Annotated in this window: 54 protein-coding genes (2 of these 54 cut by a window edge); 26 read left to right on the top strand and 28 right to left on the bottom strand. The window is 65.2% G+C overall.

Going from position 1 to position 56,120, the window contains the following annotated elements:
- A protein-coding gene (gene aroB / locus ACXJMY_RS14610) for a 3-dehydroquinate synthase (RefSeq protein WP_456620044.1) crosses the window boundary here: on the bottom strand, positions 1-1,122 show its 5' portion. 27 nt of this gene lie to the left of the window's left edge; the window shows 1,122 of its 1,149 coding nt (coding positions 1-1,122); it begins with the start codon at positions 1,120-1,122; its stop codon lies off the left edge, out of view.
- On the bottom strand, positions 1,119-1,745 hold the full coding sequence (locus tag ACXJMY_RS14605; protein WP_456620043.1) for a shikimate kinase: 627 nt from the start codon (positions 1,743-1,745) through the stop codon (positions 1,119-1,121). Before ACXJMY_RS14605 ends, aroB begins: the two co-directional genes overlap by 4 nt.
- A 166-nt stretch (positions 1,746-1,911) precedes the next feature.
- Here ACXJMY_RS14605 and ACXJMY_RS14600 point away from each other — a divergent pair, with 166 nt between their 5' ends.
- From ACXJMY_RS14600 to ACXJMY_RS14585, 4 genes are all read left to right on the top strand, one after another.
- Complete coding sequence (locus ACXJMY_RS14600; RefSeq protein ID WP_456620042.1) at positions 1,912-2,058, top strand: histidine kinase; 147 nt, start codon at positions 1,912-1,914, stop codon at positions 2,056-2,058.
- Positions 2,059-2,075: 17 nt separating this feature from the next.
- Entirely contained in the window at positions 2,076-3,059 is a 984-nt protein-coding gene (gene xerD / locus ACXJMY_RS14595; RefSeq protein ID WP_456620041.1) for a site-specific tyrosine recombinase XerD, read from the top strand.
- A 273-nt stretch (positions 3,060-3,332) separates the two neighbouring features.
- Positions 3,333-4,295 (top strand): acetyl-CoA carboxylase carboxyltransferase subunit alpha, encoded by a 963-nt coding sequence (locus tag ACXJMY_RS14590; protein WP_456620040.1) that lies wholly within the window; start codon positions 3,333-3,335, stop codon positions 4,293-4,295.
- Between the two features lie 560 nt (positions 4,296-4,855).
- Complete coding sequence (locus tag ACXJMY_RS14585; protein WP_456620039.1) at positions 4,856-6,361, top strand: L,D-transpeptidase family protein; 1,506 nt, start codon at positions 4,856-4,858, stop codon at positions 6,359-6,361.
- Between the two features lie 203 nt (positions 6,362-6,564).
- On the opposite strand, the gene ACXJMY_RS14580 is transcribed toward ACXJMY_RS14585, so the two are convergent.
- The 7 genes from ACXJMY_RS14580 to ACXJMY_RS14550 all read right to left on the bottom strand — a co-directional run bounded on the left by ACXJMY_RS14580 (position 6,565) and on the right by ACXJMY_RS14550 (position 14,097).
- Positions 6,565-7,260 carry a branched-chain amino acid ABC transporter ATP-binding protein gene (locus ACXJMY_RS14580; RefSeq protein ID WP_456620038.1) on the bottom strand — a complete coding sequence of 232 codons (696 nt, stop codon included), beginning with the start codon at positions 7,258-7,260 and terminating at the stop codon, positions 6,565-6,567.
- Positions 7,253-7,987, bottom strand: a complete 735-nt coding sequence (locus ACXJMY_RS14575) for an ABC transporter ATP-binding protein (RefSeq protein ID WP_456620037.1) — start codon at positions 7,985-7,987, stop codon at positions 7,253-7,255. The genes ACXJMY_RS14580 and ACXJMY_RS14575 overlap by 8 nt, the downstream gene beginning before the upstream one ends.
- Positions 7,974-9,071 (bottom strand): branched-chain amino acid ABC transporter permease, encoded by a 1,098-nt coding sequence (locus ACXJMY_RS14570; RefSeq protein WP_456620036.1) that lies wholly within the window; start codon positions 9,069-9,071, stop codon positions 7,974-7,976. The genes ACXJMY_RS14575 and ACXJMY_RS14570 overlap by 14 nt, the downstream gene beginning before the upstream one ends.
- Before the next feature lie 45 nt (positions 9,072-9,116).
- Positions 9,117-10,337 (bottom strand): substrate-binding protein, encoded by a 1,221-nt coding sequence (locus ACXJMY_RS14565; RefSeq protein ID WP_456620035.1) that lies wholly within the window; start codon positions 10,335-10,337, stop codon positions 9,117-9,119.
- 2 nt (positions 10,338-10,339) lie between these two features.
- A complete protein-coding gene (locus tag ACXJMY_RS14560) occupies positions 10,340-11,197 on the bottom strand; it encodes a branched-chain amino acid ABC transporter permease (RefSeq protein ID WP_456620034.1) in 858 nt (285 codons plus the stop codon).
- Positions 11,198-11,233: 36 nt separating this feature from the next.
- On the bottom strand, positions 11,234-12,748 hold the full coding sequence (locus tag ACXJMY_RS14555; protein WP_456620033.1) for an amidase: 1,515 nt from the start codon (positions 12,746-12,748) through the stop codon (positions 11,234-11,236).
- Positions 12,749-12,912: 164 nt separating this feature from the next.
- On the bottom strand, positions 12,913-14,097 hold the full coding sequence (locus tag ACXJMY_RS14550) for a substrate-binding domain-containing protein (protein ID WP_456620032.1): 1,185 nt from the start codon (positions 14,095-14,097) through the stop codon (positions 12,913-12,915).
- A 179-nt stretch (positions 14,098-14,276) separates the two neighbouring features.
- Between ACXJMY_RS14550 and ACXJMY_RS14545 the strand changes: the two genes are divergently transcribed.
- Positions 14,277-14,720, top strand: a complete 444-nt coding sequence (locus ACXJMY_RS14545; protein WP_456620031.1) for a MarR family winged helix-turn-helix transcriptional regulator — start codon at positions 14,277-14,279, stop codon at positions 14,718-14,720.
- A gap of 336 nt (positions 14,721-15,056) precedes the next feature.
- On the opposite strand, the gene secA is transcribed toward ACXJMY_RS14545, so the two are convergent.
- Positions 15,057-17,897: a preprotein translocase subunit SecA gene (gene secA / locus ACXJMY_RS14540; protein ID WP_456620030.1), complete on the bottom strand. Its 2,841-nt coding sequence runs from the start codon at positions 17,895-17,897 to the stop codon at positions 15,057-15,059.
- Between the two features lie 355 nt (positions 17,898-18,252).
- Here secA and ACXJMY_RS14535 point away from each other — a divergent pair, with 355 nt between their 5' ends.
- From ACXJMY_RS14535 to mutT, 3 genes are all read left to right on the top strand, one after another.
- Complete coding sequence (locus ACXJMY_RS14535) at positions 18,253-19,185, top strand: peptidylprolyl isomerase (protein WP_456620029.1); 933 nt, start codon at positions 18,253-18,255, stop codon at positions 19,183-19,185.
- A gap of 101 nt (positions 19,186-19,286) precedes the next feature.
- Positions 19,287-20,528 (top strand): bifunctional glutamate N-acetyltransferase/amino-acid acetyltransferase ArgJ, encoded by a 1,242-nt coding sequence (gene argJ, locus ACXJMY_RS14530; protein ID WP_456620028.1) that lies wholly within the window; start codon positions 19,287-19,289, stop codon positions 20,526-20,528.
- 10 nt (positions 20,529-20,538) lie between these two features.
- Entirely contained in the window at positions 20,539-20,949 is a 411-nt protein-coding gene (gene mutT, locus ACXJMY_RS14525) for an 8-oxo-dGTP diphosphatase MutT (protein ID WP_456620027.1), read from the top strand.
- Between the two features lie 97 nt (positions 20,950-21,046).
- Here the strand turns inward: mutT and ACXJMY_RS14520 are convergent, their stop codons facing one another.
- Complete coding sequence (locus ACXJMY_RS14520) at positions 21,047-21,895, bottom strand: methyltransferase domain-containing protein (RefSeq protein WP_456620026.1); 849 nt, start codon at positions 21,893-21,895, stop codon at positions 21,047-21,049.
- 291 nt (positions 21,896-22,186) lie between these two features.
- Here ACXJMY_RS14520 and ACXJMY_RS14515 point away from each other — a divergent pair, with 291 nt between their 5' ends.
- The 5 genes from ACXJMY_RS14515 (at position 22,187) to ACXJMY_RS14495 (ending at position 25,035) form a co-directional block, all read left to right on the top strand.
- Positions 22,187-22,501 carry an NIPSNAP family protein gene (locus tag ACXJMY_RS14515; RefSeq protein ID WP_456620025.1) on the top strand — a complete coding sequence of 105 codons (315 nt, stop codon included), beginning with the start codon at positions 22,187-22,189 and terminating at the stop codon, positions 22,499-22,501.
- A 65-nt stretch (positions 22,502-22,566) separates the two neighbouring features.
- Complete coding sequence (locus tag ACXJMY_RS14510) at positions 22,567-23,358, top strand: ComF family protein (protein ID WP_456620024.1); 792 nt, start codon at positions 22,567-22,569, stop codon at positions 23,356-23,358.
- A gap of 47 nt (positions 23,359-23,405) precedes the next feature.
- Positions 23,406-23,681, top strand: a complete 276-nt coding sequence (grxC, locus tag ACXJMY_RS14505; protein WP_456620023.1) for a glutaredoxin 3 — start codon at positions 23,406-23,408, stop codon at positions 23,679-23,681.
- Complete coding sequence (locus ACXJMY_RS14500) at positions 23,678-24,556, top strand: carbon-nitrogen hydrolase family protein (protein WP_456620022.1); 879 nt, start codon at positions 23,678-23,680, stop codon at positions 24,554-24,556. The genes grxC and ACXJMY_RS14500 overlap by 4 nt, the downstream gene beginning before the upstream one ends.
- Positions 24,553-25,035, top strand: coding sequence for a DUF1178 family protein (locus tag ACXJMY_RS14495; protein ID WP_456620021.1), 483 nt, complete (start codon positions 24,553-24,555; stop codon positions 25,033-25,035). Before ACXJMY_RS14500 ends, ACXJMY_RS14495 begins: the two co-directional genes overlap by 4 nt.
- Before the next feature lie 139 nt (positions 25,036-25,174).
- On the opposite strand, the gene ACXJMY_RS14490 is transcribed toward ACXJMY_RS14495, so the two are convergent.
- The 3 genes from ACXJMY_RS14490 to ACXJMY_RS14480 all read right to left on the bottom strand — a co-directional run bounded on the left by ACXJMY_RS14490 (position 25,175) and on the right by ACXJMY_RS14480 (position 27,494).
- Positions 25,175-26,074 carry an EamA family transporter gene (locus ACXJMY_RS14490; protein ID WP_456620020.1) on the bottom strand — a complete coding sequence of 300 codons (900 nt, stop codon included), beginning with the start codon at positions 26,072-26,074 and terminating at the stop codon, positions 25,175-25,177.
- 158 nt (positions 26,075-26,232) lie between these two features.
- Positions 26,233-27,012: a bifunctional 2-polyprenyl-6-hydroxyphenol methylase/3-demethylubiquinol 3-O-methyltransferase UbiG gene (gene ubiG / locus ACXJMY_RS14485; protein WP_456620019.1), complete on the bottom strand. Its 780-nt coding sequence runs from the start codon at positions 27,010-27,012 to the stop codon at positions 26,233-26,235.
- Between the two features lie 14 nt (positions 27,013-27,026).
- The gene (locus ACXJMY_RS14480; RefSeq protein WP_456620018.1) at positions 27,027-27,494 is read right to left on the bottom strand and encodes a PH domain-containing protein; all 468 of its coding nucleotides are present in this window, start codon (positions 27,492-27,494) and stop codon (positions 27,027-27,029) included.
- 148 nt (positions 27,495-27,642) lie between these two features.
- On the opposite strand from ACXJMY_RS14480, the gene ACXJMY_RS14475 reads away from it, so the two are divergent.
- The 5 genes from ACXJMY_RS14475 to ACXJMY_RS14455 all read left to right on the top strand — a co-directional run bounded on the left by ACXJMY_RS14475 (position 27,643) and on the right by ACXJMY_RS14455 (position 34,704).
- Positions 27,643-28,899, top strand: a complete 1,257-nt coding sequence (locus tag ACXJMY_RS14475) for an aspartate kinase (protein ID WP_456620017.1) — start codon at positions 27,643-27,645, stop codon at positions 28,897-28,899.
- Between the two features lie 282 nt (positions 28,900-29,181).
- Complete coding sequence (ptsP, locus tag ACXJMY_RS14470) at positions 29,182-31,449, top strand: phosphoenolpyruvate--protein phosphotransferase (protein WP_456620016.1); 2,268 nt, start codon at positions 29,182-29,184, stop codon at positions 31,447-31,449.
- Between the two features lie 57 nt (positions 31,450-31,506).
- On the top strand, positions 31,507-32,592 hold the full coding sequence (prfA, locus tag ACXJMY_RS14465; protein WP_456620015.1) for a peptide chain release factor 1: 1,086 nt from the start codon (positions 31,507-31,509) through the stop codon (positions 32,590-32,592).
- A 7-nt stretch (positions 32,593-32,599) separates the two neighbouring features.
- Positions 32,600-33,481 carry a peptide chain release factor N(5)-glutamine methyltransferase gene (gene prmC / locus ACXJMY_RS14460; protein WP_456620014.1) on the top strand — a complete coding sequence of 294 codons (882 nt, stop codon included), beginning with the start codon at positions 32,600-32,602 and terminating at the stop codon, positions 33,479-33,481.
- 464 nt (positions 33,482-33,945) lie between these two features.
- On the top strand, positions 33,946-34,704 hold the full coding sequence (locus ACXJMY_RS14455; protein WP_456620013.1) for a DUF4167 domain-containing protein: 759 nt from the start codon (positions 33,946-33,948) through the stop codon (positions 34,702-34,704).
- A gap of 65 nt (positions 34,705-34,769) precedes the next feature.
- Here ACXJMY_RS14455 and ACXJMY_RS14450 read toward each other — a convergent pair whose 3' ends face one another.
- Entirely contained in the window at positions 34,770-35,513 is a 744-nt protein-coding gene (locus ACXJMY_RS14450) for a class I SAM-dependent methyltransferase (protein WP_456620012.1), read from the bottom strand.
- Between the two features lie 108 nt (positions 35,514-35,621).
- On the opposite strand from ACXJMY_RS14450, the gene gloB reads away from it, so the two are divergent.
- Both gloB and ACXJMY_RS14440 read left to right on the top strand, forming a co-directional pair.
- Positions 35,622-36,389, top strand: coding sequence for a hydroxyacylglutathione hydrolase (gene gloB / locus ACXJMY_RS14445; RefSeq protein ID WP_456620011.1), 768 nt, complete (start codon positions 35,622-35,624; stop codon positions 36,387-36,389).
- Positions 36,390-36,398: 9 nt separating this feature from the next.
- Complete coding sequence (locus tag ACXJMY_RS14440) at positions 36,399-36,821, top strand: cupin domain-containing protein (RefSeq protein ID WP_456620010.1); 423 nt, start codon at positions 36,399-36,401, stop codon at positions 36,819-36,821.
- A 115-nt stretch (positions 36,822-36,936) separates the two neighbouring features.
- Here the strand turns inward: ACXJMY_RS14440 and yddG are convergent, their stop codons facing one another.
- From yddG to ACXJMY_RS14425, 3 genes are all read right to left on the bottom strand, one after another.
- Complete coding sequence (gene yddG / locus ACXJMY_RS14435; protein WP_456620009.1) at positions 36,937-37,806, bottom strand: aromatic amino acid exporter YddG; 870 nt, start codon at positions 37,804-37,806, stop codon at positions 36,937-36,939.
- Positions 37,807-37,971: 165 nt separating this feature from the next.
- A complete protein-coding gene (gene phbB / locus ACXJMY_RS14430) occupies positions 37,972-38,697 on the bottom strand; it encodes an acetoacetyl-CoA reductase (RefSeq protein ID WP_456620008.1) in 726 nt (241 codons plus the stop codon).
- A 240-nt stretch (positions 38,698-38,937) separates the two neighbouring features.
- Positions 38,938-40,116, bottom strand: a complete 1,179-nt coding sequence (locus ACXJMY_RS14425) for an acetyl-CoA C-acetyltransferase (RefSeq protein WP_456620007.1) — start codon at positions 40,114-40,116, stop codon at positions 38,938-38,940.
- 304 nt (positions 40,117-40,420) lie between these two features.
- On the opposite strand from ACXJMY_RS14425, the gene phaR reads away from it, so the two are divergent.
- Positions 40,421-41,011 carry a polyhydroxyalkanoate synthesis repressor PhaR gene (gene phaR / locus ACXJMY_RS14420; protein ID WP_456620006.1) on the top strand — a complete coding sequence of 197 codons (591 nt, stop codon included), beginning with the start codon at positions 40,421-40,423 and terminating at the stop codon, positions 41,009-41,011.
- 243 nt (positions 41,012-41,254) lie between these two features.
- Complete coding sequence (locus ACXJMY_RS14415) at positions 41,255-41,872, top strand: class I SAM-dependent methyltransferase (protein ID WP_456620005.1); 618 nt, start codon at positions 41,255-41,257, stop codon at positions 41,870-41,872.
- A gap of 173 nt (positions 41,873-42,045) precedes the next feature.
- Here ACXJMY_RS14415 and ACXJMY_RS14410 read toward each other — a convergent pair whose 3' ends face one another.
- A complete protein-coding gene (locus ACXJMY_RS14410) occupies positions 42,046-42,933 on the bottom strand; it encodes a branched-chain amino acid aminotransferase (RefSeq protein WP_456620004.1) in 888 nt (295 codons plus the stop codon).
- A 135-nt stretch (positions 42,934-43,068) separates the two neighbouring features.
- On the opposite strand from ACXJMY_RS14410, the gene ACXJMY_RS14405 reads away from it, so the two are divergent.
- Positions 43,069-44,004, top strand: a complete 936-nt coding sequence (locus ACXJMY_RS14405; protein WP_456620003.1) for an alpha/beta hydrolase — start codon at positions 43,069-43,071, stop codon at positions 44,002-44,004.
- Positions 44,005-44,049: 45 nt separating this feature from the next.
- On the opposite strand, the gene ACXJMY_RS14400 is transcribed toward ACXJMY_RS14405, so the two are convergent.
- On the bottom strand, positions 44,050-44,298 hold the full coding sequence (locus ACXJMY_RS14400) for a hypothetical protein (RefSeq protein WP_456620002.1): 249 nt from the start codon (positions 44,296-44,298) through the stop codon (positions 44,050-44,052).
- 248 nt (positions 44,299-44,546) lie between these two features.
- Between ACXJMY_RS14400 and ACXJMY_RS14395 the strand changes: the two genes are divergently transcribed.
- Entirely contained in the window at positions 44,547-45,380 is an 834-nt protein-coding gene (locus ACXJMY_RS14395; RefSeq protein ID WP_456620001.1) for a hypothetical protein, read from the top strand.
- A gap of 46 nt (positions 45,381-45,426) precedes the next feature.
- On the opposite strand, the gene ACXJMY_RS14390 is transcribed toward ACXJMY_RS14395, so the two are convergent.
- Complete coding sequence (locus ACXJMY_RS14390; RefSeq protein WP_456620000.1) at positions 45,427-45,987, bottom strand: carboxymuconolactone decarboxylase family protein; 561 nt, start codon at positions 45,985-45,987, stop codon at positions 45,427-45,429.
- A 155-nt stretch (positions 45,988-46,142) separates the two neighbouring features.
- On the opposite strand from ACXJMY_RS14390, the gene ACXJMY_RS14385 reads away from it, so the two are divergent.
- On the top strand, positions 46,143-46,718 hold the full coding sequence (locus ACXJMY_RS14385) for a hypothetical protein (RefSeq protein WP_456619999.1): 576 nt from the start codon (positions 46,143-46,145) through the stop codon (positions 46,716-46,718).
- Positions 46,719-46,746: 28 nt separating this feature from the next.
- Here the strand turns inward: ACXJMY_RS14385 and ACXJMY_RS14380 are convergent, their stop codons facing one another.
- Both ACXJMY_RS14380 and ACXJMY_RS14375 read right to left on the bottom strand, forming a co-directional pair.
- Positions 46,747-47,895 carry a PLP-dependent cysteine synthase family protein gene (locus ACXJMY_RS14380; protein WP_456619998.1) on the bottom strand — a complete coding sequence of 383 codons (1,149 nt, stop codon included), beginning with the start codon at positions 47,893-47,895 and terminating at the stop codon, positions 46,747-46,749.
- A gap of 57 nt (positions 47,896-47,952) precedes the next feature.
- Positions 47,953-48,417 carry an Lrp/AsnC family transcriptional regulator gene (locus ACXJMY_RS14375; protein ID WP_456619997.1) on the bottom strand — a complete coding sequence of 155 codons (465 nt, stop codon included), beginning with the start codon at positions 48,415-48,417 and terminating at the stop codon, positions 47,953-47,955.
- 163 nt (positions 48,418-48,580) lie between these two features.
- Between ACXJMY_RS14375 and ACXJMY_RS14370 the strand changes: the two genes are divergently transcribed.
- The gene (locus ACXJMY_RS14370; protein WP_456619996.1) at positions 48,581-49,594 is read left to right on the top strand and encodes a 1-aminocyclopropane-1-carboxylate deaminase; all 1,014 of its coding nucleotides are present in this window, start codon (positions 48,581-48,583) and stop codon (positions 49,592-49,594) included.
- A gap of 284 nt (positions 49,595-49,878) precedes the next feature.
- Here the strand turns inward: ACXJMY_RS14370 and recQ are convergent, their stop codons facing one another.
- From recQ to ACXJMY_RS14345, 5 genes are all read right to left on the bottom strand, one after another.
- Entirely contained in the window at positions 49,879-51,744 is a 1,866-nt protein-coding gene (gene recQ / locus ACXJMY_RS14365; RefSeq protein ID WP_456619995.1) for a DNA helicase RecQ, read from the bottom strand.
- A gap of 248 nt (positions 51,745-51,992) precedes the next feature.
- Entirely contained in the window at positions 51,993-52,736 is a 744-nt protein-coding gene (locus tag ACXJMY_RS14360) for a polysaccharide deacetylase family protein (RefSeq protein WP_456619994.1), read from the bottom strand.
- A 105-nt stretch (positions 52,737-52,841) separates the two neighbouring features.
- Positions 52,842-53,843, bottom strand: a complete 1,002-nt coding sequence (gene metA, locus ACXJMY_RS14355) for a homoserine O-succinyltransferase MetA (RefSeq protein ID WP_456619993.1) — start codon at positions 53,841-53,843, stop codon at positions 52,842-52,844.
- Between the two features lie 12 nt (positions 53,844-53,855).
- Positions 53,856-55,157 carry an O-acetylhomoserine aminocarboxypropyltransferase/cysteine synthase family protein gene (locus tag ACXJMY_RS14350; RefSeq protein ID WP_456619992.1) on the bottom strand — a complete coding sequence of 434 codons (1,302 nt, stop codon included), beginning with the start codon at positions 55,155-55,157 and terminating at the stop codon, positions 53,856-53,858.
- A 368-nt stretch (positions 55,158-55,525) separates the two neighbouring features.
- On the bottom strand, positions 55,526-56,120 hold the end of the coding sequence (locus ACXJMY_RS14345; RefSeq protein ID WP_456619991.1) for an amidase family protein. The gene runs 995 nt beyond the window's last position; 595 of the gene's 1,590 nt are visible here — the last part of the coding sequence; the start codon falls outside the window, past its right edge — the gene reads right to left on this strand; its stop codon occupies positions 55,526-55,528.

Raw genomic sequence — 56,120 nt, 5'->3', positions numbered from 1 at the left:
GAGGAAATCGCGCACCGGGGCCGGCTCGACGTCCTTGGCGATGACGGCGCGCCCGACAGCCTCCAGCAGGATGAAGGTGAGCTTGCCGCGCTTGACCTTCTTGTCCTGCGCCATCAGGGCCATCAGCGCGTCGGCGTCGCTGAGCCCTTCCTGCGCGAAGCCCGCGATATCCTGCAGGCGCGTCGGCAGGCCCGCTTCAACAAGATGGCGCTCGACGCGGGCGGCATCCGCCTCGCCGATCATGCCGAGCCTGGCCGAGAACTGCGCCGCCAGCGTCATGCCGATCGCGACGCCCTCGCCGTGGAACAGGCGGTCGGAGAAGCCGGTCGCGGCTTCCAGCGCATGGCCGAAAGTGTGGCCGAGATTGAGCAGCGCGCGTTCGCCGGTCTCGCGCTCGTCGCGCGAGACGATTCCGGCCTTGGCGCGGCAGGAGGTCGCGATCGCATGCTCGCGGGCCGAACCGCCCTTGAAGATGTCGGAATGGTTCTTCTCCAGCCAGGTAAAGAAGGCCTCGTCGCCGAGCACGCCGTATTTGGCGACCTCGGCATAGCCGGCGCGGAACTGCCGCGGCGACAGCGTGTCGAGCACGGCGGTGTCGGCGATCACCAGCACCGGCTGGTGGAAGGCGCCGAGCAGGTTCTTGCCCTGCGGCGAGTTGATGCCGGTCTTGCCGCCGACCGAGGAATCGACCTGCGCCAGCAGCGAGGTCGGCACCTGCACGAAATCGACGCCGCGGCGCAGGATCGCAGCGGCGAAGCCCGCGAGATCGCCGACCACGCCGCCGCCGAGCGCGATGACGAGATCGTTGCGCTCGATCTTTGCCGCGATCAGGGCTTCGCTGACCTTCTCGAGGCCGGCATAGGTCTTCGAGATCTCGCCTTCCTCGACCACGACGCGCGTGGTCGGAATGCCGGCCGCCGCCAGCGACGCCTCGGCGGGCTGGAGCCAGTGTTTTGCCACGGTGCGGTCGGTCACGATCGCGGTGCGCACGCCCGGACGCAAGCGCGCGACGCGTTCGCCGAGCGAGGCCAGCACGCCGCGGCCGATGACGATGTCATAGGCACGATCGCCGAGCGCGACGTCGACGTTCACGGGATCGGAATGTTTCAAGGGCGCAGTCATCGTACGGCACTCGCGACGTCGGCTGGTGGCTGGGACGCGGCCCGTTCGCCGCAGAGATGGGCGCGCAGCGTCGCGATGGTCTCCTCGACGATCTTGTCGTGCGGCACGTCGCGCGAGGCGATGGTGAGGTCGGCATGGCCATAGACCGGCTCGCGCTCGGTGAGCAGCCGGGTGACGGTGCCTTCGGGATCGGCCGTTTGCAGCAGCGGGCGGTCGGCGCGGCGGCGAACGCGCCGCATGATGACGTCGTGATCCGCCTTGAGCCAGATCGAGACCGCTTTCGCCGCGATGCGCGTGCGCGTCTCCTCGCGCATGAAGGCGCCGCCGCCGGTCGCCAGCACGATCGGACCACCGTCCAGCAGCCGCGCGATCACCCGCGCCTCGCCGTCGCGGAAATGCGGCTCGCCATGGCGCTCGAAAATCTCCGGTATGGTCATGCCGGCCGCCGCCTCGATCTCGGTGTCGGCATCGACGAAGGGCAGCTTGAGCCGCGCCGCCATGCGACGGCCGATGGTGGACTTGCCGACCCCCATCATGCCGACCAGCACGATCGAACGCGCTCCCAGGGCCGACACGATGTCGGCCTCAGGCGAGGCAGGTGCTGGCAACGCGGCGTCGGACATGTCCCTCGCTCGATCTGCCGCCAGATGCGGCATCCGGCCACCTATACGACCCCAAAAGGGCCCTCGCCAGAGGACTCTTGCCACGAAACGGCGAACATGTTGGATGATTTCATTGGTTAATTTGCCTATCTCAGACCTCGCCTGGACCCTCTCCGAGATCTTGCCGATGCCCAGCCTGTTCCGCTTCCTGACGGCCGTCGCCGTGATCGCCGGCATCGTCTATGGCGTGATCTTCGCGCTGGCGAACTTCGTCAATCCGAAATCGCGGGAAATGACGGTGACGATCCCGGCTGACAAGTTTCTCAAGAAATAGGGGCTAGGCTGCGGGGCATGCGCGCCAAATCGTCCACCAGCAAGCCCTCAGACATCAAGCTCACCGGCCTGTTCCTCGACATGCTCGCGGCGGAACAGGGCGCCGGCCCCAACACGCTCGACGCCTACCGCCGCGACCTCACCGACTTCTCGGAATTCCTCGCCCGCGCCGGCCACAGCTTTGTGGATGCCGAGACGCAGACGCTGCGCGACTACCTCGCCGATCTCGACACACGCGGCTTCAAATCCTCCAGCGTCGCGCGGCGGCTGTCGGCGATGCGGCATTTGTTCCGCTTCCTCCTGAACGAGCGCATCCGAGCTGAGGATCCCGCGGCGATCCTGTCCGGCCCGAAGCGCGGCCGCGGCCTGCCGAAGGTGCTGTCGATATCGGATGTCGACCGCATGCTCCGCCGCGCCAAGGAGATGAGCGAGGCGGCCGATGCCTCGCCCTCGCAGCGGCTGCGCTCGCTTAGGCTCTATTGCCTGCTGGAGGTGCTTTACGCCACGGGCTTGCGCGTCTCCGAGCTGGTGGCGCTGCCGCGCACGGCGGCCAAGCGCGACGCCCGCATGATCGTGGTGCGCGGCAAGGGCGACAAGGAGCGGCTGGTGCCGCTCAACGAAGCGTCGCGGCAGGCGATGGCGGATTATCTCGCGGCGACGGAAGCTGCCAAGGAAAACAGCAAGACCGGGAAGAAGAGCAACCTCGCCGCCTCGAAATGGCTGTTTCCCTCGTTCGGCGAGAGCGGGCACCTGACGCGGCAGCATTTTGCCCGCGACCTCAAGGAACTCGCGGTTGCTTCCGGCCTCCAGGCACGGCTGGTGTCCCCGCACGTGCTGCGCCACGCTTTTGCCAGCCACCTGCTGCACAACGGCGCCGACTTGCGCATCGTGCAGACCCTGCTCGGCCACACCGACATCTCGACGACGCAGATCTACACCCATGTGGTCGAGGAGCGCCTGAAGAGCCTGGTGCGCGACCTGCACCCGCTGGCGGAGAAGTAAGTCTTCCGTAAGCCCGGATGGAGCGCAGCGAAATCCGGGGTTCTCACGTTGCGGATAGACCTTCCCGGATTACGCTTCGCTCCATCCGGGCTACGGACCGCGAGCGAAACCGCCTTGACTTCGGCCACATCTCCGCAGAAAGAGCCGTGGCCTCATTCGTGATTTGGCGCGCTCCCTGCGAGTGCACAGGTCAACCCCTTGAAGAAGCTACACTTCTGTCCGAGACAGCCAACCTCGCTTCGCCTCATTGCCCCGTCCCCCTATATTGAGTTGATGCCAGACCAGATGCGCAGCTATCTCGATTTCGAAAAGCCCGTCGCCGAGCTCGATTCCAAGCTCGACGAATTGCGCACGCTTGCGGCCTCCGGGACCGACATCGCCGATGAGATCGGGCGGATCGAGGACAAGGCGGCGCAGGCGTTGGCCGACCTCTATACGAACCTGACGCCCTGGCAGAAGACGCTGGTCGCGCGCCATCCGCAGCGGCCGCATTTCTCCGACTTCATCAAGGGCCTGATCACCGAGTTCACCCCGCTCGCCGGCGACCGCAAGTTCGGCGAGGACGAGGCGCTGGTCGCGGGTTTTGGCCGCTTCCGCGGCGAAGCGATCTGCGTGATGGGCCAGGAGAAGGGCGATTCCACCGACAGCCGCATCAAGCACAATTTTGGCATGGCGCGGCCCGAAGGCTATCGCAAGGCCGTGCGGCTGATGGAGATGGCCGAACGGTTCGGCCTGCCGGTGCTGTCGATCGTGGATTCCGCCGGCGCCTATCCCGGCATCGGCGCGGAAGAGCGCGGACAGGCCGAGGCGATCGCACGCTCGACCGATGCCTGCATGGCGCTGGGCGTGCCCAACGTCGCGATCATCACCGGCGAGGGCATGTCGGGCGGGGCGATCGCGATCACCACCACCAACAAGGTCTTGATGCTGGAGCACGCGATCTACAGCGTGATCTCGCCGGAGGCCGCCTCCTCGATCCTCTGGCGCGACGGCACCAAGGCGCAGGAAGCCGCCAACAACATGAAGATCACCGCCCAGGACATGCTCCGCTTCGGGGTGATCGACAGCATCCTGAAGGAGCCGGTCGGCGGCGCCCACCGCGACCCCGCCGCCATGATCGCCACCACCGGTGAGGCCATCGCCAGGGCCTTTGACGAACTGCGGAACCTGGACGCGGACGCCGTCCGCAAGCTGCGGCGGCAGAAATTCCTCGATATCGGCCGGAAACTGGGCTGATTCTGGCGGTTTTGGACCTGTCGGACACGTCGCCCTCCGCCGTCGTCCTGGCGAAAGCCAGGACCCATACCGCGGAATCTCTCGATTGGGGGCGCCAGGAGTACCGAACGACGAATCTTCGCCAAACCACTCCCTGGGGTTATGGGTCCTGGCTTTCGCCAGGACGACAGCGAGTTTGATGCCCCGGCAGACCTCCCCCACGCCCCCGGTAACCCCGCATTAACCCTTTTTTTGCCCAAATCAGCGATCTCAGTCCCAATTCGGCCGGATGGCCCAAGTAGCGTCCCAAGTAAGGCCCAGCGTAAGGGCCGAGGTAGCGTCCAGGTTTAGTCTCTGTTGACCATGCCGATGGGCCAACGGGCTCGTGATCCCCGCTCGGGTTGCGACGTCATGACCCAGAGGTTAGAATTTTAATCAATGGCTTCAGGGCATAAGCGCTGGGGTTTGGTCTCGAAAAGCCCGTCTCGACGAAAGCCGTCACGACGGGTCCGGATGTCCGGTCAGGCCATGCTCCAAGATTGGGGTTCGCGCGACTTGCCCGGCACGGTGTGGGGTCCATCTTGATTTCTCGTTCGCTTGCTCGCGCGCTTGTGGCTTCGGTTGCGCTGCTGACGGCCAGTGTCCTGCTGGCCGGCTGCGACACCGACCAGGTCTCGCTCGCGACCAACGCCAAGGCCAACCAGCCGGTGCCGCCAAAGCTTCTCGCCGCGATGGTCGAGAAGGACATGGACCTGCAATCGCCGATCCTGGTGCGCCTGTTCAAGCAGGAGGCCGAGCTCGAGGTCTGGAAGCAGACCCGCTCGGGCCAGTTCGCGCTGCTCAAGACCTATCCGATCTGCCGCTGGTCCGGCGATCTCGGCCCGAAGGTGCGCGAAGGCGACCGCCAGGCGCCAGAGGGTTTCTATTCGATCAACCCCGGCCAGATGAATCCGCAATCGGCCTATTACCTGTCGTTCAACACCGGCTACCCGAACGCGTTCGACAAGGCGCTCGGCCGCACCGGCTCGCAGCTGATGGTGCACGGCGACTGTTCGTCGCGCGGCTGCTACGCGATGACGGACGAGCAGATCGCGGAGATCTACTCGCTCGGCCGCGAGTCGTTCTTCGGCGGCCAGAAGGCGTTCCAGCTCCAGGCCTATCCGTTCAAGATGACGCCGGTGAACATGGCCAAGCACCGCAACAATCCGAACATGGCCTTCTGGAAGATGATCAAGGAAGGCTACGATCATTTCGAGGTGACGCGGCAGGAGCCGAAGGTCGATTTCTGCGAGCGGAAATACGTTTTCGACGCGGCAAAGGCGCCCGACGCCAAGCGTGATCCGGTGTTTGATGCCTCGGCAAAATGCCCGGCCTATGTGGTCCCCGAGGACGTCGCCAGCGCCGTGCGCGAGAAGCAGGCGAAGGACGAGGCCGAATACGCCAAGCTGGTCTCCCGCGGCACGCCGGTGGCGCGCATGAACACCGGCATCGACGGCGGCATGAACAAGATCTTCGCCGCGAAGATTCCGGAAGGCTCGACCGGCCTGTCCGAAGGCGCCGAGGGCAACACGCTGCAGATGCTGGCGATGTCGAAGGCGCCCGGCACGATTCCCGGACACGTCAATCCGCCCAAGCCGAATCTCGATGCGGCCGCAGCCTCTGCGCCGCAGGAGGAGCCGGTCGTCGCCGTCGCCGCGCCCGCCGCCAACACCCGCGTCGCCGCAGCTCAGCCGGCCGAGAAATCCGGCGGCTTCTTCTCCGGCCTCGCCCGCAAGATGGGCATGGGCACCGCCGACACCACGGCCACCGCCTCGGCCCCGCCGCCGGCCGCAGCAGCGCCAGCCGCGCCCGCCAAGCCGGCAGTCGCCGCCGCCAAGCCCGCCCCGCAGCCCCAGGCGCCGAAGTCAGTCGTCGCCGTGAAGCCGCCCGAGCCGGTAAAGCCGGACACGCGCCTCGCCGCGACGCGGCCGGCGCTGAAGCCCTCGGTGTCGGATGGCGCTGCTGAAACGAGCAGTGCGCAGTTCGCGGGTGCCGCACCCGTCGTGCCGGCGAACTCGTTCGACAGCCGGTTTTCCGCGGTGAAGTAGGGCGGCGGCAACTCCGCGCGTTACTCTCGGCTCCATCCAAGCCCGACGTCGTCATTCCCCACGAAGGCGGGGAATCCAGTATTCCAGAGGCGGTCGTTATCGATCGAGAAGCTGCGGCGTACTGGATGCCCCGCCTTCGCGGGGTATGACAGTTGAGGTCGGGGCGAGAGTGTCGCGCCTGCCTCAAAGGCGAGCTGCGTCCCCTACGGCGCCAGATATCGCAGCAGCTCCGGGTTCCCCCTCACCTCACCCGCCGCGCCCTGTAGCGCGACCCTTCCGCGGTCCAGCACGTAGGCGTAATCGGCGACGCGGAGCGCGAGGTCGAGGTGCTGCTCGACGATGATGACGGCGATCTCCTTGGCGAGCTCGATCAGGCGCTCGGTGATTTCCTCGATCACGCCGATCCAGACGCCTTCGGTCGGCTCATCCAGCAGCAGCAGTTTCGGTTCGCCGAGCATGGCGCGGCCGATCGCCAGCATCTTGCGCTCGCCGCCGGAGAGCGTGCCGGCGGGCTGGTCGAGGCGCTGGCCGAGCTTGGGGAAGATCGTCAGCACGCGGTCGACCATGTCGGCGTTCTTGCTCGCGAGCGAGCCGACGGCGAGATTGTCGCGCACCGACAGGCGCGCGAACACCGAATGCTCCTGCGGCACGTAACCGATGCCGGCGCGCACGCGCTCTTCGGTACGGCGGCGGCTGATGTCGCGGCCGTCGAAGGCGACCTCGCCCTTCCACGCCGGCAGCTCGCCGACGATGGTCTTCATCAGCGTGGTCTTGCCGGCACCGTTGCGCCCCAGCACGGCGACGCCGCCGCGCCAGGGAATGCCGAGGTTGACGTCGAACAGGACCTGGCTGCGGCCATAGCCGGCGTCGAGATGCTTGATGTCCAAAAATTCAGGCACGGCGCAGATAAATCTCCTGGACGGCCTTGTTGGCCTGGATCTCGGACACGGTACCGGATGCCAGCACCTTGCCCTGGTCGAGCACGGTCAACCGATCACAGATGTCGCGGATGAAATCGAGGTCGTGCTCGACGATGACGAGCGAGCAATGCTGCTTGATCGGCTGCAGCAATTCGCCGGTGACGCGGCGCTCCTCCAGGCTCATGCCGCCGGTCGGCTCATCGAGCAGCAACAATTTCGGCTTGCCCGCGAGCGCCATCGCGATCTCCAGCCATTGCTGCTGGCCGTGCGACAGCGCCGCCGCCGCATCGAAGGCGCGATCGGCGAGGCGAAACTGGGTGAGCATGGTCATGACCTGGTCGTGCAACACGCTGCGGGTGCGCGAGAACAGGAGGTCGAACAGCGAGGACTGCGCCTGCAGCGCGAGCAGGATGTTGTCGTAGAGCGTCAGCGTCGGCAGCACGCTGGTGATCTGGAATTTCAGGCTCATGCCGGCGCGGGCGCGTTCGGTCGGCGTGAACGCGGTGATGTCGGCGTTGACGAACGAGACCTTGCCCTGGGTGGGCACCTCGGCGCCGGCGATGCACTTCATCAGCGTGCTCTTGCCCGAGCCGTTCGGACCGATCAGGCCGTGAAACTCGTTCTCGCCGACGGTCAGCGCGGCACCGTCGAGCGCGGTGAGCTTGCCAAACACCTTCCTGATGCCCGCGGCCTCAAGGAGCGGCATTGCGCTTCTCCTTTTTACTCTCCTTGGGCTTGCCGCCAAAGCTTCCGACCCGCTCGCGCTCGCCGAGCACGAAGCTGATCAGGCCGAGCGGCCGGAACAGGATCACCAGCAGCAGCAGAACGCCGAGGATGATCGGCCAGATCTCGCGGTAATTGTCCGACAGCCAGAAGCTGACGCCCTCGACGATGACGGCGCCGATCACGGCGCCGATCAACGTGCCGGAGCCGCCGAACAGCACGTAGAGCACCACCTGGGTCGAGACCACGACGCCGACCATGTTGGGCCAGACGAAGCCCTCGTGGAAGGCATAGAGGCTGCCGGCGAGGCCCGCGACGGCGCCGCCGATGGTGAAGATGATCGCCTTGAGATGCTGCGTCTTGTAGCCGAAGAAGGCGATGCGCTGCTCGTTCTCGCGCAGGCCCGCAAGCGCCAGCCCGAACTGCGAGCGCACCAGGAAGCGGCAGAGCAGGTAGACGACCACGAGAATGCCGAGCACGAGATAGTAGAAGGCCGGCCCTTCCGAGAATTCGTAGCCGCCGAGCGTCATCGGCGCGATCGAGGGGATGCCGTTCTGGCCGCCGAGATAATACCAGCCGCGCGCCAGCCGGTCGGCGGCGTAGGAGCCGGTCAGCGTGCCCAGCGAGACGAAGATCACGCTGGAGGGATGTCGTCCAAGCAGAAGAAAACCGCCAAGCAGCAGCGCAAAGGTGAGGCCGATGATCGTGCCCGCCGGCAGCACCAGGAAGATGTTGGTGATGTCGAGATCGCGCGCGAGCAGCGCCACGCCATAGCCAGCCGAGCCGAAGAACAGGGCCTGGCCAAAGCTCATGATGCCGGCATAGCCCCAGACCAGATCGAACGACAGCGCGAACAGTGCGAGGATGATCACGCGCGTCGCGAACACGGTGAGATAGTCCTGCAGCACCAGCGGCGCGAGCAGCGCCGCGGCGAACACCACGCCCTCCACGATCGGCAGGACTTTTCGTCCTGCCTTGACCTGTCCCGCTGCCGCGCGTTCAGCCATCGCATCGTCCGCTTCGTCGGCGACGATGGCCTCTCTTACCACACTCATGGACTTCGGCATTCCGCCTCAGCATTCCTTGTTGGCATTCCTTGTCAGCATTCCTCTTTAGCATTCCTTGGGATCGACGAGGCCGTTGCTGCGTCCGACGATCTCGTAGTTGCCGCCCTTGGCGACCGCGGTGTACATCTTCATCTTGCAGTGTCGCTTGCCCGGCACCATCTCGGCCGGTCCGCCCGGACCTTCGGCGATCTTGGCATGGTCGAGCGCGGCGGCAACCGACTCGCGGTCGATCTTGCCCGCTTCCTTGACGGCCGCCTCCCACAGCTTGAGGCCACGATAGGTGCCGGTGGCGGCGCTGCCGGCGGCGAACAGGAAGTTGCCCGGAAAATCCTTCTCGTAGGCCGCCTGGATCTTTGCGTTGAACGCATCCTCCTTGGTCAGCACCTTGAAATAGTCGAGGCAGCTTGCGAGCCCCTCGATCTCGGCGGCCTGGTTGATGTTGAGCGTGTTCTCGTCATAGTAGACGCAGGCGAGACGACCGCCGTTCTTGAGGAAGCCCGCTTCATAGAGCTGCTTGAAGAACGGGCCTACACCCGGCGGAATGACGGTGTTGAAGACGACGTCGACCTTGTTGGAGATGATGCGGTTGACGGTCGACGAGAAGTCGACCTGGTCGAGCGGATAATATTCCTCGAACACCACCTCGCCGCCGTTGGATTCGATCACCTTGCGGGCATAGACGTTGAGCGTGTGCGGCCAGACATAGTTGGCGCTCGGCAACGCGAACTTCTTGCCGCCGTTCTTGATCAGCCAGGGGATGAATTCGTCGCATTGCTGCGCCGGCGTCGGCCCGGTGCAGAACAGATACGGCGTGCACTCCTTGCCTTCGTAGAGCTGCGGATAGATGTAGAGCGTCTTGCCGCGGGCGACGATCGGGTCCTTGATCGCGTTGCGCATCGACGAGGTGATGCCGCCCAGCACCATGTCGACCTTGTCGCGCTGGATCAGCTTTCGCACGTTGCCGACGGCAACGGATTCGTTCGACGCGGTGTCCTCGATGTAGAGCTCGAGCGGACGGCCGAGCAGGCCGCCGGCATCGTTCATCTGCTTGATCAGCATCTTGGCGACGTTGGCGTCCGCCGTGCCGGCATAGGCGATCGGGCCGGTGAGATCGGTCGCGATGCCGACCTTGATCGGGCCTTCAGCCGCATTGGCCCAGCCGGCCGGGATCACCCAGCTGCCGACGCCGGTCGCGACCGCGCCGGTGGCAAAGGCGAAATTGGAGAGGAAGCGACGGCGCGTGAGATTGGTGCGATCTGCAAACATGACTAAACCCCTTTTCCAGCGATGAGGCCCTGTGGCCGGAATTTGATGAAGACAATGGCAAGGACGAAGACGAGGACATCGGCGACGACCGGCGCCATCACCCATGGCAGCGCGGCGCTGAGCGTGCCGATGACGCCGGCACCCGCGACCGGCCCGATGAAGGAGCCGACGCCGCCGACCATCACCGCGACAAAGCCCTGGATCAGGAAGCGCAGGCCGAGATCGGCGAACAGGCTGAACACCGGCACGATCAGCGCGCCGGCAAGGCCGGCGAGCGCCGCACCGAACGCAAACGTCGCGCCGTAGATCAGCGGCGTGGAGATGCCGGAGGCGCGGGCCAGCGATGGATTTTCCAAAGTGGCACGCACGCGTAAGCCAAAACTGGTGCGCGAGAGCAGGAGATAGCAGCCTGCCATCACCAGCAGCGTGATGACGATGATGGTGAAGCGCCAGGCCGAGATGTGCATGGCGCCGATATCGATCGAGCCGCCGATCGGCTCGGGCACGGTGAGGTAGAAGCCGCCGATCAGGCCGCGCACGGATTCCCGGATGATCAGGCCGAGCGCGTAGGTGCCGAGCATCGCCACGATCGGCGCGGCGTAGAAGCGACGGATGATCAGCGCCTCCAGCACGAAGCCGAGCGCGCCGACCACGAAGGGCGCCGCGACCATGCCGGTCCAGATCGGCAGGCCCTTGGCGTAGGCGAGATAGGTGATGTAGGCCCCGAGCAGCACGAACTCGCCCTGCGCGAAGTTGAAGATGCCCATCATGCTGGCGATGATCCCGAGCCCCAGCACGATCAGGACGATGATCGCGCCGAAGCTCAGAATCTCGAACGCCGCGACGAACGCGTTAGCCATTTGGTGCTGTTCCGTCCGTCTGCATCAGCACCTCGCTCACATCTTCTTCCAGTCGCCGATCTGCTCGAAGGCATGCGCGGCGCGATAAATCGTCGCTTCCTCGAACATGCGGCCGACCAGCATCAGGCCGACGGGGAGGCCGTCGACCATGCCGCAGGGCAGCGACATCGCGGGATGATGGGTGATGTCGAACGGCGCGGTGTTGCCGATCATCTCCAGCGCGCGGGCGACGTAGTCCTCACGGCTGGCGGTCGGCTCCGGCAGCTTGGTCGCCTTCATCGGCGTGGTCGGCAGCAGCAGCAGATCGTAATCCCTGAAGGCCTTGTCGTAGGCCGCGGTGAGGCGGCGGGAGATGTTGAGCGCCTTGCCGTAATAGCGCGGACCGAAATTGTTGTTGATATAGGTGCCGAGCAGCAGGAACAGCTTTGTCGTCTCCGACAGCGAGTCCGCCTGGCGCCGCCAGCCGCGATGGAAATCCATCAGCGAGGTGGAATAGAGGTCGGACCGGCTGAGGCCATAGCCGTCGCCATACATCATGGTCTGGGTCATGCCCTCGGTGCCGATCGGCGTCCAGATCGCAGGGCCGACGAGATGCATCGGGATCGAGACGGTCTCGACGGTGGCGCCGAGATCCTTGAAGCGCTTGGCCGCCTCGCGCACGCTTTCGTTGACGGCGGCTTCGGCGGTCGGCTGCTCAAAGCCTTCCTTCAAAATGCCGATCTTCATGCCCTTCACGCCCTGGCCGAGCGCCTTGGTGTAGTCCTCGACCTTCGGCGCCTTGATGCGCGGGTCATAGCCATCGTCGCCGGCCAGCACTTCGAGCAGCAGCGCGTTGTCGGCAACGGTCGCCGTCATCGGGCCGGTGTGATCGACGAAAATCTCGATCGGCATGATGCCGGTATAGGGCACGAGGCCCCAGGTCGGCTTCATGCCATAGGTGCCGCAGAACGAGGACGGCATGCGGATCGAGCCACCCTGGTCGCCGCCGATCGCCATGTCGACCTCGCCGAGGGCTACGACGACGCCGGAACCGGAGGACGAGCCGCCGGCCGAATAGCCCATCTTGTGCGGATTATGCACCGCGCCGACCGCGCCGGTGTGGCTGCCGCCGGACATGCAGAAGGATTCGCAATGCACCTTGCCGGCGATCTCGGCGCCGGCATCGAGCATGCGCGTGACGATGGTGGCGTCAAAATCGGGGACATAGCCTTCCAGCGTCGCCGAGCCGTTCATCATGGGAACGCCGGCGAGCATGATGTTGTCCTTCAGCGCGACGGTCTTGCCCTTGAGCTTGCCGCTCGCCGCGCCCTTGACGGTCGACTTGCGGTACCAGGCATTGCGCGGATTTTCCTCCGGTGACGGCCGATAGCCCGGGGTGCGCGGATATTTCACCTCCGGCACTTCATCCGGCATCGCGCCGACAAGATTGTAGGCCTCGATCGAGCCCTGCATCAGGCCGCGGAACGAGGCGACGTCTTCGTCGGTCAGCGCGAGGCCGCACTGCTCGGCGACGCTGCGCAACTGGGCTGGCGTGGGAAGGGCAACTGTCACGGCGCTCTCCTTGAGGCTTCTTGATCCCTGGCTTTTGACGGAAGCGCTGATGCCCCGCGTGCACGACGCGGGCCATTCGGCTTCACGTTTGTATTACAAACGGAAATATTTTCCTTTTCAAGTATTATTTCGGACCTCCGCCGCGACCCGGTGCGCGGCCGGTTTCAGAGCGTCCTGATCAGCTTGAAGTCGAGGCCGTCGGCCTCGGCGAGATACATCGGCATTTCGGCGCGGCCGTCGCGTATGGTCACCGGACCGCGGCCGGCGGTGTAGACCGTGTTGCGCGCCGCCTTCAACAGCGGTTTCAATGCGAGCGACCCGGCCCGGTTGGCCACGGCCTCCAGAAAGCGCAGCCCCTCATAGTTCGACTGGCCCACGGAGCCGACCGGCGGCGCGTGCGGACCGAACATGGCCTGATAGCCAGTGAGGAACTCGTCATTGGCGCGCGAGGCCATGCAGTTGAAATAGCCGGACGCGCAGAACAAATTCTCGGTGTTGTCGGCCCCGATGCCGAGCAGCACGGTCTCGTCCATCGCACCCGCAAGCCGCAGCGTCGAGGTGGCGAGGCCGGCTTCCGCGAAGGCGCGGTTGAAGGTGATGCTGTCGGTGCCGATCAGCGAGATCAGCACCACGTCCGGCTTGGCGGCGCGGATGCGCGCCAGATGCGGCTCGTGATTGTCCTCGCCGACGGGGACGAACTCCTCGCCGACGACCTGGCCGCCGGCTTCCTTGATGTAGCGCTTCACCGCGCGATGCGACTGCCAGGGCCAGACATAGTCGCTGCCGATCAGGTACCAGCGCGCCGCCTTCTTGACGTCCGCGAGCCAGTGGATGGCGGGGCGGCTCTGCCAGCGTGGCGTCTCGCCGATCGCCATCACGCCCGGCGTGCRCTCACCGCCTTCATAGACCGGCGTGTAGATGTAGGGGATGCGGTTGCCGGTGACCTTGCGCAGCGCGACGCGGACCGCGCTGATATGCGATCCCATGATCAGATCGACCTCGTCGAAGACGATCGCCTGCTCGGCGCGCCGCACCACCTCGTCGATCGGACCGCCGGAATCGTAGATCGACAGCTCCAGCTCGCGCCCGAGAATGCCGCCGCGCTTGTTGATCTCGGCAATCGCCAGCATCGCGCTGTTGGTGGAGGTCGGGCCCCAGATTCCGGGCGAGCCGGTGAAGGTGAGGAAATTGCCGATGCGCAGCTTGTTGCGCGCACCGCGGCGCTTCATGAAATGCGCGTCAACCGGAGACAGGTCGAAGTCGGCCGCCGACGACGACAGATTCCTGAACAGCAAGGACGGCGGCAACGCCGGACCGCCGTGAGCCGGGAAGTTTACCGTCGCGCGCACGCCAACTCCTGTCTGGCACCAGACTTGAAAGCACATTCAGCAGGCGGTCGCGGCATCCGCCCTTTTGTTAGGCAATCATCCTATTTTGAAAATATTGAATATTCAAGAATTGAAGTGCATATAGATGCAGCATCGATTGCAAGACATTCACTCATTTGGGTCAAGACGAAGTCTTAGCCGTGGCAAAACCGTCGAAAGAAAACTCCCCGATCACCGCCCACCTCGCTTATTTGCTCGCGCAAGCCAACCGGGAGATCAACCGGCAGCTGGAACTGCGCTTGAGCAAGGAAGGCGTTCCCGTCGAGCAGTGGCGCATTCTCAAGGTCCTGTCGGACGGCAACGGCCATTCGATGGGCGAGCTTGCGGATGCCGTGCTGCTCAACCATCCGACGCTGACCAAGATGATCGACCGCATGGTCTCCGACACGCTGGTCTATCGCGTGCAGGACCCCAACGACCGCCGCAAGGTTTTGATGTTCATCTCCGACCGCGGCAAGGTGCTGTGCAAGAAGCTCAACTCGCTCGCAGTCGACCAGGAGGAGCACATCCTCGAAAGCTACGGCGACAAGTCGACGAGCGAATTGAAGCGGCTGCTGGAGAGCTTGATCGACAGCTCGAATTGAGCGGTGGCTTAGCTGAACCCTCTCAACGTCGTCCCGGCGAAGGCCGGGACCCATACCGCGGAATCTATCGAAGGCGCGCGGACGTCGTACCGCGCGAAGACGCGCAACTATCAGTCTTCCCCAAGCTCAATCCTGTGGGTATGGGTCCCGGCCTTCGCCGGGACGACGATGTGGTGGGGTACGCGCACCACATACTCAACCGTCATCGCCCGCCTTGTGCGCAATTGCGCACTGGGGCGGGCGATCCAGTATTCCAGAGACGGTGTTGTTTTAGCCGAGGGGCCGCGGCGTACTGGATGCCCCGCTTTCGCGGGGCATGACAGTGGGGCCTAACTACTAAGCGTACCGCCCGTGGCAGTGCTTGTACTTCTTGCCGCTGCCGCACGGGCAGTCCTCGTTGCGGCCGATCTTGCCCCAGGATGCCGGGTTCTTCGGATCGCGCAGCGCCGCGTCGGTGGCCTGCGGCGCCAGCGTGACGCTGGCGAGCGCCATCTCGTCCTCGCCGGTGTTCGGGTCGAACTTGTGCGCTTCCATCGGCGGCAGCGCGGGCGCTTCCTGCTCCGGCGGGATGATCTCGACCCGCATCAGCTGCGCGGTGACGGCCTCGCGCAGATGCGCGCTCATCTCCTGGAACAGGTTGAAGGCCTCGGTCTTGTACTCCTGCAACGGATCGCGCTGGCCATAGCCGCGCAGGCCGATGACCTGGCGCAGATGGTCGAGCATGATCAAATGCTCGCGCCAGAGATGGTCGAGCGTCTGGAGCAGAATGGTCTTCTCGACGTAACGCATCACGTCGGGGCCCCATTGCCCGACCTTGGCCGCCATGTGCTCGTCGGCTTTGGTCTCGATGCGCGTGAGCAGCTCCTCGTCGGCGATGCCCTCTTCCTTGGCCCAGTCGTCGACCGGCAGGTCGAGATCGAGCACGCGCTTCAACTCTTCCTTCAGCCCGGCTGTGTCCCACTGCTCGGCATAGGCATGCTCGGGCACGTGCTTGGCGACGAGGTCGTCGATGAAGGCGTGGCGCATGTCGGCGATGGTCTCGGCGACGCTCTCGTCCTTCATCAGCTCGACGCGCTGGTCGAAGATCACCTTGCGCTGGTCGTTCTGGACGTTGTCGAACTTGAGCAGGTTCTTGCGGATGTCGAAGTTGCGCGCCTCGACCTTCTGCTGCGCCTTCTCCAGCGCCTTGTTGATCCAGGGATGGATGATCGCCTCGCCCTCTTTCAGGCCGAGACGCTGCAGCATGCTGTCGAGCCGATCCGAGCCGAAGATGCGCATCAGATCGTCTTCCAGCGACAGGAAGAACTTCGAGCGGCCGGGGTCGCCCTGACGGCCGGAACGGCCGCGGAGCTGGTTGTCGATGCGGCGGGATTCGTGACGCTCGGAGCCCATGATGTAGAGGCCACCCGGCTTGGTCACGGTCTTGGCGGGCCTGTTGCCCTTCGCCGGCTCGATCTCGACGACCTCCTCCGCCTTCAGCACGATCTCGCGGAAGCGGTCGACGTCGGCCTTGATCTGCTCGATCTTCCTGGCCTTCTCGGCCTCGTCCTCGATGCCCGCGGTCTCCTTCGGGATGCGCATATCGAGCGAGCCGCCGAGCTTGATGTCGGTGCCGCGGCCGGCCATGTTGGTCGCGATCGTGATCGCGCCGGGAACGCCGGCTTCGGCGACGATATAGGCTTCCTGCTCGTGGAAGCGCGCGTTCAGCACCGCAAACAGCTTTGCCGGCTTGCCGGCGCGGGCCGCTGCGTAAAGCTTGTCGAGCGCGTTCTCCTTGCCGAAATCGATCTGCTTGTAGCCGTTCTTCTTGAGGAACTCGGCGAGCACTTCCGACTTCTCGATCGACGCCGTGCCGACCAGCACCGGCTGCAGCCGCGAATTGGCACGCTCGATCTCGGCGAGGATGGCCGAATATTTTTCCTGGTGGGTGCGATAGACCTCGTCGTCCTCATCCAGGCGGCCGACCGGCACGTTGGTCGGGATCTCGACGACCTCGAGCTTGTAGATGTCGAAGAGTTCGTCGGCTTCGGTCAACGCCGTACCGGTCATGCCCGCAAGCTTCTCGTACATGCGGAAGTAATTCTGGAACGTGATCGAGGCGAGCGTCTGGTTCTCGGGCTGAACCTGGACGTGCTCCTTGGCTTCCAGCGCCTGATGCAGGCCTTCGGAATAGCGCCGGCCGGCCATCATGCGGCCGGTGAACTCGTCGATGATGATGACCTCGTCGTCGCGGACGATGTAATCCTTGTCGCGGGTGAACAGCGTGTGGGCGCGCAGCGCCTGGTTGATGTGATGCACGACGGAGACGTTCTCGACGTCGTAGAGCGACTCGCCCTTGAGCTGGCCGGCGTCGCGCAGCAGCGTCTCGATCTTCTCCATGCCGGCTTCGGTCAGCGTCACCGTGCGCTGCTTCTCGTCGACGTCGTAATCGGTCTTGTCGAGCTTGGGCAGGAAGCCATCGATGGTGTTGTAGAAGTCGGAGCGGTCGTCGAGCGGACCGGAGATGATCAGCGGGGTGCGCGCCTCGTCGATCAGGATGGAGTCGACCTCGTCGACGATCGCGTAGAAGTGCGGTCGCTGGACCATGTCCTCGAGCCGGTACTTCATGTTGTCGCGCAGATAGTCGAAGCCGTATTCGTTGTTGGTGCCGTAGGTGATGTCGCAGGCATAGGCCGCCTTGCGCTCGGCATCGTCGAGGCCATGGACGATCACGCCGGTGGTCATGCCGAGGAAGCTGTAGATCTGGCCCATCCAGCCGGAGTCGCGGCGGGCGAGGTAATCGTTGACGGTGACGACGTGGATGCCCTTGCCGGCGAGCGCGTTGAGATAGACCGCAAGCGTCGCCACCAGCGTCTTGCCTTCGCCGGTCTTCATCTCGGCGATGTCGCCCTCGTGCAGCACCATGCCGCCGATCAGCTGGACGTCGAAATGGCGCTGGCCGAGCGTGCGCTTGGCGGCCTCGCGCACGGTGGCGAAGGCGGGCACCAGGATGTCATCCAGCGTCTTGCCCTCGGCGAGCTGCTTCTTGAACTCGGCGGTGCGGGCCTTGAGCGCCTCGTCCGAGAGCTTCGACACCTCGGGCTCCAGCGCGTTGATCGCGTTGACGCGGGACTGATATCCCTTCACCCGCCGGTCGTTGGCGGAGCCGAAAAACTTGCGGGCGAGCGCGCCGATCATGCCTAGTTCCTGTGTTCGCGATTTAACCGCGTTGCAGCCAAGAGGTTGTCACCCGCCTGCCTATCAACTCACCGTGACGCCTGATGGCGCCAGAGCCCGGACTGCGGGGGGTCATCCGCCATATGGGTGGGAATTGAGCAAGTCTGGGTTCAACGGCCAAAAACGCAGCAAAATAAACGCCATCGCCATGGACGCGACCGGGCAGAGATATGGCCCGGTCAGGGCCTTGTCAACGGCGGCCGCCTTGCGGCTAATTCATCATTTTGACAGACTTTTCGCGTTGCCAAGCCCCCTTGATTGGGCGAGTGTCCGCCCCGCTCGAGCAGCCCCCGCTTCAACATAATAAGGATTTTCCATGACCACCTCGTTCCCGGTAACGAAAACCGGCCTGCGCTTCGGCCTCGCCACCGCCCTTGCGGGCTGCCTTGCGCTGGCGCTGATCGCGGGTCCCGGCCGGGCTGCCGATGATCCGGTCCTGGCAAAGGTCAATGGCTCGGACATCAAGAAGAGCGACGTCGCCATGGCCGAGGAGGAACTCGGGCCGAGCCTCGCCCAGATGGATCCGGCGACCAAGGACGAGAACGTCCTGTCCTTCCTGATCGACATGAAGATCGTCGCCAAGGCGGCCGAGGACAAGAAGATCGGCGACAGCGAGGAATTCAAGAAGCGCCTGGCGTTCGCACGCAACCGCCTCCTGATGGATGGCCTGCTTGCCAGCGAGGGCAAGGCGGCGACCACCGACGACGCCATGAAGAAGGTCTATGAGGAGGCCTCCAAGCAGATCACCGGCGAGCAGGAAGTCCATGCGCGCCACATCCTGGTCGAGACCGAGGACGAGGCCAAGGCGGTGAAGGCCGAGCTCGACAAGGGCGCCGATTTCGCCGAGCTCGCCAAGAAGAAGTCCAAGGATCCGGGCTCGGCCGATGGCGGCGACCTCGGCTTCTTCACCAAGGAACAGATGGTGCCGGAATTCTCGGCGGTGGCCTTCGCGCTGGAGCCGGGCAAGATCTCCGACCCCGTGAAGTCGCAGTTCGGCTGGCACATCATCAAGGTCGAGGAAAAGCGCAACCGCAAGGCGCCGGACTTCACCCAGGTCAAGGCCCAGATCGAACAATACGTCACCCGCAAGGCCCAGGCCGACTATGTCGCCAAGCTGCGCGCCGAGGCCAAGGTCGAGCGCCTGGACCAGCCGGCGGATGCGGCGAAGGACGCCAAGCCTGCCGACGCGGCCAAGCCTTCCGATGCGAAGCCGTCCGACAGCAAGATGGCGCCGCCGGCGAAGAAGTAAGAATTCGCTGTCACTTCACGGACGCCAATAGTATCTAACGTCGCAATGGCCGGGCTTCGCCCGGCCATCTGCATATCCAGACCCCACCAAGGCGCCCAACGATGTCCTCCTCCGTCTCCCCGCTTGCCCCGAAACATGTTCCCGACATGCCCGCCATCGCGGGCGTCCGTCTTGCGACGGCCGAGGCCGGCATCCGCTACAAGAACCGCACCGATGTGCTGCTGGCGGTGTTGGACAAGGGCACCGCGGTCGCCGGCGTCTTCACCAAGTCGAAATGCCCCTCGGCGCCGGTCGAATGGTGCCGCGCAAAGCTGAAGGGCGGCAAGGCGCAGGCGCTGGTGGTCAATTCCGGCAATGCCAATGCCTTCACCGGCAAGACCGGCCGTGGGTCCACCGCGCTGACCGCGAAGATCGCGGCCAAGGCCGTCGGGTGCGGCGAGAGCGAGATCTTTCTGGCTTCGACGGGAGTGATCGGCGAGCCGCTGGACGCCACCAAGTTCGACGGCGTGCTCGGACGCCTCGCCGAGAGCGCAGAGCCCGCGAGCTGGCTCGACGCGGCCAAGGCGATCATGACCACCGACACCTTCCCCAAGGTCGCGACCGCGACCGTCAAGCTCGGCAAGGCCAAGGTCACCATCAACGGCATGGCCAAGGGCGCCGGCATGATCGCCCCCGATATGGCGACAATGCTGTCCTTCATTTTCACCGACGCGCCGATCGCGCCGGCCGCGCTCCAGGCCCTGCTCAAGAGCGGCGTCGAGGACACGTTCAACGCCGTCACCATCGACGGCGACACCTCGACCTCCGACACGCTGCTGGCCTTCGCGACCGGAGCCGCGGCCGAACATGGCGCCCCGAAGATCAGCCGCGCCAGCGATCCGCGCCTGAAGGCTTTTGCCAAGGCATTTTACGGCGTGCTCGCTGATCTCGCCGAACAGGTGGCGCGCGACGGCGAAGGCGCGCGCAAGCTGGTCGAGATCACCGTGGAAGGCGCCAAGACCAAGGCATCGGCGCGCAAGATCGCGATGTCGATTGCCAATTCGCCGCTGGTCAAGACCGCGATCGCCGGCGAGGACGCCAATTGGGGCCGCGTGGTGATGGCGGTCGGCAAGGCCGGCGAGCCCGCCGACCGCGACAAGCTGTCGATCTCGTTCAACGGCATCCGGGTCGCCAAGAGCGGCGCGCGCGATCCGTCCTATGACGAGGTGCAGGTGTCGGAGGCGATGAAGGCGCCGGAGATCGCGATCAAGGTCTCGCTCGGCCTCGGCAAGGGCCGCGACCGCGTGCTGACCTGCGACCTCACCAAGGAATATGTCGCGATCAACGGGGATTACAGGTCGTAGCGGAAAGCCGATGGCCGATCTCAAGCTGACACTGGTGGTGGCCTGCGCGCTGGTCGACGCCGACAAGCGCGTCCTGATCGCGCAGCGCCCCGCGGGCAAGGCACTGGCCGGCCTCTGGGAATTTCCCGGCGGCAAACTCGAGCCCGGTGAACGGCCGGAGCAGAGCCTGATCCGCGAGCTGCACGAGGAGCTCGGCATCACCGTGGCCGAACCGTGCCTGGCGCCACTGACCTTCGCGAGCTACGGCTACGAGACCTTCCATCTGTTGATGCCGCTCTACATCTGCCGGCGCTGGGAGGGACAGGTGGAGGCGCGCGAAGGCCAGACCCTCGCCTGGGTCCGCGCCAACAAGCTGCGCGACTACCCGATGCCGCCGGCCGACATCCCGCTGATCCCGCATTTGATTGATCTGCTGATGTGACGATGCCCTTGCATCGTCATTCCGGGGCGCGCGAGAGCGCGAACCCGGAATCTCGAGATTCCGGGTTCGATGCTACGCATCGCCCCGGAATGACCAACTAGCTCTCCCCCGCCTTCTTCACCGCCTCCGCAAGGCTGGCCTTGGCCGACCCCGGCTTGAGCGGCTGCTGCTGGCTCGCATGCGGCGCCCAGCCGGAGAGCCAGATGATGTCGAACGTCGCACGGATGCGGCCGTCGGCATCGGAAAACCGTTCGGCGTAGATTTCGGCCATGCGCAACAGCGTCGCGCGCCGGCTCGGTGTGCGGCGCCGCTCGACCAGCACATTGGCCGCGCCCATGCGCCGCAAATCCTGCATCAGCGCGAACGCATTGCCATAGCGCACCACGACGCGGTCGACGTCGGTGACCGGCAGCGCGAATCCCGCCCGCTGCAACAGCGCGCCGATGTCGCGCAAGTCGGCGAACGGCGCGACGCGCGGCGACACGCCGCCCTCGCATTCGGCTTCGGCGGCAGCAAAGGCCTGCCGCAGCTCGGTCAGGCTGTCGCCGCCGACCATTGCGGCGAGCAGCAGCCCGTCCGGCTTCAGCGCGCGCCGCACCTGTGCGAGCACGCCGGGAAGATCGTTGACGAATTGCAGCGCCAGCGCCGAGACGACGAGATCGACAGATTCTGGCGCGAAGGGCAGCTCCTCCGCACCGGTGTCGTCAAGCGCAATCCGCTGAAGTGACGGCAGCCTTGCGCGCAGTGGCGCGAGCCCTTCGCCGGGCGTCCAGAGATCGGCCGCCGCGCCAAACTCCCGCATCACCGCGGCCAGCCGGTCGGACATGTCCTCGGCGGCCCGATCGAGCAGAAAGCTCACGGCACCTTGCGCCCGCGCACGCTGCTGCCGCGCGTGCAACAGAGCACGATCGAACAAGGCGGGCGGGGTTTGCGGGTTTTGAGTCATGCCGCTGGTTACGCCGATCCAAGTCGTTCTGGCAATCCTCCCGCGTGTCCCGGACGCGGTGCAGCTCGACGTGACGCTCCACAGGGCCGGGATCCATGCTTCTGAGGGCGCGGCTCTCCGGGCCCCTGCTCGGCCGCGCAACGCTTTGCATTGCGCGTTGTCCGGGGCACGAGACCGGCGCTCACGGCTTGAGCCTGCTGCGGTAGAGCGCTAGCCTTCCCTCATCGAAGCCGACATCGGCCCTCGCATTCCAATGAGCGCCAGGTTCGTGGCGCGACGGAGCATCGAACGATGATCACCTGTTACCTGCGATACGAGGTCCGCCTGGACAAGCTCGCCGAGTTCGAAGCTTACGGCAGGATGTGGCTGGAGCTGGTGCCGAGATTCGGCGGCGTCCACCATGGATACTTCCTGCCGTCGGAAGGGGCGAGCGACGTCGCGCTGGCGATGTTCAGCTTCCCGAGCTTCGCGGCCTACGAACAGTACCGGAAGGACAGCGCCGAAGATCCGGACGTTCAGAAGGCGATCGCCTTCGCAAGGGAAACCCGCTGCTTCCGCCGTTTTGAGCGATCGTTCTTCCGACCCGTGCTGCCGAAAGAGTCGTAGGCCGGGCACCGATAAGAACAGTCCATCGGCTTGAGCGTGGCGCAGGACGGCGCTAGCCTTGCCCAATGGACGCCGAGGCATCACGCTCCATTTCAAACCATCTGCGCGGCGCGTTGAGCGCCTGCCGCGACGTGTTGGCGCATCTGCCAAGGCTCGCGCTCGACATTGCGCTGCCGACGCTGTGCGTGTCGTGTCGCGAGCCGGTCGAGGGCGAGGGTGTTTGCGCGGCCTGCTGGGCGCGGCTGTCGTTCATCGAGCGGCCCTATTGCCCGCGGCTCGGCATTCCCTTCGTGTACGACCCCGGCCCCGACATGCTGTCGATGGAGGCGATCGCGAGCCCGCCGGCCTACCAGCGGGCGCGCGCGGCGGTGCGCTATGACGACGTCGCGCGCACGCTGGTGCATGCGCTGAAATACCAGGATCGCACCGATCTTGCGCCTGCCATGGGCCGCTGGATGGCGCGCGCGGGCGGCGAGCTGCTCGCCGGGGCCGACATGCTGGTGCCCGTGCCCCTGCATTGGCGCCGGGCCTGGCGGCGCCGCTACAACCAGTCCGGGGCGCTGGCACGAATCATCGAGCGGCAGAGCGGCGTGAGGGTTCGGGGCGAGGTGCTGCGCCGGGTGCGCGCGACCGAGCAGCAGATCGGCCTGTCGCGCGCCCAGCGCGCCACCAATGTGCAGGGCGCATTCCAGGTATCCCCCGACCGTCAGGCCGAGGTCCAGGGCCGCCGGATCGTCCTGATCGACGACGTCCTGACCTCCGGGGCGACGCTGGATGCCTGCGCCCGGGCGTTGCTCCGCGCCAAGGCGGCCCAGGTCGACGTGCTGGTGTTCGCCCGGGTTGTGGAGCCCCGGTGAAGTCCCATATAATTCAATGAATTCATGACATGAGAGCGCCAGACAACATGACCGCTGCTGTCGAGATCTACACCAGGCCGGGCTGCGGCTATTGTTCCGCCGCCCGGTCACTGCTGACCCGCAAGAAAGCGACCTTCACGGAATTCGACATCGCCAAGAACCCGTCCTGGCGCGACGAGATGTACGGCCGCGCCGGCGAGGGATCGACCTTCCCGCAGATCTGGATCGGCGGAACCCATGTCGGCGGCTGCGACGAGCTCTACGCGCTCGACCGCGAAGGCAAGCTCGACGGCATGCTGGGCAACCTGAAGGCCACGTCATGAGCGAGAACCGCACGTTCACTGCCGCCATGGTGCAGATGCGCACCGGCCTGATGCCAGAGCCGAGCCTCGCGCAGGCCACCAAGCTGATCCGGCAGGCTGCGGCCAATGGCGCCGACTACGTGCAGACGCCCGAAGTCAGCAACATGATGCAGCTGAACCGCAAGGCGCTGTTCGAGTATCTCCAGAGCGAAGAAGACGACACCTCGCTGAAGGCCTACCGCGCGCTCGCGGCGGAGCTGAAGATCCACATCCATGTCGGATCGCTGGCGCTGCGCTTCTCGCCGGAGAAGGCGGTCAATCGGTCCTTCCTGATCGGCCCCGAGGGCAACGTGCTCGCGAGCTACGACAAGATCCACATGTTCGACATCGAGCTGCCGGACGGCGAGAGCTACCGCGAATCCGCCAATTACCAGCCGGGCGAGACCGCGGTGATCTCCGACCTGCCCTGGGGCCGTATCGGGCTGACGATCTGCTACGACGTGCGCTTCCCCGCGCTCTACCGCGCGCTCGCGGAGAGCGGCGCGTACTTCATCACGGTGCCCTCTGCCTTCACCCGCAAGACCGGCGAAGCGCATTGGCACGTGCTGCTGCGGGCGCGCGCGATCGAAACCGGCTGTTTCGTGTTTGCCGCCGCGCAGGCGGGCCTGCACGAGAACAAGCGCGAGACCTATGGCCACTCGCTGATCATCGATCCCTGGGGCGAGATTCTCGCCGAGGGCGATGTCGAGCCCGGCATCATCATGGCGAAGATCGACCCGGCCAAGGTCGAGACCGCGCGCCGGGCGATCCCGTCGCTCCAGCACGGCCGCCGCTTCGGTGTCACCGATCCCAAGGCGGGACCGGATCACCTGCACCTCGTGCGGGGATCGGCATGATCCGCTACGCGCTTCACTGCGACCGCAACCACGAATTCGAAAGCTGGTTCCAGAGTTCGTCGGCCTACGACCAGCAGGTGAAGCGCAAGCTCGTGACCTGCCCGATCTGCGGCTCGGCCAAGGTCGAGAAGGCGATCATGGCCCCGCGCATCGTCGGCAAGAAGGGCCGCGGCCCTGCAACGCCGCCGCCGGAACCCGTTGCCGCGACCTCGCCCGAGGCTGCGCCGTCCGGACCGACCTCGCTGCTGATGGCCCAGGAGCGCGAGCTGCGCGCCAAGCTGAAGGAGCTGCGCGATCACATCGTCAAGAACGCCGACAATGTCGGCGAGCGCTTTGCGAACGAAGCCCGCGCGATGCATTACGGCGACAAGGAGCACCGCCCGATCTACGGCGAGGCCTCGCCCGACGAGGCCAAGTCGCTGATCGACGAGGGCATCGAGGTGTCGCCATTGCCGACGCTGCCGGAAGATAGGAACTGACGCGCGAAGCGCGTCATCCCGGGATGGTCCGAAGGACCAGACCTCAGATGCGCAATTGCGCATCGGGGGATCTCGAGATTCTCAGGAGCGCAATTGCGCTCCATAGTTCGCCCTTCGGGCGCCCCGGAATGACGAGAAACTACACTCCCACCAGTACCGCCACACCGATCACGATCAGCGCGATGCCAAAGATCTCGCGCGGCGCGATCGGCTGCTTGAACGAGTAATGCGCCACGCCTTGCGCGAACAGCACCTCGATCAAGGCGAGCGTGCGGACATTGGCGGCGGCCGTCAGCCCCAAGGCGAGAAACCAGAACTGCGAGGCGAAGGCGCCCATGAAGCCCGCCAGCAGCGACGGCTTCCATAACCCCAGTATCGCCCGCAACACGTTTGGCGCGCGCCAGAGCAGATAGATCGTCAGGATCAGTGTCTGCACGAACAGACTGAGCACCAGCGTGACGGACGAGGCCGTCACGAACGACACGCCGGGCACCGTGATGACGGCCCCGCGAAAACCGACCGCCGAGAGCGCGAACGCCGCCGCCGCGACGAGGCCGGTGATGGTCGGCTTGAGTTCGGCAAAGCTCTTTTCGCCGCCGGGACGAAGCGCGGTGATAACGACGCCGACGGTCGCGGTCACAATCGCCAGCACCTTGAGCCAGGTCAGGTGATCGCCAAGGAAGACGAAGCCGAAGATCGCGGTCTGGATCGCTTCCGTCTTGAGGTACGCCGTCGTCACCACGAAGGAACGGTCGTTCATGGCGAGCAGCATCAGGCCGGTGCCGACGATCTGGCTGAGCGCGCCGAGCAGGAGCCATGACCAGAATACGGTCGGCGGCATGCTGAGATGATCGCCGGTGGCGGTCAGCACCACGGCCAAAAACAGCAGCGAGAACGGGAAGCCGAACAGGAAGCGGATATTGGTCGCGCCCCAGGTCCCCAGCGGCTTCGTCAGCGATCGCTGCATCGCATTGCGCGCGACCTGCCCGGACGCGGCGATGATGGTGAAGGGAATCCAGAGGCTGGCGACGGTGAGCATGGGGCGGGGTGGCGGTGGGAGGGCTAAGGATTGCGGCCAACCTGCCGCCAGCGCTCAAGCAGGTCAATCACGCGGATGTCATGGGTGCGATGCTCTCGCAACAAACACGGTGTCGTTGCAGCCTGCCTCGTACAGGCGATTAAGCCGCTACAAGCAGCTCACACCATCCCTTCCGCCACGACCATGTAGTTCACGTCCATGTCGGAGGAGAGGGTCCATTTGTCGGCGAAGGGTGAGTAGACGACGCCGGTCTGCTCGGTGATGACGAGGCGGTTGTCGAGAAGATACTTCGTCAGCTCGTCGGGGGTGACGAACTTGCTCCACTCGTGGGTGCCGCGCGGCAGCCAACGCAGGACGTATTCGGCGCCGACGATGGCGAGCGCAAAGCTCTTCCAGTTTCGGTTAAGGGTGGAGACCACCATCAGGCCGTTCGGCTTCAGCATCGCGGCGCAGCGCTTCAGGAACACGCCGACATCGACGACGTGCTCGACCACCTCCATCGCCAGCACGATGTCGAAGCGCTCGCGCGGGTCGATCTCCTCCACCGTGGTGCAGCGATAGTCGATCGCAAGATGGCTCTTGTCGGCATGCAGCTTCGCCGCGGCGATGTTGCTGACCGAGGGATCGACACCGATGACCTGGGCCCCTAACCGCGACAACGGTTCGCAGAGCAAGCCGGCGCCGCAGCCGATGTCGAGCACGCGCAGGCCGCCAAGGCAGTTGAGGCTGCGCACATTGCGCTCGAACTTGCGACAGGCGGCGTCGCGGATGTAGCCGAGGCGCAGCGGGTTGATCCGGTGCAGCGGCGCCATCTTGCCCTTGGGGTCCCACCACTCCGCCGAGAGTTTTGAGAATTTTGCGATCTCGGCGGCATCGACGGTCGAGCCCGGCTGGGCGCTTGCGGTTGCGGTTGCGGAAGTATTTTGCTGCATGCTCATGGATACGCGCGGTCCTACCGCGTGGTGATCGAACTACGGAAGGCGAGCGGTGAAGCGATGGTCGCGATGGTTTCGCGCCCCTCGCCGACGCCATTGATGGTCACGTCGCCATAGTTGAGAATTCGTCCAAGAATCGTCTGGTTGACGTCGACGCTCTCGACCTTGTCCAGCGCCATCTCGAAGGTGCGGCGCTTGATGAACCCGGTCTTGTGGACGACCCGCAGATTGGTGACGTCGGTCTCGGTGGTGAACCGATGGAACCAGCCCTTCACGGTCCAGTAGAGCGCCGCCAGAGCGACCAGGCCGGAGGCGACGAGACAGAGCAGGACGAGCCCTTCGACGGTGGCCTGCCGCGACAGAACGAACAGGGCCAGAGCCACGATCCAGGCCAGAATGGCCGGCAAATGGAAGATCCAGTGCGCGTTGGTCGAATACAGCACCTTCTCGCCCGGCTGCAGGATCTCGTCGATATAACGCGCCATGATCTCGGTTAACCCACTACCCCCGCACCCTGCCCCCGCAGGAACCCGCTTGCCCCCGGCCCCGCCGCTCTGTATACGCGCGGTCGGAAATCCGCGGCACCGACGCGGGCCACCATACTGATCCTTATGAGGGAATGCACGCGTCGTCATGAGCCGCCTCGTGATGAAATTCGGCGGCACATCCGTCGCCAATATCGAACGTATCCGCAACGTCGCACGCCATGTGAAGCGTGAGGTCGACGCCGGCCACGAGGTGGCCGTGGTCGTCTCGGCGATGTCCGGCAAGACCAACGAGCTGGTGGCCTGGTGCACCGAGGCCTCGCCGATGCACGACGCGCGCGAATACGACGCCGTGGTCGCCTCGGGCGAACAGGTCACTTCGGGCCTGCTCGCCATCGTGCTCCAGGGCATGGGCATCCAGGCCCGCTCCTGGCAGGGCTGGCAGATCCCGATCAAGACCAGCGACGCCCATGCCTCGGCCCGGATCGAGGACATCGACGGCACCGAGATCATCAGCCGCTTCAAGGAGCGGAAGGAGGTCGCCGTCATCGCCGGCTTCCAGGGCATCAACCCCCAGACGGGTCGCATCACCACGCTCGGCCGCGGCGGCTCCGACACCTCGGCGGTCGCGATCGCCGCCGCCGTCAAGGCGGACCGCTGCGACATCTACACCGACGTCGATGGCGTCTACACCACAGACCCGCGAATCGTGCCGAAGGCGCGCCGGCTCGACAAGATCGCGTTCGAGGATATGCTGGAACTGGCGTCCCAGGGCGCAAAAGTGCTCCAGGTCCGTTCGGTGGAACTCGGCATGGTCCACAACATGCCGATCTTCGTCCGCTCGAGCTTCGACAAGCCCGAGGATATCGACCCGCACGCCAACCAGCCGCCCGGCACGCTGATTTGCAGCGAGGAGGAGATCATGGAAAGCCACGTCGTCACCGGCATCGCCTTTTCGAAGGACGAGGCCCAGATCTCGGTGCGCCAGATCGAGGACAAGCCGGGTGTCGCGGCGTCGATCTTCGGCCCGCTGGCGGACGCCAACATCAACGTCGACATGATCGTGCAGGGCGTCTCCGAGGACGGCAAGACCACCGACCTCACCTTCACGGTGCCGGCCGCCGACTACACCCGCGCCAAGGACACGATCACCGCCGCCAAGGCCACGATCGGCTATGCCCGGCTCGACACCGCCACCGACGTCGCCAAGATCTCGGTGATCGGCAGCGGCATGCGCAGCCATGCCGGCGTCGCCGCCCAGGCGTTTTCGGCCCTCGCGGGACGGAATATCAACATCCGGGCCATCACAACCTCCGAGATCAAATTCTCGGTTTTGATCGACACCGCCTATACCGAGCTTGCGGTGCGCACCCTGCACACGCTCTACGGCCTCGATCAGGCTTAGGCTAATTTTCTCTTAGCGGTCGCAGCAAACGCGAAGGTGTACACACCTTCGCGTCTGGCAGGCGTTTTGCTTGGCAAAACAAGCCCCAATTCGCTATACGGCGAACAGGGTGGGCTGCCACATACTGTGCCCCAGTTGCGGCGGTGCTGATTCGGCTCAGGCGATGGCTCTAGCGATCGCCCGGGTCGGCGCCGGATGAGCAAATTCGTTGTTTTTCTGGATTTTTCGGGCGAGCCGCCGGCGTCCCTTTCGGGCCCGGCTGACGAAGGAGATTGAGGGGACATGCGGAGCGCGTCGGGAGGTCCCCGCGTCTTGTTGAGACGGCTCCGCGAAACCATGGCGGAGCAGGTCTCGGCCCAGGAGCGGCTGGACAAGATCGTGGTGCTGATCGCCGCCAACATGGTGGCGGAGGTGTGCTCGGTCTATGTGCTGCGCATCGACAACACGCTCGAGCTCTACGCCACCGAAGGCCTCAACCGCGAGGCGGTGCACCACACCGTGCTGAGCGCCCATGAGGGCCTGGTCGGCCTCGTCGCCAGCGAGGCGACGCCGCTCAATCTGAGCGACGCGCAGAGCCACCCGGCCTTCTCGTTCCGTCCCGAGACCGGCGAAGAGATCTATCACTCCTTCCTCGGCGTGCCGATCCTGCGCGCCGGCAACACGCTCGGCGTGCTGGTGGTGCAGAACCGCGCCAAGCGCACCTATGTCGAGGAGGAGCTCGAGGCGCTGCAGACCACCGCCATGGTGCTGGCGGAGCTGATCGCCTCCGGCGAATTGTCCGCGCTGGCCCAGCCGGGCCAGGAGCCGGCTGCGCGGCATTCGATGCAGAAGGTCGGCGCCATCCTGTCGGAGGGCATCGCGCTCGGCCATGTCGTGCTGCACGAGCCGCGCGTCGTCATCAAGGACTATATCGCCGAGGATCTGCCGAAGGAAATCAAGCGGCTCGACACCGCGCTCGCCAAGCTGCGCTCCGACCTCGACCGCATGCTGGAGCGCGGCGACGTCGCCGAAGGCGGCGAGCATCGCGACGTGCTCGAAGCCTATCGCATGTTCGCCAACGACCAGGGCTGGTCGCACAAGCTGCACGAGGCCGTCGCTACCGGCCTCACGGCGGAAGCCGCCGTCGAGCGCGTGCAGTCCGACACCCGCGYCCGCATGCTGCGCTCGACCGATCCCTATTTGCGCGACCGCCTGCACGATCTCGAAGATCTCGGCTACCGGCTGATGCGGCAGCTGGTCGGCCAGGACCACGCGCCCTCGCGCGAGCAACTGCCCGACAACGCCATCGTCATCGCGCGCGCGATGGGACCGGCGGCGCTGCTCGACTACGACCGCAAGCGCCTGCGCGGCATCGTGCTGGAGGAAGGCACCGCCAATTCCCACGTCTCGATCGTGGCGCGCGCGCTCGGCATTCCCGCGGTCGGCGAGGTGCCGAACGCGCCGGGCATCGCCGATCCCGGCGACGCCATTATCGTCGACGGCACGTCCGGCTCGATCTATGTGCGCCCCTCGCAGGAAATCGAGGCGGCCTTCGCCGAGCGCGTGCGCTTCCGCGCCCGCCGCCAGGCGCAGTATCTGGCGCTGCGCGACCTGCCCTGCGTCACCAAGGACGGCCAGCAGGTCGAGCTCTTGATCAACGCGGGTCTCGCCATCGACCTGCCGCATATCGAGGACACCGGCAGCGCCGGCATCGGCCTGTTTCGCACCGAGCTGCAATTCATGGTCGGCCAGAGCCTGCCGCGCACCAGCGACCAGCTCGCGCTCTACCGTGCGGTGCTGGATGCCGCGGGCACGAAGCCGGTCACCTTCCGCACCCTCGACATCGGCGGCGACAAGGCGCTGCCCTATATGGAGACGGTGATCGAGGAGAATCCGGCGCTCGGCTGGCGCGCGATCCGGCTCGGGCTCGACCGTCCCGGCCTGTTGCGCGGCCAGATCCGCGCGCTGCTGCGCGCCGGCGGCGGCCGCGCGCTGCGCATCATGTTCCCGATGATCTCGGAGGTCGCCGAGTTCGATTCGGCAAAAGCCCTGGTCGAGCGCGAGCTCACTTATCTCCGCCAGCACGGCCACACGCTGCCGGAGCGAATCGACATCGGCACCATGGTCGAGGTGCCGGCGCTGCTCTATCAGCTCGACGAGCTCCTGAAGAAGGTCGACTTCATCTCGGTCGGCTCCAACGACCTGTTCCAGTTCCTGTTCGCGGTCGACCGCGGCAATGCCAAGGTCTCGGAGCGCTTCGACACCATGTCGGCGCCGATCCTGCGCGCGCTGCGCGACATTGCGCGCAAGACCCTGGCGTCGAAGAAATCGCTCTCGCTGTGCGGCGAGATGGCTTCGAAGCCGATCGGCGCGCTGGCCCTGATCGCGATGGGCTATCGCTCGCTGTCGCTGTCGGCGACCGCGCTCGGCCCGGTCAAGGCGATGGTGATCGATCTCGATGCCAGGAAGGCCGAAGCGATGCTCGGCCCGTTGCTGGATGCCCCGGCCGGCAGCGTCTCGATCCGGCAGAAGCTGACGGAATTTGCCGAGGCCGAGGGCCTGGCATTGTAGCGGGCCTGTCGCCCGCGTCCGCCGCCTCGCCGCCTTCCGCCATTTGAGACTTACCCGATGTCGTCACTCCCCGAAGCCAAACTGGACGTCCTGCTCGCGCATCATGCATCGCTCGAAGCCGAATCGCTCGGCCAGCTCGCGTCCGAGCGCTACGTGCAGATCACGCGCGAGCTCGCCGAAATCACGCCGCTGATCGAGGCGGTGAAGACTTACCGGTCTGCGGTTAAAGAACTCGCCGACACCGAAGCGCTGATCGCCGATCCCGCGACGGATGCCGAGATGCGCGGCATGGCCGAAGCCGAGCGCGACGAGCTGACAACCAAGATCGAGGAACTGGTCCAGAATATCCGCGTCGCGCTGCTGCCCAAGGACGCCATGGACGACCGCAACGTGGTGCTGGAAATCCGCGCCGGCACCGGCGGCGACGAGGCCTCGCTGTTCGCCGGCGATCTGTTCCGGATGTACGAGCGCTTCGCGAGCCTGCAAGGCTGGAAGGTCGAGGTGATCTCGGCGAGCGAGGGCACCGTCGGCGGCTACAAGGAAATCATCGCCGAGGTGCAGGGCCGCGGCGCGTTCTCCAAGCTGAAATTCGAATCCGGCGTCCACCGCGTGCAGCGCGTGCCCGACACCGAGACGCAAGGCCGCATCCACACCTCCGCCGCCACCGTCGCCGTGCTGCCCGAGGTCGAGGACGTCGACGTCGACATCAAGACCGACGATCTGCGCATCGAGACCATGCGCGCGCAAGGCGCCGGCGGCCAGCACGTCAACAAGACGGAATCGGCGATCCGTATCACCCACATCCCGACCGGCATCGTCGTGATGATGCAGGACAGCCGCTCGCAGCACAAGAACCGCGCGTCCGCCATGAACATCCTGCGTTCGCGCATCTACGACGCCGAGCGCCAGCGCGTCGATGCCGCGCGCTCGGCCGAACGCAAGGAGAAGGTCGGCTCCGGCGATCGCAGTGAACGCATTCGCACCTATAATTTCCCGCAAGGGCGCGTCACCGACCATCGCATCAATCTGACGCTCTACAAGCTGCCGCAGGTGATCGCGGGCGAAGCGCTCGGCGAGCTGATCGACGCGCTGACCACCGAGCACCAGGCCGCGCAGCTCGCCGCGCAAGGCGCGGCGGCGTGACGCGCACGTGAGCAATCCCTTCACCGGACAATCCATCGAGAGCGCGCGGCGCGCGCTGGCCGCGCAATTGAGAGCGGCGCAGCTCGACGAAGCCGAGCTCGACGCCCGCATCCTGCTCGGCGCGGCACTCGGCCTCGATCTCACCGGCCTGATCGCGCAGGCCACCCGCCTGCTCACCGACGCCGAGGCGCTGCAACTGGCGCGCCATGCCCAGCGGCGGATCGCGGGCGAGCCGGTGGCGCGCATTCTCGGCACGCGGGAATTCTGGGGCCTGCCGTTTCGCTTGTCGGAAGCAACGCTGGTGCCGCGCCCCGACACCGAGACGGTGGTCGAGCTCGCGCTCGAAATTTTGCGCGAACGGCAGGCCTCCCATCCGGTACGCATCGCCGATATCGGCACCGGGTCGGGTGCGATTCTGCTGGCGCTGCTGCACGAGATTCCAACCGCGTTCGGCGTCGGCACCGATCTCAGCCTCTCTGCGCTTCATACCGCGAGAGGCAATGCCAAAGCCCTCGGCCTTGGCGACCGGTCTGCCTTCGTCGCCTGCTCCTATGCAGCGGCGCTTAGCGGGCCGTTCGATCTCATCGTCTCGAATCCGCCCTATATTCCCTCGGGCGAAATCCCGAAATTGAGCATCGAGGTGCGCGCGCACGATCCGCATCTGGCGCTCGACGGCGGCAATGACGGATATGATGCCTATCGTGCCCTGATCCCCCAGGCGGCTGAGCTGCTCGCCCCGGGGGGAGCACTCGTCGTCGAGGCGGGACAGGGCCAGGCCCGAAATATTGAAACCTTGATGACGGCGGCTGCGTTGACGGTGGACAGGCCGCCCAGGGCCGACCTGGGGGGTATCCTGCGGGCGGTTCCGGCCCGGAAAATGCCCCCATAAAAGCCGGATTGGGCTGCAAAAAACCTCTTGGAATATCCGGTCGGAACGACTACCTTCTGCCTAGCACATCGGTGTCGGCCCCGTAGACCTACGGGCGAAAGCCGGGCTCTCGAGCGAGAGCTTCACTGATTTAAGGTTCCAAGCCGCAGGTCCTGTGAAGCGCGATAGCCAGTTTGAGCTGCGCTGCTCTCCGACCGCAACGTGAACGAAAGCCTGATATTGCGCGCGAAGACTAACGCAAGAAACCAGGGCTTGTTTTGGCAGGCAAAATGAATGGGTTCGCCGGCGATGAATGCTGGCGGGTGGGGAACGCGTCTTTGTTGAACGCGACGGTCGACGAACATCGGCAGGGATCGATCCGCTCTTGCGCGCGGTGCGCGCGAGAGACGTGAACCGCTGTCATTGGGTCACTCACAGCAATCAGTAATGCGTGCAACCTTTAGGGCTGGAATTAAAGGCAGGACATGAGAAACGGTCAGAACAAGCAGCGGATGCGCAACCGGAATAACAACAACAATAACAACAATCATAACCGGCGCGGCCAGAACCCGATGACCCGGGTCTACGAGTCGAACGGACCCGACATCAAGATCCGTGGTACCGCTTCGCACATCGCCGAGAAATATCTTCAGCTCGCGCGCGACGCCCGCTCCTCCGGCGATCCGGTCGCCGCCGAGAACTACTACCAGCACGCCGAGCACTACTTCCGCTTGATCGCTGCCGCCCAGGAGCAATTCCGCCAGAACCAGCAGCCGCGCGGCGACGAGCCGATGAGCAGCAGCAGCAGCGACGACGGCGAGGACGACGGCGAGAATTTTTCGAATTTCGGCCAGGAGCCGGGCTTCGTTCCGCAGCCGCAGCAGCAGTCCTTCGTGCGCGACGGCGGCCAGCGCGACCATCAGCCGCGCGACAACCAACCCTATCAGCGCGACAACCAGCAGCCGCGCGAGCACCGCGAGCGCGAGCACCGTCCGCAGCCGCAATATCAGCCCCAGCCGCAGCCGCTGCCGCTGAACCAGCCGCAGCCTGTCGTCGCCGACGCCGGCAACGTCGACCGCCTGCCCTCCTTCATCACCGGCCCGCAGCCGCAGGTGAACGGTGCTGAGACCGCCGGTGGCGGCGAGCGCTTTCCGCGGCGGCGCCGCCGGCCGCATGGCGGCCCGCGCCCCGAGCGCGAGGCCGCTCCGGCCGCCTCGAGCGATGATCTCGCCCCCGGCGAGTAAGCCGCGTCTCGAACTTTTCGATGTTCTGAATTGCATCGTCCCGGCTCCGCCGGGACGATTTGCTTTCAGGTGTGCGTCACCGTCGTGGAAGACGGCACCAGTACCGGCTTCAAGGAGGGAATCAGCCGCGCCCGCTCGCGCTTGGCCGGGATCGCGCGATAGACCTGCTTGGTGGCCTCGACGATGTGCACGCCGGCAAAGGGCAGCGACAATGCCGCACCGGCGCGCTCCCACATCTGCGCCGATTTCAGCACCCAGCCACCGGCATAAGGCGGCATGAACAGCGCCTCGCCCCAGGCGGTCGGCGTGAACCAGGTCTGGCGCAGCAGGTCGGTGATCTGCGAGCGCGAATAGGGCCGGCCGTGACCGAATGGCGTGTTGTCCGAGCGGGTCCACACCCCCCGCCGGTTCGGGATCACCGCCATGACGCGGCCGGATGGCGAGAGCACCCGCCAGACCTCGCGCAGCAGCGCGGCCGGGTCATCCGACATCTCCAGCGCATGGACCAGCAGGATGCGGTCGACCGCGGCGTCCGGCAGCGGCAGCGAGAATTCGTCGACCAGCGAGGCCAGCGCCGGGCGCCCGGTCGGCCATTTCAAGACGCCCTGCGCCGCCGGCATGAATGCGATGCAGCGCTCCGCATCCTCGCGGAACAACCCGAGATAGGGCGTGGGATAGCCGATGCCGAGCACGCGCTGGCCCTCGGCGCTCGCCCAGCGCTCCCGGATGCCACGATTGATCATCTGCCGCGCCACGATCCCGAGGCGGCGGGAATAGAACTCGCGAAGATCGACGACGTCGATGGTCATGACGGTAATGTAACACGCGCGAGGCGGCCGCCGCGCGCCGAATATTGCATTGCCTGCGCAACGTTAACGCCATATTTGTCTGGCGGGGCTGAGCCCGATGGAGATGTCATGGCCGCCGAAATTCGTACTTTCACCTGTTTAAACGACAATTTCGGCTATTTGATCCACGATGTGGAAACCAAGGCGACGGCCTCGATCGACGCGCCGGAGGCCGGTCCCATCCTCAAGGCGCTGGAGCGCGAGGGCTGGCAGCTCACCGACATCCTGATCACCCATCATCACGGCGATCATGTCGGCGGGGTCGCCGAACTCAAGCAGAAATATAATTGCCGCGTCGTCGCGCCGCATGACAAGACGACGAAGATCGCCAACGTCGATTTGCGCGTCGCCAATGCCGACGTGGTCAAGGTCGGCAATTTGCTGGGGCGCGTGCTGGAAACGCCCGGCCACACGCTCGACCACATCTCCTACGTGTTCGACAACGAGAAGACGCTGTTCGCCGCCGATACGCTGTTCTCGATCGGCTGCGGCCGCGTGTTCGAAGGCGACTACCCGATGATGTGGGATTCGCTGTTGAAGCTGCGCGCCCTGCCCGACGACTTCAAGCTCTATTGCGGCCACGAATACACCGCCTCCAACGTCAAGTTCGCGCTCAGCATCGATCCCGACAATCCGGCGCTCCAGGCGCGCGCGGCGGAGGTGGCGAAGCTGCGGGCCGAGGACAAGCCGACCATTCCGTCACTGCTTGGTGATGAGAAGCGAGCAAACGTGTTCCTGCGGGCCGATGAACTCTCGGTCGCGACCAGGCTACACATGCGGGGGGCGGATGCAGCGGCGGTATTCGGCGAGCTGCGCGAGCGCAAGAACAAGTCCTGACGGGGATCGATGCCAACCGCAGCCGAGATCATCGCGCGCCTTGAACTCCGACCGCATCCCGAAGGCGGCCACTATCGCGAGACGTTTCGCGACCAGACCACGGACGCCAATGGCCGTTCGCGCTCGACCCTGATCTATTTCCTGCTGGCGCGCGGCGAGCGTTCGCACTGGCATCGCATCGATGCGGTCGAGAGCTGGCACTATTATGCCGGCAGCCCGCTGACGCTGCGCATCGCCCATGATGGCTGCTCCCAGCACGTGGTGCGCCTCGGCACCGATCTCATGAGCGGCGAGCGGCCGCAGGCCATCGTGCCGGCAGACGCCTGGCAGATGGCGGAAACCACTGGCGAGTGGACGCTGGTCGGCTGCTCCGTGGCCCCCGCGTTCGAGTTCGCAAAGTTCGAGCTGGCGCCGAAGGGCTGGGAGCCGTAGGGCCACACCGTCATTCCGGGGCGCCGCGCAAGCGGCGAACCCGGAATCTATCTCGCCACCATCGACGCGGATAAATGGATTCCGAGTTCGCACTTCGTGCGCCCCGGAATGACAGTCATCGTTTCCGCAGCACCATGTCCTTTGCCGCAATCAGGCCGCCGCCGGCGATCAGGATCGCGGCGATGGCGATGTTGGCGCTGGCCTTGGCGAAGCCGGCGGCGATGAGAAAGCCGGTCGATAGCAGCGGCGTTGCATAGGAGGCGGCGCCGAGCACGCGGATGTCGCCGCGCTTCATGCCGATGTCCCAGGCATAGAACGCCGCCCCCACCGGGCCGATGCCGAGCGCGATGACGGAAAGCCATTGCAGCGTGGTCTCCGGCCACACGGTGGTTTCCAGCACGGCATGCATCAGCGCAGCCAGCACTGCCGTGGCAAGGCAGAATCCCGCGACCGCATCCGTCGGCACCGCCTTCAGTCGCCGCGACAGCACCGAATAGGTCGCCCAGACGAAGGCGGCGACGAACGCCGCGATCAGCCCCGGCAATTGCCCCGGCGCGAAGCCGGAGGTGTTTCCGGCGAACAGCAGCACGGTGCCGACGAGGCCGAGCACGGCACCAACGATGTGGTGCATGGCAAGCCGCTCGCCGGGCAGGAACGACGAGAACAGCACGATCAACAGCGGCCARAGATAATTCAAAAGGCCAGCTTCGGCCGGCGGCGCGAAGCGCAGCGCGAGGAAATAGAGCGCGTGATAGCCGAACAATCCGCCGACGCCGACGACCCATACCACGAGCGGCTGGCGCAGGCTCCTGGCCGCCTCGCCGCGGCCGATCCAGGTGAGGAGGCCGACGAGACCGCCGATCGCGAACGTCATCGCGGCAAGCTGAAAGGCCGGGATTTTTCCGGTCGCCACCGTCATCACCGAGAGCAGCGACCACATCAGGATGGCGGTCAATCCGATCAGCGTCGCGGTGCGGGGAGTCATTTAGAAATTACCTCGTCATTCCGGCATGGCGCGACAGCGCCAGACCCGGAATCTCGAGATTCCGGGATCGGCTCTTCGAGCCGCCCCGGAATGACAGTGCACCATGCCCGGGACAAGCCCGGGCATGACGACTTCGCCAATATCAGCCAGCGTGATGCGATTGCATCACACCATGTACTGACCGCCGTTGACGGTCAGCGTCGAGCCGGTGATGGCGCCGGCCTCGTCGGCGGCCAGGAACACGACCGCGCGCGCGATCTCCTCGGGCTCCCCCAGGCGGCCGATCGGGATCAGCGGCAGGATCGCTTTTTCCAGCACGTCCTTCGGCACCGCCTGCACCATCTCGGTGTTGATGTAGCCCGGGCAGATCGCGTTGACGGTGACGCCGCCCTTGGCGTTCTCCAGCGCCAAGGCCTTGGTGAAGCCGATCTCGCCGGCCTTGGCCGCGGAATAGTTCACCTGGCCGAATTGGCCCTTCTGTCCGTTGATCGAGGAGATGTTGACGATGCGGCCGAACTTGCGCCCGCGCATGCCTTCGATGACCTGCCGCGACATGTTGAACAGCGAGCCGAGATTGGTGCCGATCACGGCATTCCATTGCTCGAGGCTCATCTTGTGGAAGGCGCCGTCCTTGGTGATGCCGGCATTGTTGACGAGCACATCGATCGGGCCGACCTCGGCCTCGACCTTCTTCACGCCCTCGGCGCAGGCGTCGAAATTGCTGACGTCCCATTTGTAGACGGCGATGCCGGTCTCGGCCTTGAACTTCTCCGCCGCAGTATCATTGCCCGCATAGCTCGCCGCGACCTTGTAGCCGGCCGCCTGCAGCGCCTTGCTGATCGCCGCTCCGATGCCCCGCGTACCACCCGTCACCAATGCAACACGTGCCATATCGTATTCCTTCCCTTGGACTCTTCGGACGTTTCTGAGTGATCGTTTTTAGATGCGGATTATGCGGGACGTTTGACGGACATCAAGAACAAAACGCCCGGCGTCGAGCCGGGCGTTTCTCTTTAGTCGAGGCGTGCGCGGTTGCGAAGAATATTTGATTTGCAACCGCCGCCTTTTTAATCGCGTGCAACGCACTCAGTCGTGTGTGCAGCGCACGCGCAAGTTACGCGCAGGCTGTCTTCAGTCGCGCGCGATGCACATCGCAATGCCCATGCCGCCGCCGATGCACAGCGTGGCAAGGCCCTTCTTCGAATCGCGCTTCTGCATCTCATGCAGCAGCGTCACCAGCACGCGCGCGCCGGAGGCGCCGACCGGATGGCCGATCGCGATCGCGCCGCCGTTGACGTTGACCTTGGAGGTGTCCCAGCCGAGGTCCTTGTTGACGGCACAGGCCTGCGCCGCGAAGGCCTCGTTGGCCTCGATCAGGTCGAGGTCGCCGACATTCCAGCCGGCCTTCTTCAGCGCGGCACGCGAGGCCGGGATCGGGCCAGAGCCCATGATCTTCGGATCGACGCCGGCCTGCGCCCACGACACGATGCGCGCGAGCGGCTTCTTGCCTTCCTTGGCAGCCTGCTTCGCGGTCATCAGCACAACGGCGGCGGCGCCATCATTGATGCCGGAGGCCGAACCGGCGGTGACCGTGCCTTCCTTCTCGAAAGCTGGCTTGAGCTTCGCCATCCCGTCGAGCGTTGCACCATGGCGCGGATATTCGTCGGCGCTGACGACGATGTCGCCCTTGCGGGTCTTGATGGTGACGGGAACGATCTCGTCGTTGAACTTGCCGGCCTTCTGCGCGGCCTCGGCCTTCTGCTGCGAGGCGACCGCGAACTCGTCCTGCTGGGCGCGGGTGATCTGCCACTGGCGCGCGACGTTCTCGGCGGTGTTGCCCATGTGGTAGCCGTTGAAGGCATCCCACAGGCCGTCCTTGATCATGGTGTCGACGAACTCGACCGGGCCCATCTTGACGCCGCCGCGCAGGTACTGGGCGTGCGGAGCCATGCTCATGGATTCCTGGCCGCCGGCGACGACGATCTCGGAATCTCCGTTGAGCAGAGCCTGATAGCCGAGCGCGACGGTGCGCAGGCCCGAGCCGCAAAGCTGGTTCACGCCCCAGGCCGGGCTTTCGACCGGAATGCCAGCGGCAATCGAGGCCTGGCGGGCCGGGTTCTGGCCCTGAGCGGCGGTCAGGATCTGGCCCATGATGACTTCGGAAACCCGGCCGGGCTCGATGCCACCACGCTCCAGCGCGGCCTTGATGGCGATGGCGCCGAGGTCATGGGCGGGAAGGGTCGCGAACGCTCCGTTGAAGCTTCCGACCGGGGTGCGGGCGGCGCTGACGATGACGACATCGTCTGACATGGGCATCTCCTGGGGTTGATAGGGGGCAGACGGGGCTGGGAAACGGCTCGCCAGTCTCGAACGGCATCCTGTTAACGTCGTTGAGGCATGTCAATCGGCTGGTGACCGAATTCATGCCGCAGCGCATCCAAAATAGCGTTCTTGGCGATTTCGCAAGCACGTTTTTGCTGTGCAATTAACCGTGCCGCACAAAACGGTAGCGTGAGCCCGTTGAAAATGCTTATTTTGTTGCGTTGCGTACTCTTCCCGCCCTGCGGCATTGGCCCTGCAGGTTCCCGTTCTCAGCGTTTGCAAGTGAGAGCCCATGGCGAAATCAGACCAACCCACCACCATCAAGAAATACGCGAACCGCCGGCTCTATAACACCGGAACGAGTACTTACGTGACGCTGGAAGACCTCGCCGCCATGGTCAAGGACGGCGAAGATTTCCTGGTCTACGACGCCAAGACCGGCGACGACATCACCCGCTCCGTGCTCGCCCAGATCATCTTCGAGCAGGAGAACAAGGCCGGCCAGAACCTGTTGCCGACCACCTTCCTGCGCCAGCTCATCCGCTTCTACGGCGACAGCATGCAGATGGTGGTGCCGAAATATCTGGAGCAGTCGATCGCAACGCTGACCCAGGAGCAGGAGAAGTTCCGCAAGCAGATCGCCAACTCGCTCTCCGGAACCCCGTTTGCGCCGCTGGAGGAACAGGTCCGCCGCAACATGGAGCTGTTCCAGCAGACTTTCTCGATGTTCAAGCCCTTCGTCCCAGGCCGCCCGGCGACAGCCGCCGAGCCGGAGCCGGATGCGACCGCCGAGCCGGCGAAGGACGCCAACATCGACGATCTGCGCCAGCAGATGAAGGAGATGCAGGAGCGCCTCGAGCGGATGTCGAAGAAGGAAGAGTAAGTCCTCTCGTTCGCCTCAGCGCGGCCGCCTGCCGCGAGCGTTTGCCTGGCGATTCTGCGCCAGTCATTTCATAATGTCGTCCTGGCGAATGCCAGGACGCATACCGCGTGATCTGTCGGTCAAGATCGACAGCAGTACCGAACGGCAAATCATCGCCAAACTGCTTCCTGGGGTAATTGCGACGAGCGCAAGCGCTCGCGCGGAGGTCCTGGCTTTCGCCAGGACGACGCTGGAGAAGCCGCCATGTCCGACCGCAGCACCCATTGGGACAAGGTCTACGCCACCAAGGGCGAGGCCGAGGTGAGCTGGTTTCAGGACAGCCCGGCGATCTCGCTCGAGATGATCAGGGCCGCGAATCCGGATCATGACGCGGCCATCATCGATATCGGCGGCGGCGCGTCGCGGCTGGTCGATCGCCTGTTGCAGGAGGGATATCGCGACCTCGCCGTGCTGGACATCTCCGCCAATGCGCTCGACGCAGCCAGGCAGCGAATCGGCCAGGCCGCCGCGGGGGTCGACTGGATCGTCGCCGATGTGACGACATGGCATCCGGCGCGACGCTTCGAGGTGTGGCACGACCGCGCGGCATTCCACTTCCTGACCGATCCGCGCGACAGGGCCGCCTATGTCGAGCGCCTGCGGTCGGCGGTTGCGCACGGCGGCCACGTCATCATCGCCACGTTCGCACCCGACGGTCCGGAGAAATGCAGCGGTCTGCCGGTGCAGCGCCATGACAGCGCGAGTCTTTCAGCGGAGCTCGGGCCGGAGTTCGCGCTGGTCGAGTCGCGTAGCGAGACACATCACACGCCGTGGAATTCGGCGCAGGCGTTTCAGTTCAGCCGGTTTCGGAGGCGCGGCTAAGAGGTAGCTGTCATGCCCCGCCACCGGGTCTCGCCTTCGCCGAGCCCGATGACAGGCTCCGGCGGGGCATCCAGTACGCCGCGGCCCATCGGATCAATCACTGCTGCCTCTGGAATACTGGATCGTCCGCCTTCGCGGACGATGACAGCGGAGTCCTTGGCGCGTATGCGAGCCTACGCCGCCAGCTTCACCGCATGCGCAAAGTCCCAATAGAGCTTGCGCGCCCTGGTGTAGAACGGACCCGGTTTCAGCTCGCGCTCGTCGATGCGGATCACGGGCGCGACCTTGGCGAAATTGCCGGTGGAGAAGATCTCGTCGGCGGCGACGAAGTCCGCATAGCGCAGCGTCTTCTCGACCACGGTGACGCCGTCGGCGCGGAGCAGGCCGATCACGCGCTGGCGCGTGATGCCGTTGAGGAAGGTGCCGTTCGGCACCGGCGTGTAGACCACGCCGTCCTTGGCCATGAACACGTTGGAATTGCCGAACTCCGCGACGTTGCCGAGCATGTCGAGCATCAGCGCGTTCTGGAAGCCGCGCGAGGCGGCCTCCGCCAGCGCGCGCGAATTGTTCGGATAGAGACAGGCCGCCTTGGCCTCGACCGGCGCGCATTCGGCCGTCGGCCTGCGGAACGGCGATAGCGTGATCGCGTTGCCGACCGGCTTCGGCATCGGCGCCTCGTAGATGCACAGGCACCAATTGGTGGTCTCGGGGTCGAACAGCACGCCACCGCCTGAACCGTTCTGCGCCCAATACATCGGGCGGACATAGAGCTCGGCATTGGCTCCGAAGCGCGCAATGCCTTCTTTTGCGAGCGTGAGCCAGGTGCCGGCATCGACCACCGGCTTCAGGCCAAAATTGATCGCGGACTGATTGGCGCGGGCGACGTGACGGTCGAGATCGGGCGCAACACCCTCGAACGCGCGCGCGCCGTCGAACACGACCGAGCCGAGCCAGGCGGCATGCGTGCGCGGGCCCATGATCGGCACGTTGCCGTCGTGCCATTCGCCCTCGAAGAAGGTCCAGCTCGGCGAATATTCGATGGCTTTCTTGATCTCGGCCATGACCGGCCTCCCCTTGGAAATATCCAGGCACTATTGTCCCAATTTCTAAACGATTTGCTGCGGGCTTTCACCCTCCCCTGGAGGGGGTAAGACAGAGCAAACCGGTTATAGTACCGACCAAGCTACGGAGGCCCCATGCCGCTCGATCCGCTTGCAAAGCGTTTGTTGACCATGATGGCTGCCGCGACGCCGCAGGCGCGGAGCCGGCCGGGCGTGGAGGCGCGGCGACAGTCGCTGGCGAAGCTGATGCAGTTTGCGCGCGCTGACGCGCCGGGTGTGACGGCGTCCGACGGTACGCTGCCCGGCTCCGGCGGCGAACTGCCCTACCGCCTCTATGTGCCCGCGAGCGCCGGGGAGCGCGCGCCGGGCTTCGTGTTCTTCCATGGCGGCGGCCTCGTCGCCGGCAGTATTGCCACGCACGACCGCATCGCTGCCGGGCTTGCGCATGTGACCGGCTGCCGCCTGGTCTCGGTCGACTACCGGCTTGCGCCCGAGCACAAATTCCCCGCCGCCGTCGACGACGCGATCGCCGCCACCGAATGGGTCGCACGCGAAGCCTCCTCGCTCGGCATCGACGCCGAGCGGCTGGTGGTCGGCGGCGATTCTGCCGGTGCGACGCTAKCCGCGATCGTATGCCAGGAGGCGCAGCAAAGCGCAGGCCTCTCGATCGTCGCGCAATGCCTGATCTGCCCGGTGCTGGATTTCGAGGAGACCTCGCCTTCGCGCGAGGAATTTGCCGAGGGACATCTGATCGACCGCATCACCATCGAGGCCGATCTCGCCGACTATGTGCCCGACGGCGTCGATGCCGCCGACCCCCGCATCTCGCCCCTGCGCGCAACGCGGCTTGCCGGCCTGCCGACGGCGATCATCCACACCGCGGAGTTCGATCCGATGCGCGACGAAGGCAATGCCTATGCGCGCAAGCTGCTCGCCGCGGGCGTCGCGGTCGAGCATGTCGGCCACGATGGCATGGTTCACAATTTCCACGCCATGGGCGCGATCCTGCCGCAGGCGCAGCTCGTGCTATCGCAGATCGGCGAACAGGTGCGGCGGGCTGTGGAGAAATGAGGGGCGCCATGTCCCTCTCCCACAGGGGGAGAGGGGAAGAAAGAACTACGCCCGCGCGTCGAGCACGGCTCTTGCCGCCACGATGTATTCCGGCCAATGCGCGTCCGCGTAGCGCTCGGCCTGGCGCGTGCAGGTGACGTCGGGCGCATGTGCCGCCGCGATCATCCGAGCAAAGCGCTCTTCGGCCACCGTCGTATCGTCGGTCACGGGCGCCGGCGTCGCGATGGCCACGGTGGCTGGAGCCACGGCGAGCCCCGCGATTCCGGCGAGCAGGATGCGGCGTGACGTATTCATGGCGGTCGTCCTTCATGGTCCGGCCTGCACTCTGGCGGGCGAGTGTGTCAGTGCGTTCACGCGAGAATAACCGCGCACATCCGCCCAGTCCATCGCCTGCGGATAGCGCTTGACCATCCCAACGATCACGTTCCATCTAACGAGCTGTTCCGCCATCGGGGCGCCACGCGTCGGATCGTCACGTGTCTCATCGCAGCCAATCGTCCCACCCGGCGCGGCGCGCTTTCGCAAGCGGATTGGTCTGCCTGATGGCGTCGGCAGGCGGCGCCTTCGCCTCTGACGAGGACGCAGCCGCGAAGCCGGCTGTTCCGAACATCTATCTCGATCTGCGCACGACCTATGCGACGATCCCGGCGGGAACGCTCGGGCTCGGCTTCGGCAATACATCGCTGTCGGCCGCGTTCGCGGCGCTGGCGGCGCGCAGAGGCGATGCGCTGCCGAACGGATTGCCGGCTGCAAAATTGATTGCCGTCGATCTGCMGCTGACCGTCGATGTCAACGATAGCGTGTCGCTCTATGGCGGCGTGTCCGGGACGACGACGGACATCGGCGGCGGCTGGTCGACGTTCGACATCACGAGCTGGAACATCGGCGTGCAGGCCGACCTCTACCAGCAGAACGGCGGGAGGATCCCGACGATCACGCTGCAATCCACCCTGACGCAGTCGGTGCCCAACGAGCCCGGCATGACGAATTCGTTCAACAACATCCTGGAATTCGACTACGCGCTGGACGAGGACGAGACGCGGGGCTGGCTTGCCGGCGTGCAGTACACCTCCACCGACATTGCCAGCTCGGTCGCCAGGATCAGGCCGAACACGATCGTCTATGCCGGCGGCTATTACCAATGGCCAAGCAACTGGAAGTTCACCGGCCGCCTCGGCGTGCAGTCGTTCGGCGGCGCGCAGCGCGTCAACCGCGCGCTTGCGCAGTCCTTCACCCAGCCGATCCTGCGGCTCGACCTCGATCGCATGGACGACAACGACAACCGCCTGTTCGGCATCACTGCCCAGATTGCATGGATGCCGAAGCCGTCCTACCAGGTGACGCTGCGAACGCCGCTTTACGCCGTGCGCAACTGACCGCCGCCGCCCATGAACAAGGCGGCGGAGTGATCGCACCGCACGTCTAGTCCGGCACCGGCACGTCGAACGTGTTGAGCGTGACCGAGACCATGCAGTAGACGCCGACGAGATAGGACAGCTCGGCCGCACCGTGCTCGCCGAATTCCTTCACTGCGGCCCGGTAGGTCAGCTCCGGCAGCACGCCGCCGCTCACCAGCGCGGAGGCCATGTCATAGGCGACCGCCTCCTGCTTGGTCAGGTCGACCGGCCGCTGTCCGGCCACGATGGTCGCGAGCTTCTCGTCGGAGAGGCCGCGCTGCTCGGCGACCAGCACATGGGCATAGAGCTCGTAGCCGGAGCGGAAATGCGAGCCGGTGACGAGGATCGCGACCTCGCGCACCGCTGCCGGCAGCAGCGGATTCGACGCGATCGCCTTGACCAGGTCCCACACCGGCTTGCCGAAGCGCGGCTCGCGGATCCAGGGATTCCAGGGCCCGAGCAGCGCGCCGTCCTCGCGCATGTTCACAAAACCCTTGAAGTGGTCCTTGATGCCGGCCCGCATGTCGTCATAGAGCGGCTTCTGTTCGTCGGTCAGCTCTTTCGGATCGAGAATGGGAAGGCGCACGGTGGGGGTCTCCTCGTTAAGAATGGCTGACGGTCGCTTGCACAGGCATGCAAGGCAAGTGAAGTTGCCGTGACGGTCGTGCGATTTTACAAGTGGTGTAGAGACGTCCGCACAACCATGCTATGTCCCAGTATTGGTTATCGACGAGTCATCGAATGACCGATCTCATTGTCGGACTTGATAGTTGGGTTATTCAGGACGGCAACTACGGCGATTTCGCTCAAGCGACAAGCGTCTCATTCGCGCTCGAATTCTACCCGGTAGTCCCGCTTCCAAAGTGCGGTCGATTTGACCAAAAAGCTCCATCACTTAAGCAAATCGTGGAGAGTTCTTACCAAGTTGTTGGCCAAGTTGTGCATGCACAAGATGATTGGTGGGTACTGGACGCCGGCATGCTCATGTATTGCGACGGAAAGCCTCCTGACAATGCTCGCCTGGACGCCTGGTTGGAAGGACTAATCTTCATCGGAGTAGACCCATTCTTTTACTTCGAAAGTCATGCGCACCAGCCCGGCGCGCCCGCCTTGGTCTACGATTGGAATATCGACAAGATTGAAATGGAGACAGGCCCTTTCATTGAAACAAAACCAAAGCACTTTGAGCGAGATCCCGAAAAATGCGGATGGCAAGAGGTTGCCAAGACCGATGCATGGCGCGAACAGGGTCCCTATCTGCTCCACTGTACGCGCCTGGGTGGTCCGCGCTGGCCCAAAGGCAAGGATCGTCCGTGACTGGCGCCCGCCGTATCGCCTCAGCGCATTATGCACTTTGCGCATTGACGACGTCGTCGACGTCGAGCCTCAAGGGCTCGCCTGTTTCGAGGAACGACGACAACGCCGCCTCGACCGGCGCCGGATCGAGCCCGCGCGCCTTCAGCCATTCCGGCTCGTAATAGGTCTGCCGATAGCGCTCGCCGGAATCGCAGATCAGCGTCACCAATGATCCGGTCTGGTTCGCCTGTCGCATCTCCGCGGCGAGCCGGCACAGCGCCAGGAAATTGGTGCCGGTGGAACCGCCGACCGCGCGGCGCAGCCGGCGCGACAGCACGTTCATCGCCGCGATCGACGCCGCATCCGGGATCTTCATCATGCGGTCGACCACGCCCGGCACGAAGGAGGGTTCGCAGCGCGGCCGGCCGACGCCTTCGATCAGCGAAGGTTTTTCGCAAGTCCGAGAGCGGTCCTGCGAGCGGAAGCAGTCGAAGAAGGCGGAATGCTCGACATCGGCGACGCACAGCCGGGACGGATACTGGCGATAGCGCAGATAGCGGCCGATGGTCGCCGAGGTGCCGCCGGTGCCCGCGCCCATCACGATCCAGTCCGGCAACGGGTGCGGCTCGCCCTTCAACTGCGTGAAGATCGATTCGGCGATGTTGTTGTTGCCGCGCCAATCGGTGGCGCGCTCGGCGAAGGTGAACTGGTCCATGTAGTGGCCGTTCAGCCGGGCGGCGAGCGCGCCGGCCTCCGCATAGAGCGCGCGGCCATCGTCGATCAGATGGCAGTTGCCGCCATAATGCTCGATCGCGGCGATCTTCTCCGCCGAGGTCGTGCGCGGCATCACGGCGTAGAAGGGCACGCCGATCATCTGCGCGAAATAGGCTTCCGACACCGCGGTCGATCCCGACGAGGCCTCGACCACGGGCGTGCCTTCGCGGATGTGGCCGTTGCAGAGCGCGTAGAGGAACAGCGAGCGCGCCAGCCGGTGCTTCAGGCTGCCGGTCGGATGCGTCGACTCGTCCTTCAGATAGATGTCGATGCCTGATAGCGCCGGCACGATCAGCCGGATCAAATGCGTGTCGGCCGTGCGGCACTGGTCGGCCTCGATCGCGGCGACGGCCTCGTCGACCCAGCCGCGCCGGTAGGCCGGTCCGGCCGGATCGTGGTGGCGGAAGGGGGGCATCGGCATCATCAAGCGATTCCTGGACAGCGTACCTCTCACTACCACGGGCCGCGCTGTCCGCGCCGCTCAAAACTCCAGTGGCGCATTGTCGACGACCTCCTTCATCACGAAAAAGGTGCGGGTCTGGCGCACGCCGGGCAGCGCGATCAGCTGCTCGCCATGGATACGGTTGAAATCCTCCATGTCGCCGACGCGGATCTTCAGGAAATAGTCGAAATCCCCGGCGACCAAATGGCAGTCGAGCACGAATTTCAGCTTGGCGATCGCCTGCTCGAAGATCGCGAAGCTTTCCGGCGTCGAGCGGTCCAGCACGACGCCGACCATCACCAGCGTGCCCTTCGCCACCTTCTTCGGCGCCACCATGGCGCGGACGGCGGCGATGAAGCCGTCCTCGAACAGGCGCTGGGTGCGCCGATGGCAGGTCGCGGGGCTGATGGCGACGGTTTCGGCCAGCTCCGCATTACTGAGACGGCCGTTATTTTGCAGCAATCTCAATATCTTAAGATCGACGCGATCTAGCCGGGACGGCATGGAAGAAACTTCCGCTTTTAGATAATATTCTGAAAGAAATACTATCCTAATTGGCATATCTTGCAAGATAACCTGCAATACGGGCGCAGCATTCGAGAGCACATTTCTCCCCGCGCATGCTAGTCGCTACGGCCAGCTCAACGCCAATCGGGATGATCCTCTGATGCTGGAAAAATTCGCGCGCTATCCGCTGACCTTCGGTCCGACGCCCATCGAGAAGCTGGAGCGGCTGTCAAAGCACCTCGGCGGCAATGTCGAGATCTATGCCAAGCGCGAGGACTGCAATTCCGGCCTCGCCTATGGCGGCAACAAGCTGCGCAAGCTCGAATACATCATCCCGGACGCGATCGCCTCGAACGCCGACACGCTGGTCTCGATCGGCGGCGTGCAGTCGAACCATACCCGCATGGTCGCGGCGGTCGCCGCCAAGATCGGCATGAAGTGCCGCCTGGTGCAGGAAGCCTGGGTGCCGCACGAGGACGCCGTCTATGACCGCGTCGGCAACATCATGCTCTCGCGCATCATGGGCGCCGACGTGCGCCTGGTCGACGACGGCTTCGACATCGGCATCCGCAAGAGCTGGGAAGAGGCGATCGAAGAGGTGAAAGCCGCGGGCGGCAAGCCCTACGCGATCCCCGCCGGCGCCTCCGTGCATAAATTTGGCGGGCTCGGCTATGTCGCCTTCGCCGAGGAGGTGCGCAAGCAGGAAGCCGAGCTCGGCTTCAAGTTCGACTACATCGTCGTCTGTACCGTCACCGGATCCACGCATGCCGGCATGCTGGTCGGCTTCGCCGCCGACGGCCGCGCGCGAAAGGTGATCGGCATCGACGCCTCGTTCACGCCGGCGCAGACCAAGGCGCAGGTGCTCTCGATCGCGCAGAACACCGCCAAGCTCGTCGAGCTCGGCAAGGACCTCGTCGCGGACGACGTCGTGCTGATCGAGGACTACGCGTATCCCGCCTATGGCGTGCCGTCGGAGGAGACCAAGGAAGCGATCCGCCTCACCGCGCGTCTCGAAGCCATGATCACCGACCCCGTCTACGAGGGCAAGTCGATGCAGGGCCTGATCGACCTGACGCAGAAGGGCTATTTCGAGAAGGGTGCCAAGATCCTCTACGCCCATCTCGGCGGCGCACCGGCGCTGAACGGCTACGGGTATGCGTTCAGGAATGGGTGAGTGAGGGCCTAGACTGTGGCCACATCTTCGGTGTCGTCCCGGCGAAGGCCGGGACCCATAACCACAGGAAGTGGTTATGCGAAGAACGTCGTCGCGCCTGCCCTAAGATAGATCACGCGGTATGGATCCCGGATCGGCGCTCCGCTTCGCTGCGCTTGTCCGGGATGACGTGTGGAGAGAGTGTCTATAGCCCGGATGGAGCGAAGCGCAATCCGGGACTGGCACGATATGGAAAGACTGCCCCGGATTTCGCTGCGCTCCATCCGGGCTACGGGTGAGGACGCTTACCGCGTCCGCACGATCTGCAGCAGCTCATCCCCGTAATGCTCGAGCTTCTTGTCGCCGATGCCGGGCACGTTGCGCAATTCGTCGAGCGTGGTCGGCCAGGCCCGGACGATGCCGTCGATGGTGGCATCGTGCAGCACCACATAGGCCGGCACGCCGCGCTCGCGCGCGATCTCCGAACGCCAGGCCCGCAGCCGCGCGCGCAATTCGGGATCGACATCGCCTTGCGGCGCGTTTGCCGCCGGCGCCAAATCGCCACGGCGGGACTTGGCACGGCTTGACCGGATGCGGGTGCCGGGCGCCTCCTCGCGCAGCCATATGTCGGTCTCGCCGCGCAGCACGCCGCGCGCGGTCTCCGTCAGCTTCAGCGCGCCATAGGCTTCGCTGTCGCTCTGCAAATGCCCCATCGCCACCAGCTGCCGCAGCACGGTGCGCCACTGCTTCTCGTTGAGCTCGCGCCCGATGCCGAACACCGACAGCTTGTCGTGGCCGAACTGCGTCACCTTCTCGGTCAGGCGTCCGATCAGCACGTCGATCAGATGCATGGCGCCGAAGCGTTGCCCGGTGCGATAGGCACAGGACAGCAGCTTTTGCGCCAGCACCTTGCCGTCGCGCATTTTTGGCGGCGTCAGGCAGTTGTCGCAATTGCCGCAGGTCTCGCCGTGCACGGCCTCGCCGAAATAGCCGAGCAGCCGCTTGCGCCGGCACTGCGCGGTCTCGGCGAGCCCGACCAGCGCATCGAGCTTACGAATCGAGACCCGCTTGAAATCATCGGAGCCGCTGGACTCATCGATCATGCGGCGCTGCTGCACGATGTCCGAGAGGCCATAGGCCATCCAGGCGGCGGACGGCTTGCCGTCGCGGCCGGCGCGCCCGGTTTCCTGGTAATAGGCCTCGATGCTCTTGGGCAGATCGAGATGGGCGACGAAGCGTACGTCCGGCTTGTCGATACCCATGCCGAAGGCGATGGTCGCGACGATGACGATGCCGTCCTCGTTGAGGAAGCGGTCCTGGTTGCGCGAGCGGATGCTGCCATCGAGCCCGGCGTGATAGGGCAACGCCCGAATGCCGGCGTCATCGAGCGCGGCGGCGACTTCCTCCACCCGGTTGCGGGACAGGCAATAGACCACGCCGGCGTCGCCCGCATGGCGCTCCCGGATGAAGTCCTTCAGCTGCGACACCGCGTTGCGCTTGTCGACGATCTCGTAGCGGATATTTGGGCGGTCGAAGCTGGAGACGAACTGCGGACTGCTCCCGAGCTGGAGCCGCTCGACGATCTCCTTGCGCGTCAATTCATCGGCGGTCGCGGTCAGCGCGATGCGCGGCACGTCCGGAAAGCGCTCGGCGATGATGGAGAGGCCGACATATTCGGGGCGGAAATCATGGCCCCATTGCGAGACGCAATGGGCTTCGTCGATCGCGAACAGCGCCACCTTCGCCTGCGCCAGCAGCGACAGGCAGCGCGGCGTGACCAGACGCTCGGGCGCGACATAGAGCAGATCGAGATCGCCCGCGATCAGGCGGCGCTCAATGTCGGAGGCCTCTTGTGGCGTCAGCGACGAGTTCAGCGCGGCGGCATTGACGCCCGCCTCGATCAGGCCCGCGACCTGGTCGCGCATCAGCGCGATCAGCGGCGACACCACGATGCCGCAGCCCTGGCGCAGCAGAGACGGCAATTGATAGCACAGCGACTTGCCGCCGCCGGTCGGCATCAAGACCAGGCAGTTGCCGCCCTCGGTGACATGCCGGATGATCTCGCCCTGCGCCCCGCGAAAGCCCGGCAGGCCGAACACCGAATGCAGCACCGACAGCGCGTCGCGGCCGTCGGCGGATGCAGGCAGCGAGGCGGTGGAGGGGGCGGACATGGGCGGAACAGGACCGGGCCGTGAGATTCGACACAACGCCAGTCGCATGACGGCGCGGGCGTGGCAAGTCCATCTTCTCCCTCTCCCCGCTTGCGGGGAGAGGGTCGGGGTGAGGGGGAGTCTCCGCAAGGGAGGTGACAGACGGACTCGTGGAGAGTCCCCCTCACCCGAATCGCATCTGGCGATGCGATCCGACCTCTCCCCGCAAGCGGGGAGAGGTGAAAGGGCCCTCTGGGAGAAGGAAAAGGCTACGCCCCGATCCGCCGCAGCGCTTCCGCGACCGTCACGATCGGCATGTTGCGCGTCTTGGCCGCCTGCAGCGCGTGGCGCAGCAGGGCCGGCGTGCAGCCATAGGGGCTCGGTGCATCCACGACGTCATGGCCGTAGAAGATCAGCCAGCCGCCGCTCGCGATCGCCTCGTCGAAATAGCGGTCGATGCCGGCCTTATCGATCTCGCAATCGACCAGAGGCGAGGCGCGCAGGAACTGGAGGTCGACGACATCGCGGTTGACGCCGGGAAGGATGCCGCGCGCCGAGCGGAAGGTTTTGGCGAGCTGCGGTTTGCGCCAGACCGAGGCGAGGCCATACGGATAGGCAAAATTCTCCAGCGTGATCGAGGAGTCGACAGCGCGAAAATAGCTGCGGTTCCGCTCGATCTCGCGCGCCATGGCGGCCTCGTCGAGATCGACTGCGCGCAGGTGCGAAAATGTGTGGCAGGCGATCTCGTGCCCGCTGCGATGCAGCCGCACGATCGCATCGTTCGACAGGCCGCGCCAGTGGTCTCCCGGCTGGTCGATCAGGCTGCCGGCGAGATAGAACGTGCCGCGTCCACCGTGCGCTTCCAGAAGCTGCGCACCCTCGCCTGCGGCACTGTCGGGCGCATCATCGAAGGTGAAGCTCACCATCGGCGCATGCGCCGGCAGCCGGTGCGGCGCGGTGCGGAAATGCCGGGCCAGCCGATTGCTCACGCGTCCCTGGAGTGCCGACAACACGACCGCGTTTCCTGTTTGCCCCGACCTCGTCACTGAAGCATTCGTGCATCGCCCGAGGCAAGCTTCGCACTTCGTTAATGCTAATGCCGCGCCAACATCCTTTGCCTAGCGTGCCGGTAGCGCCGCCTCGGTATCGGCGGCGAGATATTGCAACCAATTGCGGAAAAGCGCCGCCGCGGCGCTGCCGGCCGCGATATCGGCGCGCAAAGCCAGTCCCGGCAGCTCGTTGCTGAGGGCCGGATGGCGCTGGTGCCTCGCCCGCTTCTCGAACCGTGCGAGCTTCTCTTCCGTCGCTGCGTCAAAATAACTCACGGGCACCGCCGGATAATTCTCGCGCTCGCGCGCGAGGTAGCGGCCGATGTCGCGCAGATATTCGCGCTGAAGCGACAGCGCGTCATATTCGGGATGGCCCTGGAAGAAGACGAAGCGGCTGGCATATTGCCGGACGAATACGTCCACCCCGGCCTCGCGCGAGCGCGTCAGCACCTGATAGCCGTGTTGCGCAAGATCGCTCTCGGCGACCTCGTTCAGCCGTGAATGCGAGACCTTGAGCGGGGCGGGCGCCGCACGCGTCAACGGATCGCCCGTGACGGCCTCGCAGTCGAAGATGCCATGGCACTTGGCCGGCAGCCGCCGCCGTTCGATGCGATCGAGATGCAGCACCGCGGCATGCGCGGCCAGGCACGACCAGATCGTCGAGCGCGTGTTGACCTTGGCCCAGTCGATCAGATCGGTGAGATCGCGCCAGTACGGTTCCTGATCGAGCTCGGGCGCGACCGGCTCGGCGCCGGTCACGATCAGCCCGTCGAACTTTTGGCGCTTCAGATCGGAGAGATCGGAATATTCGCTCTCGACATGCCACATCGCTTCCGGCGAGCGCCTGACCGACGGCAGCGAAAAGCAGTGGAAGCGGATGCGGCGCGGACCCGCGGCTGCCTGAAGCAGCTTCATGAACTGCCGCTCGGTCGCCTTCAGCGCCGGATCGGGCATGTTGTTGATCAATCCGATGGTGAGCTCGGCGCCGCCGCGGTCGCGTGCGAGATCGCCCTCGGCCGGCACCAGCGCCGGGCTCGGCACACCCTGATCCTTGTCGATCAAGATGCTCATCGGCCCGGCCGCCTACTCCGCGGCCTGAAGGCGCGCCGACGGGCAGGCCTTTTCCAGCGCCTGGTCGATGTCCTCGATGATGTCAGCGGAATGCTCGATGCCGATCGAGAGCCGGATCGTCTCCGGCAGCACACCGGCCGTACGCTGCTGCTCCGGCGACATCTGCCGGTGCGTGGTCGAGGCCGGATGGCAGGCCAGCGACTTGGCGTCGCCGATATTGACGAGGCGCGTGATCAGCTTCAGCGCGTCATAGAAGGCCTTGCCGGCTTCCATGCCGCCCTTGATGCCGAAGGTGAACAGCGAGGAGGCGTTGCCGTCGAGATACTTCTGCACCAGCGGATAATAGGGACTGTCCGGGAAGCCGGTGTAGTTGACCCAGGCCACGCGCGGATCATTGCGCAGGAATTCGGCGACCTTGCGCGCGTTCTCGCAGTGGCGCTCCATCCGCAGCGCCACGGTCTCGATGCCCTGAAGCAGCAGGAAGGCGTTGAACGGCGACAGCACCGAGCCCATGGTGCGCTGATAGATGCTGCGCGCGCGCTCGATATAGGCGGTCTTGCCGAAGCGCTCGGCATAGACCAGCCCGTGATAGGAGGCGTCGGGCTTGTTGTAGCCCGGGAAGCGGTCGGCATACTTCGCCCACGGAAAGTTTCCGGAATCGACGATGGCGCCGCCGAGCGTGGTGCCGTGGCCGCCCAGGAATTTTGTCAGCGAATGCACGGCGATGTCGGCGCCGTAATCGAACGGCTTGAGCAGGATCGGGGTTGCGACCGTGTTGTCGACGATCAGCGGCACGCCGTGGGCATGCGCGATCTTGGCGAGCGCTTCGATGTCGCAGACATTGCCGGCGGGATTGCCGATGGTCTCGGCGAACACGGCACGGGTGTTCTCGTCGATCAGCTTCTCGATCGCCTCCGGCTTGTCGCTCTCGGCGAATCGGCCGACGATGCCCTGGCGCGGCAGGATGTGGGAGAGCAGCGTGTGGGTGGTGCCGTAGAGCTGCGGCACCGAAACGATGTTGCCGCCGTGGTCGGCGACGTTGACGAAGGCGAAATGCAGCGCTGCCTGGCCGGTCGCGACTGCGAGCGCGCCGACACCGCCTTCGAGCTCGCTGATGCGCTTCTCCAGCACGGCGCTGGTCGGATTGGCGATGCGGCTGTAGCGGAAACCTTCGGCCTCGAGATTGAACAGGGCCGCGCCGTGATCGGCGCTGTCGAAAGCGTAGGCTGCTGTCTGGTAGATCGGCACCGCGACCGCGTGCGTGGTGGCTTCGGGTTCGTAGCCGGCGTGAATAGCGATCGTCTCGTTACGCATCGTCCACCTCCGCGTGGAGCGGGCCGCACTTAATTGGCCGTGATGGGCATGTGCGTTGTCCGCCGTCCTCGTGTTAGAGGCGGGTGGTAAAGCGGACAATAATTCGTCTACAGATCGAGGAAGTAACCCTAACGGTTGTTGGTGAATTGGCTAAAATTTGAGTCAATTTGAATTAATGAATCGGTGCGGTTTGGTACGCCTCGCGCAGTGCTTTCCTTCTCCCCTTGCGGGAGAAGGTGGCGCGAAGCGCCGGATGAGGGGTCTCTATCCACGAGGCAAAATCTGCGTTCGCGGAGAGAGACCCCTCACCCGTCTCGCCGCTTTGCGGCGAGCCACCCTCTCCCGCAAGGGGAGAGGGTGAGGATCACCTACTCCATCGTCTCCCACAGACGATGAGCGAGCACACCCACACGCTTCTCGATCGCGGCCGCCGCGTCGAGCGCGAGGTCCTCGCGATAGCGGCCGGCGATGAGTTGCACGCCGATCGGCTTGCCGTCGTGCAATGCCACCGGCACCACGGCGCCGGGCAGGCCCAGCACGTTGATGGCCGAGATGAAGCGGATCTCGCCCCAGAAGATCTCCTGCACGCGCTCGGCGCTGACGGTGTCGTCGCGCGGGCCCGGCGTCGGCTTCACCGTGGTCGGCGCCAGCACCACGGGGTACGCCTCGAAAAACAATTGCCAGGCGCGGATATGGCCGTTGCGCGCGGCGGTGGCGCGCATCCAGGCCGGCAGATCGAGCACGTTGGCCTTGGTCTTCATGCCACCCCACGCCTTGTGGAAGTCTTCCGAGGTGACCTTCAACATGCCGGCTTCCTGCATCACCACGGTCTCGTTGGTGATGATGTCGCACCAGGTCTGCCAGACGCCGTTGATGTCGGGCACATCGACCTCGCTGACGCGATAGCCCGCGCGCTCCAGATGGTCGGCAGCCTGGCGCAACGCCGCGGTGACCGACGGATCG

Source organism: Bradyrhizobium sp. P5_C12, from assembly GCF_054049735.1.
The sequence above is the reverse complement of the archived record's forward strand: the minus strand, read 5'-3'. Positions and strand labels throughout refer to the sequence as shown.

Coding starts and splice junctions, on each gene's coding strand:
- ACXJMY_RS14500 (WP_456620022.1), top strand. CDS start 23,678: ATGAGCGAGAACCGCACGTTCACTGCCGCCATGGTGCAGATGCGCACC.
- ACXJMY_RS14475 (WP_456620017.1), top strand. CDS start 27,643: ATGAGCCGCCTCGTGATGAAATTCGGCGGCACATCCGTCGCCAATATC.
- ACXJMY_RS14440 (WP_456620010.1), top strand. CDS start 36,399: ATGCCAACCGCAGCCGAGATCATCGCGCGCCTTGAACTCCGACCGCAT.
- ACXJMY_RS14375 (WP_456619997.1), bottom strand. CDS start 48,417: ATGCCGTCCCGGCTAGATCGCGTCGATCTTAAGATATTGAGATTGCTG.
- metA (WP_456619993.1), bottom strand. CDS start 53,843: ATGAGCATCTTGATCGACAAGGATCAGGGTGTGCCGAGCCCGGCGCTG.
- ACXJMY_RS14510 (WP_456620024.1), top strand. CDS start 22,567: ATGGACGCCGAGGCATCACGCTCCATTTCAAACCATCTGCGCGGCGCG.
- ACXJMY_RS14350 (WP_456619992.1), bottom strand. CDS start 55,157: ATGCGTAACGAGACGATCGCTATTCACGCCGGCTACGAACCCGAAGCC.
- ACXJMY_RS14565 (WP_456620035.1), bottom strand. CDS start 10,337: ATGTTTGCAGATCGCACCAATCTCACGCGCCGTCGCTTCCTCTCCAAT.
- ACXJMY_RS14495 (WP_456620021.1), top strand. CDS start 24,553: ATGATCCGCTACGCGCTTCACTGCGACCGCAACCACGAATTCGAAAGC.
- ACXJMY_RS14480 (WP_456620018.1), bottom strand. CDS start 27,494: ATGGCGCGTTATATCGACGAGATCCTGCAGCCGGGCGAGAAGGTGCTG.
- ACXJMY_RS14575 (WP_456620037.1), bottom strand. CDS start 7,987: ATGCCGCTCCTTGAGGCCGCGGGCATCAGGAAGGTGTTTGGCAAGCTC.
- ACXJMY_RS14410 (WP_456620004.1), bottom strand. CDS start 42,933: ATGGCCGAGATCAAGAAAGCCATCGAATATTCGCCGAGCTGGACCTTC.
- ACXJMY_RS14385 (WP_456619999.1), top strand. CDS start 46,143: ATGACCGATCTCATTGTCGGACTTGATAGTTGGGTTATTCAGGACGGC.
- argJ (WP_456620028.1), top strand. CDS start 19,287: ATGTCCTCCTCCGTCTCCCCGCTTGCCCCGAAACATGTTCCCGACATG.
- grxC (WP_456620023.1), top strand. CDS start 23,406: ATGACCGCTGCTGTCGAGATCTACACCAGGCCGGGCTGCGGCTATTGT.
- prfA (WP_456620015.1), top strand. CDS start 31,507: ATGTCGTCACTCCCCGAAGCCAAACTGGACGTCCTGCTCGCGCATCAT.
- phaR (WP_456620006.1), top strand. CDS start 40,421: ATGGCGAAATCAGACCAACCCACCACCATCAAGAAATACGCGAACCGC.
- ACXJMY_RS14400 (WP_456620002.1), bottom strand. CDS start 44,298: ATGAATACGTCACGCCGCATCCTGCTCGCCGGAATCGCGGGGCTCGCC.
- ACXJMY_RS14415 (WP_456620005.1), top strand. CDS start 41,255: ATGTCCGACCGCAGCACCCATTGGGACAAGGTCTACGCCACCAAGGGC.
- phbB (WP_456620008.1), bottom strand. CDS start 38,697: ATGGCACGTGTTGCATTGGTGACGGGTGGTACGCGGGGCATCGGAGCG.
- ACXJMY_RS14560 (WP_456620034.1), bottom strand. CDS start 11,197: ATGGCTAACGCGTTCGTCGCGGCGTTCGAGATTCTGAGCTTCGGCGCG.
- ACXJMY_RS14570 (WP_456620036.1), bottom strand. CDS start 9,071: ATGCCGAAGTCCATGAGTGTGGTAAGAGAGGCCATCGTCGCCGACGAA.
- ACXJMY_RS14455 (WP_456620013.1), top strand. CDS start 33,946: ATGAGAAACGGTCAGAACAAGCAGCGGATGCGCAACCGGAATAACAAC.
- ubiG (WP_456620019.1), bottom strand. CDS start 27,012: ATGAGCATGCAGCAAAATACTTCCGCAACCGCAACCGCAAGCGCCCAG.
- ACXJMY_RS14520 (WP_456620026.1), bottom strand. CDS start 21,895: ATGACTCAAAACCCGCAAACCCCGCCCGCCTTGTTCGATCGTGCTCTG.
- ACXJMY_RS14600 (WP_456620042.1), top strand. CDS start 1,912: ATGCCCAGCCTGTTCCGCTTCCTGACGGCCGTCGCCGTGATCGCCGGC.
- ACXJMY_RS14370 (WP_456619996.1), top strand. CDS start 48,581: ATGCTGGAAAAATTCGCGCGCTATCCGCTGACCTTCGGTCCGACGCCC.
- ACXJMY_RS14450 (WP_456620012.1), bottom strand. CDS start 35,513: ATGACCATCGACGTCGTCGATCTTCGCGAGTTCTATTCCCGCCGCCTC.
- ACXJMY_RS14590 (WP_456620040.1), top strand. CDS start 3,333: ATGCCAGACCAGATGCGCAGCTATCTCGATTTCGAAAAGCCCGTCGCC.
- ACXJMY_RS14425 (WP_456620007.1), bottom strand. CDS start 40,116: ATGTCAGACGATGTCGTCATCGTCAGCGCCGCCCGCACCCCGGTCGGA.
- ACXJMY_RS14380 (WP_456619998.1), bottom strand. CDS start 47,895: ATGATGCCGATGCCCCCCTTCCGCCACCACGATCCGGCCGGACCGGCC.
- ACXJMY_RS14515 (WP_456620025.1), top strand. CDS start 22,187: ATGATCACCTGTTACCTGCGATACGAGGTCCGCCTGGACAAGCTCGCC.
- mutT (WP_456620027.1), top strand. CDS start 20,539: ATGGCCGATCTCAAGCTGACACTGGTGGTGGCCTGCGCGCTGGTCGAC.
- xerD (WP_456620041.1), top strand. CDS start 2,076: ATGCGCGCCAAATCGTCCACCAGCAAGCCCTCAGACATCAAGCTCACC.
- secA (WP_456620030.1), bottom strand. CDS start 17,897: ATGATCGGCGCGCTCGCCCGCAAGTTTTTCGGCTCCGCCAACGACCGG.
- recQ (WP_456619995.1), bottom strand. CDS start 51,744: ATGTCCGCCCCCTCCACCGCCTCGCTGCCTGCATCCGCCGACGGCCGC.
- ACXJMY_RS14490 (WP_456620020.1), bottom strand. CDS start 26,074: ATGCTCACCGTCGCCAGCCTCTGGATTCCCTTCACCATCATCGCCGCG.
- gloB (WP_456620011.1), top strand. CDS start 35,622: ATGGCCGCCGAAATTCGTACTTTCACCTGTTTAAACGACAATTTCGGC.
- ACXJMY_RS14535 (WP_456620029.1), top strand. CDS start 18,253: ATGACCACCTCGTTCCCGGTAACGAAAACCGGCCTGCGCTTCGGCCTC.
- ACXJMY_RS14605 (WP_456620043.1), bottom strand. CDS start 1,745: ATGTCCGACGCCGCGTTGCCAGCACCTGCCTCGCCTGAGGCCGACATC.